55 protein-coding genes, 2 pseudogenes, 1 riboswitch and 1 other annotated feature (1 of these 59 running past the window's edge) are annotated in these 57,671 nt (G+C 28.8%); of the genes and pseudogenes, 8 read left to right on the forward strand and 49 right to left on the reverse strand.

The genetic code is table 11. The features are described from left to right. The 9 genes from K0039_RS00905 to K0039_RS00945 all read right to left on the reverse strand — a co-directional run. Positions 1-292, reverse strand: partial view of an NUDIX hydrolase gene (locus tag K0039_RS00905; protein WP_228103182.1) — the beginning only. The gene continues 956 nt to the left of window position 1, outside the view; the window shows 292 of its 1,248 coding nt (coding positions 1-292); its start codon is at positions 290-292; the stop codon falls past the left edge of the window. 23 nt (positions 293-315) lie between these two features. After that, positions 316-1,293 carry an ROK family transcriptional regulator gene (locus tag K0039_RS00910; protein ID WP_228103183.1) on the reverse strand — a complete coding sequence of 326 codons (978 nt, stop codon included), beginning with the start codon at positions 1,291-1,293 and terminating at the stop codon, positions 316-318. A gap of 146 nt (positions 1,294-1,439) precedes the next feature. Further along, positions 1,440-3,065: an amidohydrolase gene (locus tag K0039_RS00915; RefSeq protein ID WP_228103184.1), complete on the reverse strand. Its 1,626-nt coding sequence runs from the start codon at positions 3,063-3,065 to the stop codon at positions 1,440-1,442. A gap of 75 nt (positions 3,066-3,140) precedes the next feature. Then, positions 3,141-3,542, reverse strand: a complete 402-nt coding sequence (locus K0039_RS00920) for a hypothetical protein (RefSeq protein ID WP_228103185.1) — start codon at positions 3,540-3,542, stop codon at positions 3,141-3,143. A gap of 21 nt (positions 3,543-3,563) precedes the next feature. Continuing rightward, the gene (locus tag K0039_RS00925; RefSeq protein ID WP_228103186.1) at positions 3,564-4,907 is read right to left on the reverse strand and encodes a TldD/PmbA family protein; all 1,344 of its coding nucleotides are present in this window, start codon (positions 4,905-4,907) and stop codon (positions 3,564-3,566) included. Next, positions 4,908-6,299, reverse strand: a complete 1,392-nt coding sequence (locus K0039_RS00930) for a TldD/PmbA family protein (RefSeq protein WP_228103187.1) — start codon at positions 6,297-6,299, stop codon at positions 4,908-4,910. A 258-nt stretch (positions 6,300-6,557) separates the two neighbouring features. Then, positions 6,558-6,911: a YitT family protein gene (locus K0039_RS00935; RefSeq protein WP_228103188.1), complete on the reverse strand. Its 354-nt coding sequence runs from the start codon at positions 6,909-6,911 to the stop codon at positions 6,558-6,560. 58 nt (positions 6,912-6,969) lie between these two features. Further along, a complete protein-coding gene (locus K0039_RS00940; protein WP_228103189.1) occupies positions 6,970-7,662 on the reverse strand; it encodes a GNAT family N-acetyltransferase in 693 nt (230 codons plus the stop codon). A gap of 130 nt (positions 7,663-7,792) precedes the next feature. Continuing rightward, entirely contained in the window at positions 7,793-9,097 is a 1,305-nt protein-coding gene (locus K0039_RS00945) for a D-alanyl-D-alanine carboxypeptidase family protein (RefSeq protein WP_228103190.1), read from the reverse strand. Positions 9,098-9,335: 238 nt separating this feature from the next. Here K0039_RS00945 and K0039_RS00950 point away from each other — a divergent pair, with 238 nt between their 5' ends. Continuing rightward, positions 9,336-10,358 carry a C39 family peptidase gene (locus tag K0039_RS00950; protein ID WP_228103191.1) on the forward strand — a complete coding sequence of 341 codons (1,023 nt, stop codon included), beginning with the start codon at positions 9,336-9,338 and terminating at the stop codon, positions 10,356-10,358. 82 nt (positions 10,359-10,440) lie between these two features. Here K0039_RS00950 and K0039_RS00955 read toward each other — a convergent pair whose 3' ends face one another. The 3 genes from K0039_RS00955 to K0039_RS00965 form a co-directional block, all read right to left on the reverse strand. Continuing rightward, entirely contained in the window at positions 10,441-11,889 is a 1,449-nt protein-coding gene (locus K0039_RS00955) for a DEAD/DEAH box helicase (RefSeq protein WP_228103192.1), read from the reverse strand. A 129-nt stretch (positions 11,890-12,018) separates the two neighbouring features. Further along, positions 12,019-12,693: a PHP domain-containing protein gene (locus K0039_RS00960; RefSeq protein WP_228103193.1), complete on the reverse strand. Its 675-nt coding sequence runs from the start codon at positions 12,691-12,693 to the stop codon at positions 12,019-12,021. Positions 12,694-12,827: 134 nt separating this feature from the next. Then, positions 12,828-13,391: a cytochrome P450 family protein gene (locus tag K0039_RS00965; RefSeq protein WP_228103194.1), complete on the reverse strand. Its 564-nt coding sequence runs from the start codon at positions 13,389-13,391 to the stop codon at positions 12,828-12,830. A gap of 311 nt (positions 13,392-13,702) precedes the next feature. Next, a riboswitch (purine riboswitch) is annotated at positions 13,703-13,802 on the forward strand. A 72-nt stretch (positions 13,803-13,874) separates the two neighbouring features. Between K0039_RS00965 and add the strand changes: the two genes are divergently transcribed. From add to K0039_RS00980, 3 genes are all read left to right on the forward strand, one after another. Continuing rightward, on the forward strand, positions 13,875-14,864 hold the full coding sequence (gene add / locus K0039_RS00970) for an adenosine deaminase (RefSeq protein ID WP_228103195.1): 990 nt from the start codon (positions 13,875-13,877) through the stop codon (positions 14,862-14,864). A 380-nt stretch (positions 14,865-15,244) separates the two neighbouring features. Continuing rightward, positions 15,245-16,387 (forward strand): aldo/keto reductase, encoded by a 1,143-nt coding sequence (locus K0039_RS00975; protein ID WP_228103196.1) that lies wholly within the window; start codon positions 15,245-15,247, stop codon positions 16,385-16,387. Positions 16,388-16,668: 281 nt separating this feature from the next. Continuing rightward, positions 16,669-17,295 carry a hypothetical protein gene (locus K0039_RS00980; protein ID WP_228103197.1) on the forward strand — a complete coding sequence of 209 codons (627 nt, stop codon included), beginning with the start codon at positions 16,669-16,671 and terminating at the stop codon, positions 17,293-17,295. Positions 17,296-17,358: 63 nt separating this feature from the next. Here K0039_RS00980 and K0039_RS00985 read toward each other — a convergent pair whose 3' ends face one another. The 15 genes and pseudogenes from K0039_RS00985 to K0039_RS01050 all read right to left on the reverse strand — a co-directional run bounded on the left by K0039_RS00985 (position 17,359) and on the right by K0039_RS01050 (position 33,259). Beyond that, the gene (locus K0039_RS00985) at positions 17,359-18,009 is read right to left on the reverse strand and encodes a hypothetical protein (protein WP_228103198.1); all 651 of its coding nucleotides are present in this window, start codon (positions 18,007-18,009) and stop codon (positions 17,359-17,361) included. Between the two features lie 225 nt (positions 18,010-18,234). Continuing rightward, positions 18,235-20,226 carry a M20/M25/M40 family metallo-hydrolase gene (locus tag K0039_RS00990; RefSeq protein WP_228103199.1) on the reverse strand — a complete coding sequence of 664 codons (1,992 nt, stop codon included), beginning with the start codon at positions 20,224-20,226 and terminating at the stop codon, positions 18,235-18,237. Between the two features lie 327 nt (positions 20,227-20,553). After that, positions 20,554-20,762 (reverse strand) — a binding site (T-box leader). A 90-nt stretch (positions 20,763-20,852) separates the two neighbouring features. Beyond that, positions 20,853-21,812 (reverse strand): sugar ABC transporter substrate-binding protein, encoded by a 960-nt coding sequence (locus tag K0039_RS00995; protein ID WP_228103200.1) that lies wholly within the window; start codon positions 21,810-21,812, stop codon positions 20,853-20,855. A 27-nt stretch (positions 21,813-21,839) separates the two neighbouring features. After that, a complete protein-coding gene (locus K0039_RS01000; protein ID WP_228103201.1) occupies positions 21,840-22,784 on the reverse strand; it encodes an ABC transporter permease in 945 nt (314 codons plus the stop codon). Between the two features lie 14 nt (positions 22,785-22,798). Next, positions 22,799-24,292, reverse strand: coding sequence for a sugar ABC transporter ATP-binding protein (locus K0039_RS01005; protein ID WP_228103202.1), 1,494 nt, complete (start codon positions 24,290-24,292; stop codon positions 22,799-22,801). Between the two features lie 13 nt (positions 24,293-24,305). Next, on the reverse strand, positions 24,306-25,487 hold the full coding sequence (locus K0039_RS01010; RefSeq protein ID WP_228103203.1) for a hypothetical protein: 1,182 nt from the start codon (positions 25,485-25,487) through the stop codon (positions 24,306-24,308). Between the two features lie 10 nt (positions 25,488-25,497). Next, complete coding sequence (locus K0039_RS01015; protein ID WP_228103204.1) at positions 25,498-26,421, reverse strand: BadF/BadG/BcrA/BcrD ATPase family protein; 924 nt, start codon at positions 26,419-26,421, stop codon at positions 25,498-25,500. Between the two features lie 2 nt (positions 26,422-26,423). Next, positions 26,424-27,509: an ROK family protein gene (locus tag K0039_RS01020; RefSeq protein WP_228103205.1), complete on the reverse strand. Its 1,086-nt coding sequence runs from the start codon at positions 27,507-27,509 to the stop codon at positions 26,424-26,426. A gap of 169 nt (positions 27,510-27,678) precedes the next feature. After that, the gene (locus tag K0039_RS01025; protein WP_228103206.1) at positions 27,679-28,845 is read right to left on the reverse strand and encodes a macrolide family glycosyltransferase; all 1,167 of its coding nucleotides are present in this window, start codon (positions 28,843-28,845) and stop codon (positions 27,679-27,681) included. Between the two features lie 39 nt (positions 28,846-28,884). Beyond that, positions 28,885-29,094, reverse strand: coding sequence for an AbrB/MazE/SpoVT family DNA-binding domain-containing protein (locus K0039_RS22755; RefSeq protein ID WP_334302527.1), 210 nt, complete (start codon positions 29,092-29,094; stop codon positions 28,885-28,887). Positions 29,095-29,127: 33 nt separating this feature from the next. Continuing rightward, positions 29,128-29,316, reverse strand: a pseudogene (locus K0039_RS22760) (helix-turn-helix transcriptional regulator); the annotation flags it as partial. Between the two features lie 370 nt (positions 29,317-29,686). Further along, a pseudogene (ftsZ, locus tag K0039_RS01035) lies at positions 29,687-30,640 on the reverse strand (cell division protein FtsZ); the annotation flags it as partial. 248 nt (positions 30,641-30,888) lie between these two features. Beyond that, positions 30,889-31,314, reverse strand: a complete 426-nt coding sequence (locus K0039_RS01040; RefSeq protein ID WP_228103208.1) for a C-GCAxxG-C-C family protein — start codon at positions 31,312-31,314, stop codon at positions 30,889-30,891. Positions 31,315-31,398: 84 nt separating this feature from the next. Continuing rightward, positions 31,399-32,412: a serine hydrolase domain-containing protein gene (locus tag K0039_RS01045; protein WP_228103209.1), complete on the reverse strand. Its 1,014-nt coding sequence runs from the start codon at positions 32,410-32,412 to the stop codon at positions 31,399-31,401. Between the two features lie 22 nt (positions 32,413-32,434). Beyond that, positions 32,435-33,259, reverse strand: coding sequence for a MerR family transcriptional regulator (locus tag K0039_RS01050; RefSeq protein ID WP_228103210.1), 825 nt, complete (start codon positions 33,257-33,259; stop codon positions 32,435-32,437). Positions 33,260-33,551: 292 nt separating this feature from the next. Between K0039_RS01050 and K0039_RS01055 the strand changes: the two genes are divergently transcribed. Continuing rightward, positions 33,552-34,292 carry a YoaK family protein gene (locus K0039_RS01055; protein WP_228103211.1) on the forward strand — a complete coding sequence of 247 codons (741 nt, stop codon included), beginning with the start codon at positions 33,552-33,554 and terminating at the stop codon, positions 34,290-34,292. A 94-nt stretch (positions 34,293-34,386) separates the two neighbouring features. Here the strand turns inward: K0039_RS01055 and K0039_RS01060 are convergent, their stop codons facing one another. From K0039_RS01060 to K0039_RS01130, 15 genes are all read right to left on the reverse strand, one after another. Further along, positions 34,387-35,547, reverse strand: coding sequence for a DUF2812 domain-containing protein (locus K0039_RS01060; RefSeq protein ID WP_228103212.1), 1,161 nt, complete (start codon positions 35,545-35,547; stop codon positions 34,387-34,389). Between the two features lie 22 nt (positions 35,548-35,569). After that, complete coding sequence (locus tag K0039_RS01065) at positions 35,570-36,481, reverse strand: CPBP family intramembrane glutamic endopeptidase (protein WP_228103213.1); 912 nt, start codon at positions 36,479-36,481, stop codon at positions 35,570-35,572. A 20-nt stretch (positions 36,482-36,501) separates the two neighbouring features. Continuing rightward, a complete protein-coding gene (locus K0039_RS01070; RefSeq protein WP_228103214.1) occupies positions 36,502-37,722 on the reverse strand; it encodes an RtcB family protein in 1,221 nt (406 codons plus the stop codon). A 137-nt stretch (positions 37,723-37,859) separates the two neighbouring features. Continuing rightward, on the reverse strand, positions 37,860-38,378 hold the full coding sequence (locus K0039_RS01075; protein WP_228103215.1) for an ECF transporter S component: 519 nt from the start codon (positions 38,376-38,378) through the stop codon (positions 37,860-37,862). Positions 38,379-38,450: 72 nt separating this feature from the next. Next, the gene (locus tag K0039_RS01080) at positions 38,451-39,041 is read right to left on the reverse strand and encodes a class I SAM-dependent methyltransferase (RefSeq protein ID WP_228103216.1); all 591 of its coding nucleotides are present in this window, start codon (positions 39,039-39,041) and stop codon (positions 38,451-38,453) included. A gap of 139 nt (positions 39,042-39,180) precedes the next feature. Continuing rightward, positions 39,181-39,990, reverse strand: a complete 810-nt coding sequence (locus K0039_RS01085) for a hypothetical protein (RefSeq protein WP_228103217.1) — start codon at positions 39,988-39,990, stop codon at positions 39,181-39,183. A gap of 114 nt (positions 39,991-40,104) precedes the next feature. Next, positions 40,105-40,833: a hypothetical protein gene (locus tag K0039_RS01090; protein WP_228103218.1), complete on the reverse strand. Its 729-nt coding sequence runs from the start codon at positions 40,831-40,833 to the stop codon at positions 40,105-40,107. Between the two features lie 329 nt (positions 40,834-41,162). Beyond that, positions 41,163-43,163, reverse strand: coding sequence for an FAD-dependent oxidoreductase (locus tag K0039_RS01095; protein ID WP_331476643.1), 2,001 nt, complete (start codon positions 43,161-43,163; stop codon positions 41,163-41,165). A 116-nt stretch (positions 43,164-43,279) separates the two neighbouring features. Then, positions 43,280-43,612, reverse strand: a complete 333-nt coding sequence (locus tag K0039_RS01100) for a hypothetical protein (RefSeq protein WP_228103219.1) — start codon at positions 43,610-43,612, stop codon at positions 43,280-43,282. A 51-nt stretch (positions 43,613-43,663) separates the two neighbouring features. Next, positions 43,664-44,077, reverse strand: coding sequence for a MerR family transcriptional regulator (locus K0039_RS01105; RefSeq protein WP_228103220.1), 414 nt, complete (start codon positions 44,075-44,077; stop codon positions 43,664-43,666). A gap of 123 nt (positions 44,078-44,200) precedes the next feature. Further along, positions 44,201-44,836, reverse strand: coding sequence for a type 1 glutamine amidotransferase family protein (locus K0039_RS01110; protein ID WP_228103221.1), 636 nt, complete (start codon positions 44,834-44,836; stop codon positions 44,201-44,203). Between the two features lie 77 nt (positions 44,837-44,913). After that, positions 44,914-45,876 carry a helix-turn-helix transcriptional regulator gene (locus K0039_RS01115; RefSeq protein ID WP_228103222.1) on the reverse strand — a complete coding sequence of 321 codons (963 nt, stop codon included), beginning with the start codon at positions 45,874-45,876 and terminating at the stop codon, positions 44,914-44,916. 226 nt (positions 45,877-46,102) lie between these two features. Further along, positions 46,103-47,362, reverse strand: a complete 1,260-nt coding sequence (locus tag K0039_RS01120; protein WP_228103223.1) for a 4Fe-4S dicluster domain-containing protein — start codon at positions 47,360-47,362, stop codon at positions 46,103-46,105. A gap of 230 nt (positions 47,363-47,592) precedes the next feature. Then, a complete protein-coding gene (locus tag K0039_RS01125; protein WP_228103224.1) occupies positions 47,593-48,141 on the reverse strand; it encodes a spore coat protein in 549 nt (182 codons plus the stop codon). Between the two features lie 301 nt (positions 48,142-48,442). After that, positions 48,443-48,793, reverse strand: coding sequence for a GIY-YIG nuclease family protein (locus tag K0039_RS01130; RefSeq protein WP_228103225.1), 351 nt, complete (start codon positions 48,791-48,793; stop codon positions 48,443-48,445). A gap of 464 nt (positions 48,794-49,257) precedes the next feature. Here K0039_RS01130 and K0039_RS01135 point away from each other — a divergent pair, with 464 nt between their 5' ends. Then, positions 49,258-49,623, forward strand: coding sequence for a hypothetical protein (locus K0039_RS01135; RefSeq protein WP_228103226.1), 366 nt, complete (start codon positions 49,258-49,260; stop codon positions 49,621-49,623). 259 nt (positions 49,624-49,882) lie between these two features. Here the strand turns inward: K0039_RS01135 and K0039_RS01140 are convergent, their stop codons facing one another. The 3 genes from K0039_RS01140 to K0039_RS01150 all read right to left on the reverse strand — a co-directional run bounded on the left by K0039_RS01140 (position 49,883) and on the right by K0039_RS01150 (position 51,274). Further along, on the reverse strand, positions 49,883-50,110 hold the full coding sequence (locus K0039_RS01140; RefSeq protein WP_228103227.1) for a hypothetical protein: 228 nt from the start codon (positions 50,108-50,110) through the stop codon (positions 49,883-49,885). 104 nt (positions 50,111-50,214) lie between these two features. Next, positions 50,215-50,514 (reverse strand): (2Fe-2S)-binding protein, encoded by a 300-nt coding sequence (locus K0039_RS01145; protein ID WP_228103228.1) that lies wholly within the window; start codon positions 50,512-50,514, stop codon positions 50,215-50,217. Positions 50,515-50,647: 133 nt separating this feature from the next. Then, entirely contained in the window at positions 50,648-51,274 is a 627-nt protein-coding gene (locus K0039_RS01150) for an FMN-dependent NADH-azoreductase (protein WP_228103229.1), read from the reverse strand. A 168-nt stretch (positions 51,275-51,442) separates the two neighbouring features. Between K0039_RS01150 and K0039_RS01155 the strand changes: the two genes are divergently transcribed. Continuing rightward, positions 51,443-51,904: a MarR family winged helix-turn-helix transcriptional regulator gene (locus tag K0039_RS01155; protein WP_228103230.1), complete on the forward strand. Its 462-nt coding sequence runs from the start codon at positions 51,443-51,445 to the stop codon at positions 51,902-51,904. A 378-nt stretch (positions 51,905-52,282) separates the two neighbouring features. Here K0039_RS01155 and K0039_RS01160 read toward each other — a convergent pair whose 3' ends face one another. The 3 genes from K0039_RS01160 to K0039_RS01170 all read right to left on the reverse strand — a co-directional run bounded on the left by K0039_RS01160 (position 52,283) and on the right by K0039_RS01170 (position 55,137). Further along, complete coding sequence (locus K0039_RS01160) at positions 52,283-53,605, reverse strand: FAD-dependent oxidoreductase (protein ID WP_228103231.1); 1,323 nt, start codon at positions 53,603-53,605, stop codon at positions 52,283-52,285. Between the two features lie 220 nt (positions 53,606-53,825). After that, positions 53,826-54,539 carry a (Fe-S)-binding protein gene (locus K0039_RS01165; RefSeq protein ID WP_228103232.1) on the reverse strand — a complete coding sequence of 238 codons (714 nt, stop codon included), beginning with the start codon at positions 54,537-54,539 and terminating at the stop codon, positions 53,826-53,828. Positions 54,540-54,600: 61 nt separating this feature from the next. Continuing rightward, entirely contained in the window at positions 54,601-55,137 is a 537-nt protein-coding gene (locus K0039_RS01170; RefSeq protein WP_228103233.1) for a bifunctional transcriptional activator/DNA repair enzyme AdaA, read from the reverse strand. Positions 55,138-55,943: 806 nt separating this feature from the next. Here K0039_RS01170 and K0039_RS01175 point away from each other — a divergent pair. Further along, positions 55,944-56,825: a DNA-3-methyladenine glycosylase family protein gene (locus K0039_RS01175; RefSeq protein ID WP_228103234.1), complete on the forward strand. Its 882-nt coding sequence runs from the start codon at positions 55,944-55,946 to the stop codon at positions 56,823-56,825. A 24-nt stretch (positions 56,826-56,849) separates the two neighbouring features. Here the strand turns inward: K0039_RS01175 and K0039_RS01180 are convergent, their stop codons facing one another. Beyond that, a complete protein-coding gene (locus K0039_RS01180) occupies positions 56,850-57,656 on the reverse strand; it encodes a formate/nitrite transporter family protein (RefSeq protein WP_228103235.1) in 807 nt (268 codons plus the stop codon). Positions 57,657-57,671: the final 15 nt, after the last annotated feature.

Genomic DNA, 57,671 nt, shown 5'->3' on the forward strand with positions numbered 1-57,671 from the left:
TGACGTTTTTGCATTTTAACTCTTGAATTACTTGCTTTATTCCTTCAAAAAGTGTTATCTCATCAGAGTATTTTAATAAGTTTTCATTCCATTTTTCTTCAGCACCTTCTAAATCCTCTATTCCAAGTATTGATAAAGCATCCTTTCCAGGTATACCTAAGGCAAACTTTAAGTCGTCTAAACTTTTATTAATACCTTCTTCTTCTATAGTTTTTTGTAATGATTTTAAAACTACTTTTTCTGAATCTATTAAAGTACCATCAACATCAAATACTATATGCGTATATTTCATATAAATTTCCCCCAATTATATTATCAATCTATTAAATCGTTAGCCATTTTTATTAACCCATATTCATAATCATTTATAAATTCATCTGAAATAATAAGCTTTGGCATTACTTCTTTTGGAATTAAAAGTGTACAGTAATTTTTTATTTCATCTAATTTATCAGCAATGTATGGATTATTATATAGAACAATCAAATTTGGATTTACTAAAACTATATATGATTGAATTATTTTTCCATAATATTCAACAATATTAACTCCATTAAAACCACTTGTAGCATATTTCAAATTGTCATCACATATAGGAAGATAGTGTAATTCTCCAGCAAAGTTACATGTACCTTTCCATACATTTCCTTCTAAAACCATACTAGAACCTATTCCATTGTAACCCATATATATATTAACTACTGCTTCTTTATTATTTGTATCATGTCTTTCCCAGTATCCTTTGACAGCAACATTCATATCATTTTCCACATTTACAGGAACATTATATTTTTTTATAAAATAATCAATTAGATCTACTCCTTGTAACTCTTTATATTCTATAAAAGATACAATTTTACCATCTTTAACAGTACCTGCCACTCCAATCATTATACTTGCCAATTGAGTATATCGTGATTTTACTAATGATACTACATTATCCATTTCTTCCAGTATTCTATTTTTTGAATCAACACATCCATTATCTATTTTATTTTTACGAAAATCATTTACTATCCAATTAATCTTATTTCCTTCTAAATATAATATCAATGAAACTGCATACATGGGATTTAAACTATACTTTTTCGCACATCTTCCCCCAAGAGAATTTTTCATACCAGCTTCAATAACTTCATTTTTTTCAATTAAATATTCTATTACTGTACTTACAGTTGGAAAACTTAATCCTGTATATTTAGCTATATCTGTTTTACTTATGGATTCGTTTTCCTTCAGTATATTACAAACTGTTTTAATATTTATACTTTTTATAGTTTCTGAATTTGCCATTTAATTTTACCACCTTTAATTATACTTATTAAAATAGTTTTAAAAAGTATTTTAATAAGTATAATTAAATCAGTTTCCCTTCTTTATGTCAATATAAATAACAAAAAATTAAGCTCACTGCATTATCTTACAGTGAGCTTAATTTTTTATATGGCAAATATTTGCTTTCCTTCTTTAATTGTTTCTAAAACTTTTATAGTTTCTAGTTCTTCTACTGGTATTTCCAGTGGGTTTTTATCAACTATTATCATATCGGCTAGTTTACCAACTTCTAAAGATCCTTTAGTGTTTTCTTCAAAATATTGATAAGCCCCATTTATTGTAACTGCTTTTATAGCTTCCATTACTGAAATTCTTTGGTGTTCACCTAAGACCCTTCCAGATTCAGTTTTTCTATTAACAGCATTATGTATAGCCAATATTTGATTTGGAACCTTCACTGGTGAATCTTGATGTAGTGTAAATTTTATATCTTTTTCTAATGCCCATCCAATTGGCGATATGTTTTGAGCTCTTTCAGGTCCAAATACTTTATTGTAATGTAAATCTCCCCAGAACCTAACATGATCGTTGAAGAATGTAGGTATTGCATTTAATGCTTTAACTCTATCTAATTGGTCATATCTTAGAGCTTGACAGTGAACCATAACTGGTCTTAATTCTCTTCCATGTCCTGTTATTTCTACAGCTTTTTCGTAGCATCTTAAGAATTGGTCACAAGCTTCATCTCCATTTGTATGAACATTAACTTGAATATTCATTTCTATACAATCAACAAAATAGCTAGTTAAAACTTCATCACTTTGAGTTCCATATCCACAGTAGTCAGCTGTTCTTCCATCTGGAACTACATAGTAAGGCTTGCTTAACCAAGCAGTAAATCCTTGTGGTGAGCCATCTAAGCAAGTCTTACCTCCACCTAATTTATAGTGATTAAAGTATTCTCTCTTTGGAGTTTTTTCATTTTTCATTAAGTTTTTAGTTGAAGGTTGAGTAGCTAAACCTACTATATCTAAAAATAGCATGTTATTTTTAGCACAAGTTTCTAAAATATCGTTATAATGATTAGACTCTTCTACAGATGCATCTTGAGTAGTAGTAATTCCTAATGATGCATAAAGTTTTTGAGCTTTAACTACAGATTTTAATACATCTTCAAAGCCTGGACTTGGTATTATTTTTTTCTTTTCACTATCAAGTATAGCATTTTCTTCTAAAACACCATTTGCTTCTTTTAAATCTGGTGAAACAGTTCTTACAACTCCACCTTCTGGTACTATATAATCATCTCCACTGTATCCGTAAAGTTCTAGAGCTTTTGAATTTACAGCCGCTAAATGTCCTGATGCATGAGAAATACTTATTGGTATATCTTTGCTAACAGTATCTAAGTCAAATTTAGTTGGATGTAATCCACCTTCAAACTTAGAATTATCGTATCCAAATCCTATTAGCCATTTACCCTCTTCTACAGGATTTTCTTTTAATTCTTTTCTTAATCTTTCTAATAACTCTTCTTTAGAGTTTACATCTCCTAACATTACTATCATTAATGTTTGTGGCATGGCAACTATATGACCATGAGGATCAATAAATCCTGGTAAAACTGTTTTCTTCTCTAAATCAATTTTTTCAATGTCTTTTTCTAAGGCTAAAATTTCCTCATCATTTCCAACAGCTTTAATTTTATCATCTTCAATTAAGATTGCTTCAAAAACAGATTCATTTTTGTCTACTGTTATTATATTTCCATTAAAGTATATTTTTTTCATCTGTAATCTCCTTTTAGATGTCATAACTTTATACTCATATATAATATTTCCCCTATTTTATTCCCTATGCTTTCTTTAATTCTTAGTAATATAAATACCTTTATCTATTACATACTTTTTTTCTAGATATTTTTCATATGGAGGATATACGATAACTGTTATTGCTAATAATTCAACAATCATTAAATGATATTTAGGCATTATAATTAATGATATTATCCTAATTAACGAATATATATCTAATAATAGTGCAAATCTTTTTTTACCTTTATTAAATGCTTTTTCATCACTAAATTTATAATAAGAATATTCCTTTAAATTCTTTGTAGTGGCTGCATATTTATGATTTAAAAATATAAATCCACCTAATATTGCTATATTCATCCCATTTTCCATAAAAAATTCTAGTATTATACCTATAATTACTGTAATTAATATGATTTTATTATCTTGTTTATCTAACCTTGATTTTCCCATAATTTATCCTTTCTATATTTATTATTTTCCTGCTATAGAAAGTCCTGTAACTATTACTGATGGTGAACCAACATTACTCATAGGGAATTTTAAATCATTTCCTAAATCAACTATGTTTTTAAGTAAATCAAAGTAATTTCCAGCTAGTGTAATTTGCTCCACTGGGAAAGTCTTCTTACCATTTTCCACATAGAATCCTTTTGCTGCAAGAGAGAAATCTCCACTTACAGTGTTTGCTCCTGAATGAAGCCCTGCTAAATCTGTTATAATCACACCTTCACCGATATCACTCATTAAATTTTCAAAAGATTTTTCACCTTTTCTAAGATATAAATTGCTTTCACTGACGCTAACAGATGAAGCATAAGAAGCTTTGAACCCGTTTCCAGTAGATTTTACACCTTGTTTATGAGCTGTTTTCAAATTATGAAGTAATGTATTTAATTTTCCTTCATAAACTAATTCCTTTGTAAAAGTTGCCACACTTTCATCGTCGAAAGGCGCTGATGCAAGACCACCCTCCATTAGTGGATCATCAACTATAGTAACAATTGGTGAAGCTATCATTTGCCCTTCTTTTCCTTTTAAAAGTGAAAGACCTTTTTGTGCTGCATCTCCACTAAAAGTTCCTGCGAATGTTTCTAATAACTGTACCATTGCTTCGTTGTATATAATTGTTTTGTAGTTTCCTGATGGAATGCTTTTTCCACCTAATTTTGATAAGGCTTCCTCCACACCTTGAGCTGCCATTTCTCTTGGTTTAACTTCATCTAAAGAAGATGCTACCACATAGCCCACACCATCATTTTTTCCACTTTCATCTTGCACTACTGGCACCACATAAGACGTTAGGATATTACCTTTATTATTTAGTTCTAAACCTTTAGTATTGTAAATTCCGTAGTTTGATGAAGAATAAGAAATTTTACAACCATTTATATTTACAACTTTCTCTGAGTAGTTTTTAGCTTCTTTTTCTAAGTCTAATGCTAAATCTATCATTTTACCTGGATCTATATCTTCAAGTTCCTTAGAATAAGTTTTTACTTCACTATATGTTTTATCTCCCACATAAATAAAAGTTTCATCATCGTTTTCAATTAGGTTTGCACTGCTTTTAGCACTATTAACTAACATATCTATAGCAGCTTCATCTAATATTTCAGTATAAGAGTAGCCCATTTTATTATTGATTTTCCCTCTAAAAGAAAGTCCAAAAGACTTGGCTAAATTATACTTTTCCACTTCTCCTTCATAAACAGAGATGCTTATGCTTTCACCATCACTAAAATAAATCTCGCACTCATCAAATCCTGTAATTTTTGCTTTTTCAAATAACAAGTTCTTAAATTGTAAAAATTCCATCTACTCTTCACTCCTTCCACCAACAGTTATCTCTTTCACTCTTATCATAGGCTGACCTACATTTGTTGGAATAGAGCCAGAAACTGAACCGCACATTCCTTGAGCCTGAGCTAAGTTGTCACCAACCATATCTATATTCATAAGAACTTCACTACCCTTACCTATAAGGCTGGCTCCTCTTACTGCTTCTTTTATCTCACCATTTTTAACTAAATATCCTTCTGCTACAGCAAAGTTAAACTCTCCAGTTACAGGGTTTACAGAACCTCCACCCATTTTTTTAGCATAAAGACCATTGTCTATAGATTTAATAATATCTTCTGTTTTATCTGTTCCTGCTGCTATAAATGTGTTTGTCATTCTAGAAGTTGGAGCAAATTTGTAGCTTTGTCTACGAGAACTTCCAGTAGGTGCAGTCTTCATTCTTCGTCCATTTAATTTATCTACCATGTATGATTTTAAAATTCCATTTTCTATTAGGACATTTTTCTGAGTTGGAGTTCCTTCATCATCTATGTTGGCAGATCCCCAGTGATTTGGTAGAGTTCCATCATCTATGGCAGTAACTTTGCTAGATGCAATCTGCTGATCTATTTTATCAGTAAATACTGAGTTACCCTTGGCAACTGATGTTGCTTCAAGTGAGTGTCCACAAGCTTCGTGGAAGATAACTCCTCCAAATCCATTGTCTATGGCAACAGTCATTTGACCTGCAGGACAGTTTTTCGCATTTAGCATAGTGTATGCCACTCTTGAAGCTTCTTTTCCATAATACTCTGGATCTATATCTTCAAACAATTCAAAGCCTTTGCATGCTCCAGGTCCTTCATGTCCTGTTTGATTTTCATTTCCTTTTGATGCTACTGAAGTTATGGAAAGTCTAGTTCTTACTCTTTTGTCTTCTGTGTATAATCCTTCAGTGTTGGCAATTAGTACATTTTGCTCTTTGTCTAAGTAGTTTACACTTACTTGTGATATGTCAGAGTTGAAACCTTTTGCACTTTTGTATGCTTTTTTAATTACATTTATTTTATGTTGATAATCTACACTATTTGGATTTAATTTTATTGGATTTATGTCAGTAGTTCTTTTACAGTTGTTTAGTACTATAACTTTTTCTTGCCCTGCACGACCTAAAGCTAAAGCTGCTTTGTAAGCAGTGTCTAACATGGACTGAAGTGAGTTGTCATTTGTATATGCGTAAACGCTGTTGAATCCTTTGAAAATTCTTATTCCTATTCCGTAAGTTCTTCCCCCTAGGACATTTTCTATTTTACTATCTATAAGACTTAGGTTGTTATTTATACAGTCTTCTTCAAAGATTTCTGCAAAATCCCCACCTGTGATTAGGCATTTTTCAAGCACTCTAGTTGCTATTTCTTTTGAGATCATGATGTTCCTCCTTTTTTGGTATATGTATATTATACCAATTTTTGTGGTAGTTTTAACATATTTTAAAATGCGCTACATTTTTATAACGCATTTTTTCTTTTATAAGTTTATTAATAAATACCACTTTATATTTTATTTAAACAATCAAAGAAAAAGCTATAAAAAATAGATTACTCATATCTATAATTTATAGCTTTTTCTTTATTATTTATGATCTAATATTGTTTTAGAAATGTCTAAATCTTGATTTAAACATCTTTAACTATTTACTCTCTCTGAAACTAATGTCATTTTTAATAAGTTACTTAACTCACCTTTTAAATTATTCTTAAAAAGATAGTCCCATTTACAAGCTACATAATCAAGTAGTTTTGTACATACAACATGATTTATTATTTCGTATAATACCACTTTTCCACATAATACAAAGTAAGAAGCAACAATAGTCAATCCATTTATAACCATTAACAACTCTGCTAGAGTTGCATATTTAAAAACTGTTTTTTGAAGAATTTTTGCCAGTGTATCTGTTCCTCCATAAGTAAATCCTCTTCTGTACAACATTCCAGAACCTACTCCAGATATAGCACCAAAATATATTGTAACCAACATTAGAAAATAAATAATATATGTATGGATATCTTACATTAATAGGTCTTCATATTATCATTTATTTTTTTCTTCTCTTTTTACTTTTATTTCTATCACTGCTTTTTTTAATTTTTTCACTTTTTTCACTTTCACTTTTGTATAAGTTATTTATAAAATTAGGTAAAAAAGTTTTTTTCATATTTAGATATTCATCCCTATTTAGTTCATATCTAAGACAAAATAGAAGATTCTGTTTTGGCTTATAAGTTTTTATATATGTGAAGTTTAGCTTTTCAACACAACTAGTGCTATATTTATTTTCTTCGTATATAAGAACCACCAATTTATCCACTTTAGAAAACTCAAAACTTGATATTATAGTAACCAAAGCCAGCTCTGTAGAAAAATCATTTCCCCAATATTTAGGGTTTATACAAATACCCAATTCCCCCTCTTTTGATTTAGGATTAACATTATTAAACCCCACATTTCCTATTACCTTATAATCTTTTTTATAATAAATAGCATGGTTTCCTATTTTTCCTTTTTTATAATTATTTATGAAATAAGACTGTATAAACCTTTTACTACTATTTATATCTCTGTGAGCATTGAAAGGTAAATATTTAACTACAATTTCCTTACTAAGATATTCATATACATCCTCTGCATCAGAAATCTCAAAAGGTCTAAATATAAATCTAGGAGTTTCTATGATTTTCATCTGAGAATATATTGAATCTGAAATTTTATATCCAAATATATCATTCATAAGTTCTCTCCCCCCTTAAAAAATAATAGTACTAGTATATTTATATTATGATAAAAATTCCTTCCAAATTAAAAAAGGAATGCTTAGGCACTCCTTTTTTGTATAGTTATTAAATTTTACAATAATATAATTATCTTCTCTTTTTATTATGTCTATTTCTTCTTCTCATTCTTTTTCTTCTTAAATTTCTTAACCTAATACAATAGGCTACTACAAAGATCACTATTAAAGCTATTACTATAAATATAATATATGATCCTGAGTAAATTTTAAGTAAATCAAATTTATTTAAATCCACTTTCCCACTTACTTTTGATGAATAATTAGGTAGAGTAAAGTTTAATTCTATCTCTTTATTTGCAAGCTTCCAGGCACTTTTATTTTCATTATTGTATTCTATTTTGGCATTTTCATCGTTAATATCATTTTTATAATACATAACATCTTCTGTTGCTATAACTGGAACTGTTATATTCTTTTTAGGTCCAATAATACCGTACTTTCTGTATTGAAGTTCAATTGTGCCAATTTCTTCTCCAGCTTTTTTAAATACTTGTTTTTCAGCAGCAAAACCATAATCAACAATAGTTTTTGTATCATTAAATACATTTGTGCCATCTATTCCATAATCAGAATTAAGAGCTACAGTAACTAGATTTCTACCTTCTCTTTGGAAGAAACCAACAAAACAATGACCAGCTTGAGATTCATTGCCTGTTTTTCCACCTACATTACCATATTGACCAAGGATTTTGTTTCTTAATTTAATTGGTACAGCTTCTCCTTCTATATTAATTGTTATATTTGGACTTTGGTCTGATATTGTTTCCCTAATCCATTGGTTTTTGTAAGCTTCTTTTGCTATTACTGCTATATCGTAAGCTGTTGACATATTAATTTCTTTATTGTCTGGATCTACTGCATTCGCTTCTAGACCACATGGATTTACTACTTTTGTGTCTTCTAAGCCAAGGGACTTGGCTTTATCATTCATCATTTTCACAAAATCCTTGTAATTTCCTGCCACAGAGTCTGCCATTAAATATGCAGCATCATTAGCAGAATAAACCATAACAGCTTTCATAAGATCATCACTTGAAATTTTGTCACCCTCATTTATTCTTTTCAAGTTATTAAGTGCTGTTTGAGTAGTTTTTAGTGATTCTTGTGTAAATGGTATGGCTTCTCCCTTAGAAGTATTTTCTGCAAAAACTAATGATGTTAATAGTTTTATTGTACTTGCCACAGGCCTTTGAATCTTTGCATCTTTTGATGCAATAACTTCTCCTGTATCCATATCCATAACTATTGCTGATTGTGCAATTATACCAGGTATGTCACCTGTATTATTTAATCCATTTGCTACACTGCTTAAAGATGTACATATTACTAATAAAATAGTTAATATAAATGTATTAAAAGACTTATTTCTCATTTAAAACCTCTTTCTCCTTTTGTATTACTAGTTATAACTATAAAGTTTTATAGATAAGAATAATTTTATTCTTATAATTAAAAGTAATGCAATAATTATATCATAATTTCTACATAATTTGTCAAGACACTTCCCATAGACATTAAAAAATATTTAGTCTTCTTTACTGTAAATTTACATAGACTTCCCCCCATGTTATAATGTGCAAGTAATATAATTATGGGGGAGAAAATTTATAATGTTAAAAAGTAATTTACAAAAAATAATTCTAATACCTACAATAATATCCATGGTACTAATAAGTAGTGTTTTTCATAAAAAACTTACTTTTGCTGCTACCTTAAAAGTAGTCAATACAAATAGTTTAAATGTGAGAAGCGGGGCTGGAACTAAATATAAAGTTCTAGGAAAGCTTACCAAAGACACTAAAATAAGTGTTATTTCAGAAAGCAAAGGATGGAGTAAATTTACTTATAATAAGAAAACTGCTTATGTTAGTAGTAAATATTTGATTAACGCAAGTACTACAAAATATGTAAATACAAGTAGTTTAAATGTAAGAAGTGGAGCTGGAACTAAGTATAAAATTTTAGGAAAACTTAAGAGAAATACTAAAATAAATGTCATTTCAACAAGTAAAGGTTGGAGCAAGTTCACTTATAATGGGAAAACTGCTTATGTTAACAGTGAATATTTAAGTAATACTAAAAGTGTAATATTAAATGTACCATATATAAGCCAATATCCTGATTTACCTCTTGGATGTGAGGCGACTTCTCTTGCTCCGTTGTTACAGTTTAAAGGTGTGAATGTTTCAAAAACTACTATAGCCAAAGAAATGAAAAAATCACCAAATAAAAATCCTTCTCTTGGATTTGTAGGAAGTCCTTTTAAAAATGAACCTGGTATTTTCCAAACCATATATCCAGAAGCTTTAGTAAGTTCAGCTAAAAAGTATAGACCAAATAGTGAAAATATAACAGGTGCATCTGTAAAAACTATAGAAAAAGAGCTTAGAGCTGGAAACCCATCAGTTATTTGGATGTCTCTTAATTTAGTTACTCCTCAAATGGGTTACTGGTATGAAAATACTAAAGACCAAATATGGGTAAATAAAAACCTTCATGTCATGACAGTTACTGGTGTGGATGATGATAATTTTTACATAACAGATCCTGCAAAGGGTAAATACAGTGTAAGTAAAACTAAATTCGAATCAATTTACAATAAAGTTGGAAAAAAAGCTTTAGTTGTTAGATAGTTAAAAGAACGTAAAAAATATCTCAGGTTAAAAATAGCCTGAGATATTTTTTTATTAAATCTTTAAAATCCAATGGGCTATCTTACATCTCAACCATAGTAACCTTACGAGGTCTTCCCTTGATGTTTTTAGTTTGTAATGTTTTAAGTACCATTTCGCCTTTGTTATTTAAAACTTCCACAAAGGTAGATACATCCTGCACATTTATAACGCCTATATCTTCTGCTGTCATTCCTTCTATACTACAAAGTGTTCCAACTATATCAACTGGTCTCATCTTTGTCTTTTTCCCTGCATTTATGTGAAGTCTCATTATCTCACAACTCATACTTGCACCTTTACTCATTTTAACTTCAGGTTTCTCGCTTAATTTTCTTTCAAATTCAGCTTTTAATTTTTTCACAGATTTTCTACTTGGCGTTTCTTGTCTTAAAACTAATTCTCTTCCTGTATATGAATTAATTTCAGATACACGTCTGTCATCAGCTTTAGTTACAAAGGTGATTGCTCTACCCTCTTTACCTGCACGACCTGTTCTTCCTATTCTATGAACATAGTTTTCTCTAAGAACTGGTATGTCAAAGTTTATTACGTGAGTTATATTTTCTATGTCTATACCTCTAGCTGCCACATCTGTAGCTATTAAATATCTGAAATATCCTTTTTTAAAATTAGACATTACTTTTATTCTGTCATCTTGTTCCATACCTCCATGTATTTTGTCACATGGATATTTTAAATCTGTTAATTCATTATAAATCATTTCTACTTTCTTTTGAGTGTTGGCAAAAATCACACAACTATCTGGATTTTCAACTATTGTAACATCTTTTAATAAATTTATTTTTGCATTTTCTTCTACTTTATAAGCTACTTGAACTATTCTATCAACTGTTAAAGTTTTAGCTTCTATTTCTATTTTAGTAGGATTTTTCAAATATCTTTTTGATAAATCATCTATATCTTCTGGCAATGTTGCAGAAAATAACATGGTAACACGCTCATTAGGTAGTGCTTCTATTATTTCTTCTATTTGTTCAATAAATCCTAAACTAAGCATCTCATCAGCTTCATCTATAACAAGACATTTAATATTATCTGTAACAAAACTTCCTTCTTTTATATGGTCAATTGTTCTTCCTGGAGTTCCAACTACTATATGAGTCTTTTGCTTAAGTTCTTTTTCTTGAACAGCAAATGAAGACTTTCCATAAAGTGCACAAGCTTTTATTCTTTTAAATCTACCTATATTAAATATATCGTCTTTTACTTGTATTGCTAGTTCCCTCGTTGGTGCTAGAACTAATGCTTGGGGCTTATTTTCTTCCCAATCAACTAACTCACATAGCGGTATTCCAAAAGTTGCTGTCTTTCCACTTCCTGTTTGTGATTTCACAAGGATATCTTTATTTTGTAGGGCTACTGGTATAACTTGTTCTTGAACTTTTGTTGGATTTTTGAAATTTAACATTTCTAGTGATTTTAATATTTCATTGCTTAATTTATAATCTTTAAAGTTTGTTTTTGTCATTTTGTCATCTCTTTCTTCTCGTCATAGTAATCTTATCTATTATATCACACTAAGGCAATACTCCGTTTTTGTAATAAGTAGCTATTTTATATTTACAGATGATCTAGATAAGTTATTATTAGTTTTAATCTAATTTTTTTCGATAATTTTAAATTCTTTATTTCTTAATATGTTAAGTATTTGTTCATCTGATGTGATTTTTTTATTTGTATAAATGCCTGTTCTACATAAATCCTCTTCTTGATGTACATCACTACCACCTGTAGCTATAAGACTTGGATTTTCTTCATAAACAGCCTTTGTCAAATCATTATTATTGTTGTGTCTTGGGTTTTGGTTATATATTTCAATGCCATGCAAATAGTTTATATCCTCTAATTTACTTCCTTTTTGTCTATGAGGGTGGGCTTGAATAATAATTGCCTTATCCTTGAATTTATTATAAAAATCCTTTAATCCCATTTCTATCATCCACTCATTTTCTAAATAATCTTCTTTTTCCAATCCGAATACTAAAAAATCATTTGTATCGTTGTTAAAACTAATTTCCATTCCTAGACCTATGTAAAAATCTTTATCTTTACAGTATTCCATCCCTTTATCATAGCTATAGAAAAATTCCTTAGTTTTTTCTTTCCAATCTTCTCTTTTGCACTTTCTAAAATAGCCTTTTCTAAAATGGTCTGTAAGAACTAGTCCTGAGTAACCCTCTTCTATGTATTTGTCTATTATTTCTTCTATACTAAGACGCCCGCAAGGACTGATTTCTTTTGTGTGTATATGTATATCGTATTTAAACTTCATCTGTCTTCCCCTTATTTTTTACATGACTTAGGTATAAGATACCATCTTTTTATATAATTATCACTTAGTAAAGTAACCTGTTTTTCTATTATAGTTAAAAACTCATAACTTAGGCATTCTTATATGAAAACAAATTAATAAAATTTTAATGATTCAAATGATTTTAAAACTTTATCTTTTGATTTATCTGAATAACAAGAATAAAATACCAAAGTCCTGTCTTCCGACTCAGTTATATAATATATTTGATAGTCATTTTCTATAACTTTCACTCGCTTGTCTCCTATAACTTTATCATATACTTCATTTTCAATTTTACATTCAAGTTCTGTTTTATATATATCATTTGCATATTCTTCTAAACTTTTCTTTGTTTTAACTGCTCTTATATTTAAACCTTCTAATATAAGCGTCTTTTCATTAACTTTAACTGCTTCATTACTTGAAGGTGCAGCCATTGAAAGTATGCAACATTCATCTAAGTTCTCTAAATTAGTATTCCCATCATTATCAAAATTAGCTTCGTCTATGTCTTCTTGTGCAGTCCAATCTTTTGGTGTCTCCATTGAAAATCCAAACTTTTCATTAGTATATTTAATATTATCCATTTTACCATACCAAGAATCAGTAGATTTTTTACAGCCAACCAAAGATATTATAAAAACTAAAAAAATCAAAAATAATATTTTGTTTTTCACCATAATCCCCCTGTGTTTTAAGTTTCTATTTTATATTCTTATTATAATCTAAATCTACTGATAATTACACAATTTAACAAGCAATGAATTGAAATAATGTTCGATTCCTATACTCCTATTACTTTTAACTTATTTCTTACAAGAATATTTCTCCAAATTATAATACTAAGTTTTGTTAGACATAAGTACCATATCCAGCAAAACAGAAAAAACTTTATCTGTATAGTTAGAAAAGTTAACTAAATCACTTTAAATAGGGTTCTTTTGTAAGTGTCAAAAAATATATTGACATAGTTTTTGAAAAATAATATACTTAGTAGAAATATATATTTCGTATAACCTCAATAATATGGCTTGAGGGTCTCTACCAGAAACCAATAATTTCTGATTACGAAGAATGCTTACTTTAATTTAGTAAGCATTCTTTGCAATCAGAAATTTTTTTTATACAAAAATTTATAAATAATAAGGAGATGATACAATATGCTAAAAAAATTACCCAAAATAGAATTACATTGTCATTTAGATGGAAGTGTTAGACCACAAACAATAATAGATATTGCAAAAGAAGAAAATATAGAAATTCCATCACATGAATTACCAGAAATAGAAAACATCGTAAAGGTACCTTTTAATTGTGATTCTCTTGTAGAATATTTAAAAAGATTTGATTTACCAAATAGAGTTATGCAAAGCAAAGAAAGTTTGAGAAGAATAACTTTTGAATTGTTAGAAGATGCTAGTAGTGAAAATTTAAAATACATGGAAATAAGATTCGCACCATTGCTTCACACTTTGAATGGACTTAGTGTAAGTGAAATAATAGAAAGTATAATAGATGGAATCAAAGAAGCCGAAGAGAAATACCCTATAAAGGCTAATCTTATATTAGGCTGTATGAGAACTATGACTTTAGATGATGCAATATATGTGGTAGAAGAAGGAAAGAAATTTTTAAATAAAGGTGTTGTAGCTATAGACTTATGTGGTGCTGAAAATGAAGGATTTGCAATAGAGTTTAAAGAAGCCATTGATTTAGCTAGAGAATACGGATATAGAGTTACAATACATGCAGGAGAAGCTGCAAGTGGAGTAAATGTATTAGAGGCAGTAGAAATATTAAAAGCTGAGAGAATTGGTCATGGTATAGGTATAAGAGATGTAAAGGAAGCATATGACATCGTCAAAAATAATAACATAGTTTTAGAAATGTGTCCAACTAGTAATGTGCAGACTAAGGCAGTAAGTTCTTATGAAGACCATCCTTTTTATAAGTTTTATAAAGATGGATTAAAAGTTACTTTAAATACTGATAATAGAACAGTTTCTAATATTAATTTGACTAGTGAGTTTAATAATGTGGACAGTGTTTTTGAAATAAGTGAAGAAGATTATAAAAATCTGTACTTAGTTAGTGTAGATTCAACTTTTGCTGATGATAATACTAAGCAGTGGCTAAGAGAGTTTATATAAAACATGTAGACTTAGGTTTAATAAAACTAGTAAATAAGGGATGCAATAAGGTGAACCTACTTGCATCCCTTTTCTTATCTTCCTTCTAAAAATCTTCACGCATAGGTAAAAATAGAACTTTATTAACTTATAGCCATACCTAGCACACTTAAGTACTCCAATTAATAATTATCGATACCCAATACAGTATGTTAGTTGAAGGGTATTTTGGAAAATTAAAATTTTTAGTAACTAGATTTTTAGATTTTACTAGACAATAATAAATAACTATACTTGACCCATTTACTAGCTATTACCTATAATATACTAAGACAAAGAAATATTTGTCTATTATTAGTAAAACATTATATATATATTAATTCAAAAGGGGAAATATTAAAATGAGATATGTTGAGTATGGCAAAACTGGTAAAACGGTTTCCGTGGTAGGGTTTGGCGGATTAAGATTTGATTTAAGCAAAAGTAATGAAGAAAATGCGAAGTTAGTAACTTATGCCTATGACAAAGGTATAAACTACTTTGATACAGCTCCTGGTTACTGTGATGGCAGAAGTGAAGAAATTTTAGGTGTAGCCTTTAGACAACTAAAAAAAGAAGGAAAAACTGATTTTTATGTTTCTACAAAAGGTAGACCAACTGTTTGTGATACTGTAGAAAAAACAGTAGCTTCTGTAAAAAAATCACTTGAAACTTTAGGAGTAGATAAAATAGATTTCTATCATGTGTGGTGCATTAGAAAAATGGAACATTACAACCTTGCCATGAAGCCAGGTGGACAATATGAAGGTTTATTAAAATGTAAAGAAGAAGGTCTAATCGATCATATAGTATTCTCTTCTCATCAACCAGGTGATGAAGTTTTACAAGTACTAGATGACAATAAGTTCGAAGGTGTTACTATGGGAATAAATTTATTGAACTTCCCTTACAGATGGAAAGGTGTAGAATATGCATACAATAAAAACTATGGTGTTGTAGCAATGAATCCGTTAAATGGTGGAGCTATCCCTCAACATAAAGATTCACTGTCTTTCTTAGCAAAAGAAAATGAAACAGCTATAGATGCTGCTTTAAGATTTAATATAGGTAGCCCTCAGATAACTATTTCTCTAATAGGATTTGGTAGTTTTTCTGATATAGATCATGCTTGTAACATAGCTGATGAAAATGAAGTTTATAGTGATGAAGATATAGAAAACATAAAAAATAAATTAGGTGAGCATATGAATGCTACTTGCAGTGGATGTGGATATTGTAAAGTATGTCCTCAAGACATAAACACTCCAGCATATATGCTTTTATATAATGAAAAACAAATGTTCAAAAAAAGTGATGAGCAAATGATAGATGAAATTTATGGTCTTGAATGTTGGAACTACAGTATGAATAGTCAAGGTAAGGCTGCTGATTGTATAGAGTGTGGTCAATGTGAAAGCGAATGTACACAACATCTTCCTATAATTGATAGGTTAAAGGAAATAGCTAATTGGGAAGAAAAGGGCGTAAATAATGTAACTGTATAACTTTCTTATTTAGTAAGATAATAACTTTGTAAAATACATAAATATAAGTAGAAGAATATGTTCTGTTTATACAACATGTTCTTCTACTTTTTGTAGTTTAATTATTTGTAACTTCTATTGCTTTTTCAATAAGTTCATCTCTGTTTTCCATTTTTCTATGTCTTGTAAGGCTTTTAAATTATATACATATAAAATTTATTTTTAAAATAGTTATAAATGTGTTACTATGGGAATTGTATTAATATACATTTTTATAAAAAGAAATTTTCAGGAGGAAACTTATGAACTATATTACAAAGGACGAACTAGACAATAAAGAATTAGTATCTACATTCTCTATTAAAAATAATGAATTAATATTTGATGAAAACTCACCATACAAAAATGATTTTGAAGTAGGTGATATAGTAACATTAAAAAATAATTCTAAAGAAATGGGAGTTGTTTCCTTTATAGAAGAAGACGAATTAAGTATAAACTGGAATGATAACAGAGAATCTGTAGAAGCTTCTGCTAATTTAATAATTGTACCTCCTACTTTTGGAATACAATTATTTAAGAATAATGATTTACTTAATTTATGGGAGAATTTATCAAATGGTAAAAATGACAGCTTTGATCTAAAATGCCTTTATATAAATGATAAAATAATAAATGAAGTTACTTTTATTAGAGCATACAAAAACACTGACACTTTAGTAGACAAAAGATTTAGAAGAACATTTTCACTATATAGAAAGTTTGGTAATACCCAAATATTTAGAACTAATCTATATACCATTGATAATAAGAAAGTAGGATTTAACAGTTCTAGATTTGTATACTATTTATTACAAGATAATGTGGTTTATTACTTAGGAATAGACTTAGATCGTGATGACTTAACTACTTATTTATTTAAAAAATAATATATACAAAATAAAGGCTATAAATTATAGATAAGATATATCCATAATTTATAGCTTTTTTATTTACTCTTTATGATCTATTATTGTTTTACTAGTATCTAAATCTTGATTTAAGCATCTTTGGCTATTTATTCTTTCTGATATAAGCATTTCATTTAAAATACCTTTTAATTCATGAATTGTATTTTCTAATTCTTGTTTTTTATTTTTCCCTTTTACTGGTTGCTTATTATCTTCTAATTTTTCTTTATGATCTATTATTGTTTTGCTAGTATCTAAGTCTTGGTTTAAGCATCTTTGGCTGTTTGTTCTTTCTGATACCAACATAGTATCTACTAGTTTTCTTGTTTCTTCTATTAAGTTATCTACTTCTTCTTCTGTAAATTCTTCTCTAGTATCTTTATGATCTATTATTGTTTTACTAGTATCTAAATCTTGATTTAAACATCTTTGGCTGTTTATTCTTTCTGATACTAACATCATATTATACATACCTTTTATTTCTGTTGCTAACTTATGTATCTCTACACCTATCGTATTTAAATCTTTTTGTGAAAACTCCTCACTAGTATCTTTGTGATCTATTATTGTTTTGCTTGTATCTAAGTTTTGATTCAGACATCTTTGGCTGTTTGTTCTTTCTGATACTAACATCATGCTTAATAAATCAGATAATTCCTCTTTTAAATGGCTTAATGCATTATTTAATTTCATTATTTATCACCTCGTTATTATTTTATACATTTACATATTATTTTCCCATGAAAATTTTTCAATTTCTACAGGTATTTTTTACCATTTTTTTATATAAAATAACTTTCTTACAATAAATTTATACCCACTTATTTTCCAACTAAAACTTGACTTGTAAATTATTAAAAGGCATACACATTTTTGTGTATACCTTTCTTTTATTAATCTCAATATAATAAGATTTTATTACTTAACTTTTATATATTTTATTGTACTATGAGAGCTATAAATTTTCTTTCCATCTACTTTTCTATATGCTCTTACTTTAAAATAATATCCTTTTTTACTAGTTAATTTAGCCTTAGTCATTTTAGTACTTGGCGTATCTTTTATTAAAGTGTATTTTCCTTTTTTTGATGTCGCCATATAAACTTCATATCCATTAGTTCTCTTGCTTACTTTTGAAGAATAATTTAAGTTCACTTTTTTAGCAGTAGTTGATGATAATTTTAATATTGGTTGTAATGGTTTACTAGTAGCTTTTATTTTTTCACATTTTAATCCTTCGTAAATTTTATTATCAACCTTTTTATATGCACTAACTTTATACAAATAGCTAGTTGCAGATACTATTTTTGTATCCTTGTAAGTAGTCGTAGTATTTTTAGATATTGTCTTTAATAAATCATATTTTTTAGTAGATGCATTGTATTTATAAATTTTGTATCCATCTGCATTATTTATCTTCTTCCAAGATAATTTTAAAGAATTAGTTAGAACATCAGAAGTTTTTAGATTTTCTACAGTTTGTGGTAATATACTAAAAGTGGCTTTAGCTAATCCCATATAATCATTGCATCCTTTTACAGTAATTGTAGCAGTTCCTATTTCTTTGTTGTTTGAATAACTTACTGTATAATCTTTACCTTCTTCTAAAACTTTCTTTCCATCTGTTACTATTACTTCTGGTCTTTGATATTTATTATTATAAATTTGATTTTCTACTTTTATTGTAGCGTTTGCTATATTAGAACTTACAATTGCAATAGCATCATTTAATTTAGCTAAAGCTGCGTCTATTATTTGTTGATCTTTTAATAAAATATATTCTGTTTTATTAATTTCTTTAGCTTCTTTTAAAGCTTGTTGGAATTTTTTATATGATGACTCAGAAAAATCGCTTTTATCCAAATCATTGGCTATTTCTATAGCTTCTTTTAATGCTTCCTTAGATGGAGTTATAAGTCCATCTGGATTTAGTTGATATACAACAGCTTCTAGCAATTTACAATAAGCACTTATAGTCTCTTTTCCACGACTTCCCCATGTAGTCTCTATAAACTCAAGATTGTCTCTTTCAGGTTTGTGCATAACTTCGCCTATCTCAGTTTCATAAGCTCCTGAAGAACCTTCTTCTGGGTGCTCTGGGTCATCTGGTACTTCCCAGTTTACTGCCTCAAAGTATAAGTAAGGCATTAGTTTTCTAAAGTTTGCATGGTCACTCCAGTTTCCTGTAGAAGGAGTTGGGTAATCTAAGTTTAAATCAGTGTTATTAAATCTCATACCTGTTTGTAGAGCATCAGATAATTTCAGTGTTTGATAAGCAGGCCATGCATTATCAACATTATCTGTTTCTTTGTTGTAGTTACCACTATATACATAACGGTATGTACCAGCTAACATACTATCCATATTTACTATATAAAGAGTATTTGCTATTTCTTCTTCAGTCATAGCATTTGCATATGCAGATGAGCCTTTAAGTCCAACTTCTTCAGCTCCGAAGAACACAAATTTTACAGTATAAGGTGTTTCTTTGTTGGCAAGTCTTTTTGCTGTTTCTAAGTTTACAACAGTTCCAGAACCATTGTCATCCACACCGTTAGTTCCTACACTATCATAATGTGATCCTATTATAACCTCTTTAGTTGAAACTCCTTTTTTAGTTGCTACAACATTTTGAGAGTTATAAGCTACATTTTTTCTTTCATAAGAAAAATCTTGAACTTTAACTTCATAACCAAAAGACTCCAATTGTTCCTTTAAATACTTAGCTGTTTCTAGTTCTTTATCTGTACCAGCTATTCTTTGAGTTAAATTTTGGTTTAAATGTTGTAATACACTGTACGCATAATCTCCATATCCCGTGTTTTCTTTTGCAAAGGATACTGGTGTGTAAGCAAATACAGTAAATATCATTACTGCTGCCATAATTATGGCTAAAAATTTTTTCTTCATAAATTCTCTCTCCCTAAATTTTAATTAATATTTCATCTGACATTAAGTAACTTCATTCGTTTCAAATAGTTTCACTTAGATTTAGTTCAGAATATTCCGTTATTTGTTTTTAGACTATTTGCCTAAAACAAGATAAATATTTAATTGTTCATTAATAGTATTTAAGTGATGAATAGATTTTAAGTACCATATTAACTAGTATTTTTTAGGTACAAAAAAATCGCCCCTCAGTCCTAGGACTAAGAGACGAATTATATCCGCGTTACCACTCTCATTGATAAGTTATCATTCAATAATAAAAAATAAAAAAGTCCCTTGGCTATAAAGCCAAGAGACGAATTATTCCGCGTTACCACTCTTATTGATAAAAAACTTATCCACTCAATCTCTTAAGGCGAGATCACCGATTGACATACTAATAATTTCTGACAATCTCCTCCAAAGCTCTCTTCACTTTATATCCAGTTGCTAGGCTCACACCAACCCTAGCTCGCTGAAACTTAATAAAAAGTTACTCTCTTTCTCTCAGGATTTATGTATTGAATTATTTATCTTGTTAAAATAATAAATTACTTTCTAAATTATGTCAATATATTTTTAATTATAAAATTCCTAAATATCTAATTTTACCATTCTCCCTCAAAATCATTAACATTGTCCTTATTAACTTCAACTTGTTTAATTTGAGTTACAGCATCAACTTTTTCTCCATCGAAATGTTTAGCAGCCTTTTCTATAACTAAAGAACCTTCTTCAACTGCAGACATATAAGTAGTACCGTCTATAAGTCCATCTTTTATAGCTTGAAGACCATCTTTACTTCCACCTAAACCTATTACTTTTACTTTATCTTTAAGAGATGCATCTTTTAAAGCTTGTCCTGCTCCAGTTGCAGAGTTATCATCTTGACATATGATTACATCAAAATCCATTTTCTTTTGTATTAAATCTTCTGTTATTTTTAAAGCTTGCTCTTTTTCCCAGTTAGAAGTTTGTTTGTAAACTATTTCTATATTACTTCCTTTTAAAGCTTCTTCAACACCTTTTCTTCTTAATACTTGAGGAGTAGTTCCTGGAACACCTTCTATTAATACAGCTTTTCCACCTTTTTTTCCTAATAAGTTTTTAGCTATTTCACCTGTTAATGAACCTGTTTCAACTTCATTTTGTCCTATATAAGTTACTAGACCTTCATATTCTCCTGTTGGATTATCACCTATAGAGTTTGTAAATGCTATTATAGGTACTTTAGCTTCATTTGCTGTTTTCACTATTTTTTCAGATACTGAAGATTCCACTCCACATAAAGCTATCATATCTACACCTTTTGCTATAAAGTCTTCTGCTTGAGATAATTGTTCACTAGCATCCCATCCTGCATCTGCATATTCTACTTCTATACTTTTTTCTTTTGCTTTTTCGTCTATCCCCTTTTTAGTTGCAACGAAATACCCTGTTGAACCTGGTAATAATACTGCTATTTTTTTAGGTCCATTGCTTGACCCCCCTGAGTTTGAGCAACCAACTAGGCCAAAAGCCATAATTAAAGATAATACTACTGATAATTTTTTAATTACATTTTTCATTATAAAGTCTCCTCCCTTTTTTTATCTTTAAGCAAGTTTTTTCTTGCTATAAGAATCGAATCCAACAGCTATTAAAATTATTAATCCTTTAAAGATATATTGGAAAAATATATCTATACCTAATAAGTTAAAACTATTATTGATAACACTCATAAGAAGTACACCTATAATAGTCTTTAGTACAGAACCTGAACCCCCTGATACAGAAGTTCCTCCTATAACAACAGATGCTATAGCATCCATATCGTAAGAATCTCCAGCTACTGGACTGGCTGTTCCTAATCTTCCTGTTAATACTAATCCTGCTATTGCTGCTAATACTGCATTTATTATAAATACTTTTATCTTTTGATTATCTACATTTATACCATTTAACTTACTTGCATCTTGATTTCCACCCACTGAATATACATGTCTACCAAATTTAGTCTGAGTTAAAACTATATATGAAACAATTACTACTAGGATAAATACTATTACAGGCATGGGAATGCCAAGGAAGTAACCATTTCCTAATGAATCTAAGATTGGTATGGTTTGTGTAATTGGATACCCACCAGTTATCATAAGTAATATACCACGTACAATAGTAACCATTGCCATTGTTGCAATTAGTGATGGTACATTAATTTTGGCAACCATAATTCCATTTACTAAACCAATAATGGCACATACTGCTATTGCTGCTGCTATTGCTAAAAATAAATTTGTTCCAGTTGTTGCTAGTCTCATTACTATTACTCCTGAAAGAGCAGCGACTGCCCCAACAGAAATATCAAAATTGCCAGATATGATTACAAAAGTCATACCAGCTGATATTATACCTATTATTGATGATTGTCTTAATAAATTTAGTACATTTTGTTTACTCAAGAATGCTGGTGTTGCTATACTTATAGCTATACATAAAACTACAAAACCTATTAAAACTCCGTAGTCTCTAAAATTCAGCTTACTTGTATATTTTTTCATAATATTCCCCCATCTTAATGTACATTAAATATGCTATTCATTATATCCTGAACTGTAATACCATCATTTTTTAATTCGTCTACTATGGCTCCTTCTCTTACTACAAGTATCCTATCACTTATTCTGATTACCTCTTCTAAATCGGAGGAGATAAATATTACTCCTATACCTGTTTTTGCAAATTTTTCCACTGTCTTAAAAATATCCTCTTTTGCTGCTATATCTATTCCCTTAGTAGGCTCATCATAAATTATTAAATCTAAATCTTTTTCTAACCATTTAGATACAACAACTTTCTGCTGATTACCCCCACTTAACTCCTTTACATCTTGTTTTACACTATTTACTTTTATTCCTAAGCTTTCCACTCCACCTTCTGAAAACTCAATTTCTTTGTTTTTACTTACAAATATCCCATTTTTAAATCTATCAATTTGTACAGCTGCTGAGTTTGTGTATATGGCATGATCTAAAATTAGACCTAAGTTTTTTCTGTCTTCTGGTATAAGACCTATCTTGTTTGATATGGCTTCTTTTGGAGATGCTATGTTGACTTTTTTATTATTTAAGAGTATTTCTCCGCCTTCTTTTTTATCAATTCCAAAGAGAATATTTATTATTTCTGTTCTTCTAGAACCAACTAGTCCTGCTAGTCCTACTATTTCTCCTTTGTATATATCAAAAGAAACATCTTTTACTTTTGAGGTCCTTAAGTTTTTAGCTTGTAATATTGGATCCTCATCATATCTTGCATAACAATAATCTTTAGCTTCTATAATTTCATGATTTTCATTGCCTGTCATTAGTTGCGTTATCTTAAGTTTTGTTAAATCAGATACTTTATAAGTTCCTATCATTTCTCCATTTTTCATAATACTTGCACTATCACATACTCTAAATACTTCTTCTAATATGTGAGATATGTAGATTATGGTTTTATTCATTGACTTTAGTTTACTTATTATTTTAAATAAACTTTCTTTTTCGTTATTTGTTAAAGAAGTAGTTGGCTCGTCCATAATAATTATATCAGAATTGGCTGATATAGCCTTCATTATTTCTATCATTTGTTGATTTGCTATACTTAATTTTGATGTGATAGTATAAGGATTTATGTTAAAATCAAATTCGTTGCAAACATTTTCATATTCTTTTAGCATGGCCTTTTTATTAACAAAGATTCCATTTGTAAATTCTCTTCCTAAAAATATATTTTCTACAACAGTTAAAGTTGGAACAAGACTTAATTCTTGGTAAATTACACTTATTCCACTTTCTTTTGAGTGATGTGGGTTTTTAAAATTTATTTCTTTTCCATTTAATAAAACTCGTCCCTTAGTTTGACTATGTACTCCTCCAATTACTTTCATAAGAGTTGATTTTCCAGCTCCATTGGCTCCAAGCAAGGCTCTAACTTCTCCTTTTTCTACGGAAAAATCAATTCTATTTAACACTGAAACACTTCCAAAACTCTTGTAAATATCTATCATTTCTAATATTTTACCCATTATTTCACCCCCATTATTTCAAATACTTTATTACTTCATCTATATTTTCCCTCGGTGCTGATAATAGATCCCAAGATAAAACATATCCTTCTATTGATAGCTCATTAAGATTTGTAATATTCTCTTTAATATAATCAGGATAAACTGGGGCGATATCTTCTTTTCTATTTATTTCTATACCTGCATATATACTACTATTTAAGTTTTCTGTCATATATTTTAACTCTTCTTTTACAAAACCTAATGGATATTTGTCACCATTATAATTTAATACACCTATCATTTGTAGGTATTTATCGTTCGCTTTATTTACATCTAATTTAATTGTTTCTTTTACTAAGTTGTCACTTTCAAAAGGTAAACCTGCAGGTGCTTTTGTTATTCTATACATCATAGGCTTTATAAAGTCACATACATTTTGCAACTTTTCTAAATCTTGTCCAGCAAAATAGGATATAAAAGGGGAAAATGTATCTATTCCCACCTTCATATCCAACTTTCTGAAATATTGTGTTATTAGGGATACAGAATTATATACATTATTTGATTTAATGGCAAAAAATTTTTCCCATATTTCATTTTCAAACTTGTATCTTCCTTTTTCATAACTTTTTATATTAAGAGGAATCTGTTGATAATTATCATAACCATCCCTTATTTTTTTCATTTCTTCTTTTAGCATATTCACATCTATATTTTCTTCTTCATATATTTTCATACAATTATAACAGAAACAGTTAAACACACCTGTTAACTTGTTAGAGAATGAACCATATCTAATTTTATCTAAAAAAACTCCATCAAATTCTATGTCACTGAAGTTTTCCTCATATACTTGAATTAAGTTATCTATGTTTATTTTATTATTCGGACAATAAAATTCAAAGTTCTCATCTTCACATAATGCATAACTTTCTATTTCATTTAAATTATAATCTATCAGTAATTTACTGTTTTTAAGTAATCCAATTTCTGAAAATACTGGTATCCATAGATAAAGTTCCGTATTATATTTTTTTAATAATTCCTTCGTTCTTATGTATAAATCTTTATCTGTACACCAACCCATTATTACTTTTTCTATTTTAATATTTTTCAAAACATAACTTAGTTTATCTTTAATTTCACTAAATTCTAAATTATTACTGTTGAATCCACCTGTAAAAATTTGCAAAACTACTTTTTTAGAACTCACAAAATCCCTCCTATTTTAATAGTTTTTTAGCTAATTTTAATCCTCCATAAACAGGATTATTATCTTGTAATATAAACCTTAAATTTTCACAATTTGACATCTCTTTTATATTTTCAGTTACTAATTTTCTGTACAGTTTACTGTTAAATACTCCACCTGATAGTACAATGCTTAATTTATCTTCAGAATTCTTACTTATATTGTTTAATACATTTACTGATGCAACCGATAAATCTTTAGCTGATTCTTCTAATATCTCCATTGCTAAATAATCTTTTAAATCTGCTGCTAAAATTACAAGAGTTGCTATATTAGCTATTTCATAATTATTGCTTATAGAGGTTATTTTATAAGGCAAATTATTAAAACTAGATTCTTCATAATATCTCAATATATAATCAAATAATATGGAATATTTTCTACAACCATCACAATATAATAAGGTTTCTCTAAGAGCCTTTCTTCCGATTTCATATCCTGAGCCTAAGTCACTGAAATTATATCCCCATCCTCCACGTCTTAATATTTTTCCATAACTATTTATTCCTAATACTATAGATCCTGTGCCTGATATAATCACTACGCCTGGTTCATCAGCTTGTGCATAAAAAGCTAATACACTATCATTATATAAATATATTTGTTCTTCTTTTAATCCTGTCTTTTTTATCATATTGAATATTAATTCATAGTCATCTTGGGAGTCATATCCAGATATGCCAAATACTGCTCTTATTATATCTTTTTTATTTATATTTAAATCTTTGTATATTTCTTCTAATCCCAGGTTTAAATTTTGATAAGCAGCATCTATTCCTACAGATTTGTAGTTACTTGAGCCTGTTTGATAATTTCCTAAAATTTTTCCACTTAGATTGCTTATAGTAAACTGAGTTTTTGTCCCTCCTCCGTCTACTGAAACTAGATAGCTCATGTCTAGCACCCCCTTATATTTGACAGCGAATACTGGTATGTTGTTTCTTTCAAACACATGTTTATAGTCCCATTTAATCCATGTTCCTTTGATGATTCTAACACTATTATTTCGGGACAATTTTCTTTACCGACTGCATTAGAAATGTAATTCATCACATAATTAATATCTTCATTTTTTATTATTTCACATTGAATTACCACAGCCTCTGGATTTAATATACAAACTATGTTTAATATAGTTTTTGATATTATCATCACTAAAGTTTCTTTTAAAGCATCTTCTTTTTCTATTTTTATTTTATTCTTTAAATTTAATATTACCTGTTCAAAATTAAAAGTATTTATGTCATGTTCTCCTATGTCCATTATATTTAATTCTCCAGCAAAATTACTGAATCCAGTATATAAGTTTTTGTTGATTATTATTCCTGATCCAAGTCCATCTTCCACATATACTAAAACCATACTGTCATATATTTCTTTATAGTTTTTTTCATAAATTCCTAATGTGGCCAAATTTACATCATTTTCAACAAATGTCTTTATATTGTATTTTGATTCAATTATTTCCTTTAAGTTTATATTTTCAAGAATACTTATATTTGGGATATTCTTTATTATTCCATTTTTTACAGCTCCAGGTACTCCCAAACCTATTGCTTTAATTCTGCAACTTCCGCTTTTTTCAATCAACTTATCAATAACATGGAATAAGTCATTCATAAATATATGGTAATCAGAATTATTTACATAAAATTTATCTTTGTATATAACTTCTCCTATTAAATTAGATACTACTGCAGAAAATATATTATTGTAATAATATAGTGCTATGACATATTCTAAGTCTCCATTAATTTCAAAAAGTTGAGCTCTTCTACCACCTGTCGATTCTGCAATGGCACTTACTTTAATTTTTTCTTTATCTAGAAGCTTATGTACTGTTTTGTTAACTGTAGCTAAACTCAAATTAGTTATATTTGATATTTCAGGTTTTGTTATAGGACCTTGCTTTTTTATTAGATTTTTTATTAGATCTTCATTTACTTTTTTTATTGTCTGTGGCTTTCCTATCATATTATTCATTTTATTTGCACCTTACTTTATAAACTTTATTAATTAAGTTAATTGTATATTAGGTAAATCTTTGTGGCAACATTTATTTTACATTTTTTACCAATATTTTAATGTTTTTTACTCATTTAGAAAGGGAATATCATTTTTTGATATCCCCTTGCATCCTAATTCTTTTTAATTAATGTATCAAATGTAATATTGCATCAACTGCTTTTGATGCACCTCCAGCATTTTTAAAACTCTTTGATAACTTTTCTGCATTTTCTTCATATTTATTATTATTAATAACTTCAAATACAGCTTCTTTTATATTTTTAGGTTTGTCATTTTTTAATACAAAGCCAGCACCTAATTCAGCTACTCTTCTACATACCATGCCTTGTTCTGATTGTTGTGGAAAAAGTATTAGAGGTACTCCATAGTATAAACTTTCATTTACACTATTCATACCACAATGACTTATAAACCCATCTACTTCTTGAAGGACTTTAACTTGTTCCACTTTATTTTCCACTTTAAAATTCTCCGGTATATTACCCAATTGTGATATATCTGTATTGTTTCCAACAGACATAATCACATCTATATCATCATCTTTAAAAGCTTCTATACAATTTTTATAAAAATCAATATTTTTGTTGTTTACAGTTCCCAAAGATATATATATTTTTTTATATGCTTTTCTTTCTTTTTCTACACTTATATCAGCTACTGAAGGTCCTACAAAATAATATTTATCAGAAAAAGTATCAATCATCGGTTGAAATTCTTTTGATGTATACACTATGGTATTTGTATCATTATCATTTTGAATTATTGAAACAAAATTTTTCACATCATAACCATGACTTCTTAAAAATTCTAATTTTTTATTAACTTTTCTCATTCCAAGTACCATATACATAATCTCTTTAAAACCTTGCTTCATCTTAGGTGCAGTATACTGATTAAATGCAAATGTTGTAGTAGAACATATATAAGTAATACCCAACTTATTTGCAAATAATTTTCCCCAACAACATAAAGAGTCAGATACTATGCAGTCTGGATTAATTTCTTTTAGTTCTTTACATACTTTTTCATCTAAAGCTACTGTTGTATCTACTATCATTTCTATCATGGCAGAAAAATCTTTACCAATTTTTTTCTCGTCTTCTGGTCTAAGCTTAGGAATGTAATCATCACAACTTATATAGTTAGCCCCAGCTCCCTCTATTTTTTCTCTAAATTCTTCAAAAGAATAATACCACACCTTATGACCTCTACTAGTTAACTCTCTCACTACCTCTATAGTTGGATTAGTATGCCCATGTGCTGGTATAGAAAAAAATACAACTTTACTCATTTTTACTCATCCCTTATTTATTTTATTTAACTTATTACTTTATTTATTAAAATCTATTCCCATACCTCCCATAAAGTTTATAAGATTACGTTGATGAACTATTGCAATTCCTTTCTCTTCATCACCAAGTACCAATAACTTATCACCTGTATTAACATCAAATAACTCTCTAGCTTCCTTTGGAATAACAATTTGTCCACGTTCTCCCACTGTAACAGAACCAAAGAAATGTTTTCCTTTAGGCGGTATGGCAATTCCTGATTTTTCTTCTGAATAATTAACTAAATTATCCAATGTTACATTATATAATTTTGCAAGTTTAGCACAGCTATTTATATCTGGAACAGACTCATTATTTTCCCATTTTGCAACTGACTGACGAGATACGTTTATATTTTCCGCCACTTCCTCTTGTGTGAAATTATTTATTTTTCTTAATGTTTTTAAATTCATACTAATCATATTTTTCATACCTCCTATATTAATAATATTTGATATATACTATTAATTCTACCAACTATCCTTAACATTAATGTATATATTAGTGGCATTTTTAGAGAAATAATAAAAAAGCCACTGATTATTTTCAGTGGTTTTTTATTATTAATATTTAGATCTCTTTTTACCCACCTTAGTTGATACAAATACCATACTAATAGATAATAATATAATAAACATTTAAAAGTAAAATTAAATTATATACAACATTGTATATAGTCAACATTTTTTATGAAAGATTGTATATATCTTTACATATTCTTATCTTACGAGTTTATTAAAGGATATTAAAAATGGGCGTATCAAAAAAGATACACCCCCACATTTAATATGTATTCATTTAAAAATCTGTGGCAATTACAGTTAGCATTATTTCATCACCTAAATCTTCTCTAACAGAAGTACCAAATATAATATTAGCCTCTGGATCACATAATTCTGTTACTAAATTTGATGCATCATTAACTTCAAATAATGTTAAATCTCCTCCACTGGCAACATTAAGTAATATTCCTTTTGCACCTGTTATGGCAGTTTCAAGAAGAGGTGATTCTATTGCTTCTTTAGCAGCTTCAATCGCTCTATTGTCTCCACTAGCTGTACCTATTCCAATATAAGCTAATCCTTTATCCTTCATTATTGAACTAACATCAGCAAAGTCCAAATTTATAAGTCCTGGCATTTTTATTAAGTCAGATATAGATTGTATACCTTGCTTTAATACATTATCCGCCATAGAAAATGCGTCCATCATTGATGTATTTTGCGATACTATTTGTAACAACTTATCATTTGGTACAGTTATTAATGTATCAACGCTTTCTTGAAGATTTTTAATTCCTTCTTCGGCATTCTTCATTCTTATTCTACCTTCAAAACCAAAAGGCTTAGTAACAACACCTATTGTAAGTATTCCCATTTCTTTTGCTATACTTGAAACTATTGGCGCAGCACCTGTTCCAGTACCTCCACCCATACCTGCAGTTACAAATACTATATCTGTCCCTTCAAGTTCATTTATTATTTGAGATCTACTTTCTTTAGCTGCATCTTTTCCTACTTCTGGTTTGGCTCCAGCGCCTAAACCTCTAGTTATTTTTTCGCCAATTTGAATTTGCTTGTTTGCCATTGAAGAAAATAAGGCTTGTTTATCTGTATTTACAGAAATAAAATCTATTCCTTTTACTCCTTCACTTATCATTCTGTTGACTGCGTTGTTTCCTCCGCCTCCGATACCCATAACTTTTATCACAACATTATTGTTATCAAGCTCTATATTAATTCTATTTTCGCCCATTATTCTACCCTTCCTACTTATTAATTTTTTCTCAATTATTATTCATAACCTTCTGAATAATAAAATGTCCTTACATACACCATTTAATTATACTAAATATTTCACCACTTTTATATCTGATTTTGTAAAAATATCATTATTTTCCACATTATTCAATAAAAACTTGTATAATATAAATTAACATAAAAATATGAACTTCTTTAAAAAATAAAAAGAGATGTTAGTTTTAACTCAACATCTCCATAACTTTATAATATTTCATCTAATATATTTATTGCTTCTTTAACTAAACATGGACAAAATTCTAATAGTTTTCCACTTGCAAAAGCTTTTTCCCTCTCTTTAGGAATTGATATATCATATCCTAGTAATTCTTTACACATACATGAACCAAACATTTCAGAAAACTCATGTCTGAATTGCAATGTTTTAGCAGTACATAAATCTTTACTTGATTTTAAATCTGATTCTTCATAATACCCATATTTTAATCCTATTGCAATTACAGCACCACAACTATCTCCTGAAAACATACCACCACCTAATCCAGCAGTAATTTTTAATGCCATTTCTTCATCCAAATTTAACTTGTCTGCATAATATGTAAGCACAACTTGTCCACAATTATAGCCTTGTTCAAATAAATTTTTTATTTCTAATTCATTTATTTTCATACCCTCCCATTGGTATGATTATATAATGTTTAAATTAATTTATAAATAATAAGATTTATTAGACTTTGAAAATTAAATCTTACATTAGCCAGTTATCGCTGGAAGAATATATTTATTAATTAATGTGAGCCTATCATTTGGATTCATAATAAGTCTTGATGTTATTGCAATAACCATATCTTTTTGTGGGATGCAGCAAATTACATTTCCTCCATCTCCTAATGCACAGTGCATAAAAGTATTGTTTTCATCAAACAACCACCATAAATATCCATAGTGGTTATGGTTTATTACTAAAGATTCTTCAATATATTTTTGAGGAATAATTTGTTTATTTTCCCATAACCCCTTATTCAAATATAAAAATCCAAAGCGTGTCATATCACGTGGAGTTAGAGTTAGCCCCCATCCTCCAGCACTATTATTATCTGGGTCTTTTACCCATCCTGTTACATGCTTTCCAAAGAAAAACTTCTCATAATCCGATGCTGTCATTTCATAAGCTGGCATTTCCCTCATACCAATAGGCTTAAATAAATATTCATTGGCAAACTCTCTTGCAGATTTTCCTGTACTTCTTGTAATTATTGTTGACAGTATATGTGCACCTGCAGTTGAATATTTGAACTCTTTAGTTTCACTTTTTCCATTTAGCAAATCTAGTGCATATTTTGTCCAATCTGGACTACAACATAACTCTTGAAAAGGCTCTATTTCATAAGAATAAGTTGCCGTCATTGTAAGTAGATCCTTTATAGTAATTTCATATTTTTCTTTTTCATTAGTTTTATATTCTGGGAAAAAATCTAACACCCTCTGTTCCACACTTTTTATAAAACCTTTATCTATAACAATTCCAATAAGAGCAGATAAGATACTTTTCGTTACAGAAGCTACATGAATTGTATCATCACAAGTGTATCCATCATAATATTTTTCGTAAGCAATATATCCATTTTTTACAATAACAATGCCACTTATATTGCTATAATCATTTTTTATTGTTGTATCAAGGATTGAAAGTTTTTTTCTATCAATCTCTAGTGTGGCAGGATCTGCTTCTTTCCACTTATTAGTTGGCCAATATGTTCTTTTCAAATTAAACTCCTCCTAAAAACAATCATTTCTTTTTTACAGGACAATAAATCTCTGTAATAAGCTCTTCAGGTGAGGTAACTTGCTCAGGGTTGTTCATATATACATCATAAGGAAGGTTTGATAATTCATAATTTTCTTTTTCTAACCACTCACGCTGTTTTACATATATGGATGTAATCTTGGAATAGGAACCATTTAGGACTGTTTTGATACATAAACCTGGGTCAAAATCCCTACTTCCCCTTACAAACTCCTTAATTGGAATGGCAAATTCTATATCATAACCATCTATTTTATATTCTTTACTATGATAAATTGTCATAGGCGACCCAATCATAGTAAGATTATCAGTGGCTATTATTTTATACAATAAATTAAAAAATTGTCCATATCCCTGTGCACAGTCACTAACCGTAACCATTTTGCGAACAGAAAGAATACACATTGGTTCACATTCTACAAGTTGTATATCTATATTTTCAAAATATGACATAACTGATATTCCCTGACTTAAACTATAAATATCATTATATATTTGGTTCAAAGTATTCTCAAAAGCATATATTTTATTTTCTATTTCTTTTTTCTTTTCTTTAAGAACCAAAGAAAGATGTTCTTCAACTTGATTTTCTTCCAATTGAAGAATATCTTTAATTTCTTTCAAAGAAAAATCATAGGATTTTAATCTTTCAATAAAAAGCATCTTTTTTAATTGATCAATAGAATAATACCTATAACCATTATCACAATTAATTTTATCCGGATAAATTAATCCTATCTCATCATAGTAGCGAAGTGTTTTTGTAGATACTTTGCATATTTTAGAGAATTCTCCAATTGATAACATAATATAAACCTCCTTTGTGTGTTTCTTCATGTTCAATTTAACTATACACCTTGCCCCAAGGTCAAAGTCAACGGCACTTTTAATTAACTTGTTTATCAGACAATCTCAAATCTTTTATTTCTTAATAATTATTTTTGTCTATGCTTTTTATTGTCAAATTCATTTTTCCCACTTCTTGCTTGAATATTATAATCCAACTTATGATATATTTTCCTATAAATAGTGAATATTTACCAGCTTTTTATGATAATATGTTAAATAGTTAATATAACATGAAAAGAGGTGTAAGCATATGAAATATGATAAAGAAAAAATAGATGATATTAATAAATCTTCAAGAATAAACAAAAAAATTGCCCCTTGGGATAGGCCTCTTTTTTTAATGATAATAACCTTTATTGGAGGTTATATGAATGCATATACATATATTACAAGAAATGGTATTTTGGCTAATATGCACACTGCTAATATGTCTATATTTGGAATTAGTATTGCACTCGGTCAATGGCAAAGAGCACTAAATCACTTTATTCCAATAATTGCATGTATACTTGGTGCTGCATTTAGTGAATTTATTAAATCTCTAATTATAAAAAAGAAATACAAAGGTGATTGGAGAAAAATGGCCCTTGTTTTAGAAGCTATGGCATTGTTTTGCATTGGATTATTACCTAAATATGTGCCAGATTATATTGTTAATAATCTTGTTTCTTTTTTCATGGGATATTTATTATGTCTGTTTAGAAATTTCTTTGGTATTGCATATAATACAACAATTTGCACAGGAAATCTTAGAACTGTTGGTCAATTATTTTATGGTGCACTGGATGAAAAGAGCAAAGATTCTCTTATGAAACTACTTACCTTTACAGTCCTTACATTTTCTTTTGCCCTAGGTGCCATACCTGGGACTATAATTTCTATTGCCGTAAGTACTAAATCTGTATGGGTTTGCAGTTTTTTATTATTATTGCTGGTACTGTGGATGTCTAAGTTTGAATTAAATAGTAAATTACCAAATAATAATAAATAATTCATTCTTTATTATTTGCTAAAATGCCATTTATTTTATAGTGAACTTAAACTACAAAAGCTACTGACTTTAAATCAGTAGCTTTTTTAAGTTATTAATTATTTAAAAGTTTTTCCTTAATCATTTCTATATCATCTTTGTTATATTTCAACTGTGAGATACTAAAAGTAATAATAGCATTATCATAAACAATTACTTTTGTCTCTGAAATGTGTGAAACATATACTTCCTTGGCTCCCCATTTTTTTGCTTCTATTTCATCTTTTTTATAATCACTAACAAACTCAGTATATTCGTTTAAAGTACTTTCTAATGCTATTTCTAAAATTTTATCATATTTACTTTTAACTACTGTATAATAAAGTTCCCCTTTAGAGTCTTGTTCGTACTCATAATCATAACTGTTTGTCTCTTCATCATAAGTTTTCTTTTTATCTTCTGTATAAATATCATCAGAACAATCTACATAGGTTCCCAAAGGTGATGAAGAATAATTTTTATGAGTTTCTCTTTTCCCTGTAATACTTTGATCAAAATCTTCCAAAGATAATGGTATCTCATCCTTTGCAGTGTTATTTAAGGAATCCGAATCACTGATTATTGCAGCAAATCCAGTAATAATTAAAAAAGCTGTAATAAAAGTTCCTATTTTTTTAACTAAACATTTTTGTTTAAAATTCTTTTTGACATTTAAATCCAAGTCCTTATTTTTAACAACAACTTTATATTTTTTAAACTTAATAATAAAAGAAATAACATTTAAAATTATAAGTAATATAAATGAAATAACAAAAAATATGGTACTCTTACTTGTTAGTAAAGCTATTACTCCTACTTTAGTTAAACATATTATATATATATTTATAGCTAAGATAATTAAACCAAAGATACAATAATAATATTCTTTAAATACATTTCTAAATTTCAATTCTTGTCGTGGAAAATTTTTAGTCTCAGAATTATTTATAAATATTTGAAAAGTTTCATTACCACATATATACTCTAAATTTGATTCTTTATATAAATTTACATAGTCTGATTTTAAAGCATATTGATTCTTTACCATTTCATGTTTTGTGTTATCTACAAAGAAATTTATCAACTTAGGCTCTATTTTTTCAAAAGTCAAATACATAGCACTTATTTTCTTTATCATCCATCCATTTTGTGCTTTTTCACTTAAATATTCTTCTAAAAATTCTACATCTAAAATATCAAAATAATTATATTTTTTCATTTTGTTTTTCCCAATCAAAATGAATTCCCCTCCTATTTTCCTACTTGGTAAAACATCCTTTCTTATCAAGTATAAAAACTATAGCTATAGAAGAAATCAAAACAAAGGTAGCTATAAGTCCGGCTTCTGGCCCAAAGGATCCACCACTAATAACATCACTTCCCACTAAATTTAAATCAACAATACTAGAAACACCCAAATTTAGTCCGCTGACTTCAAATCCAAATATATTACCTTGAGCAAAATTCCATGCTGAATGCATACCACAAACTGCCCAAAGATCATTAGTTTTTGTAACATAAATACCATAAAAAAGTCCTACTAAAATAATATTTATTACTGCTATGTAGTTAACATCAGGATTGAATAAATGCATAAATCCAAATATGGTAGAAGAAAGAATTAATGCAAAAGCTTTATTATATCTAGCAGCTAAAACGTTCATTAGCCAACCTCTAGTTACTATTTCTTCCGTTCCACCTTGAATAATCCAACCAATTAATATGAACATTACACCACCAAGTGCAGACATGCCAACAGGCTGACTAGGATTTTTTTCCACTGAAATACATCCAAATAAATACAGTATTAAAACCACAATAGACATCATAACAAGACCAATTATGAAACCTTTTATGTATTTTTTAAGCCAACTATCTTTGCTAAATCCAAGGGTCGAAATACTCCTTTTTTCAATATATTTAACTCTTATAAAAACTAGAAGTGATATAAATATAAATGAGCCTAATTGAATAAATAGTTCTAATATCTTTAGATTTGATGATAGACTCTCTGAGAAAGATAAAATTATATACAATGGAATTATGCAAATTCCACCAATAATTTGACCTCCAGTCATAAATAAAAAAGCCAAAATTGTTGCCCAAATAAAATTAGGCAACTTTTTACTTCCTTTGGCTAAAGTAACAAGATCTTCTTTTTTTGAATACATAGTATCCCCCTAAGGCATTTCTATTTCGATTTGAAATTATATATTGGTTTGATTACATCAATTATATCTACCGTATCACCAACAAATTTTAAAATATCCTCTATAGGTTTATATGCCATTGGTGCTTCATCTATTGTCCCTTCACATACAGAAGTAGTCCAAATATCTTTCATAGTGTTCTCAAAGTCATTAATATTTAACTTTGCCTTTGCTTCTGTTCTACTCATAAGTCTTCCAGCTCCATGAGGTGCTGAAAAGTTCCAATCTTCATTCCCTTTTCCTATGGCAAGTATACTTCCATCTCTCATATTTATTGGGATAAGTAGCTTTTCTCCTTCATAAGATGATATGCTACCCTTCCTTATTATATTATCTTTAAAATTTATATAATTGTGAGTTGTATGGAAGTGACTAAAATCATCAACACTTTTATTTATCAATTTATTTAAAATTATATCTGCCATGACCTCTCTATTTATTTCAGCATACTCCTGACAAATTTTCATATCATGTAAATATTCTTCTCTATATTTTCCACTTAAAAAACATAAGTCTTTAGGATATTTCGGTTTTAAATCTGCATATTTTTTTATTAACTTTTTCAATTCATTTTGAATTTCTTTTCTTCTTCCTTGTTCCTTAAATGTCTTTATTAATTCTTCTTTTTCTTCATAAAACTTTTCTTTACCACTACATAACTCTATTGCTAAACTTTGATAGTATTCTGCAACTTGTTTTCCTAAATTTCTACTACCAGAATGTATTACTAAATATTTGTTTTTGTTCTTATCTTCATCAACCTCAATAAAGTGGTTCCCCCCACCTAAAGTTCCTATACTTCTTTCTATCCATTTGCTTTGTTTCAATTCTCTATAACAGTATAGATCTTGTAATTTAGTAAAGTTATATTTTTTACCTTCGTGAACATTTTTACCAGAAGGTACATATTGATTAATAATATTATCTAGTTCATCTAAAGGAAATTCCATTTCCCCTAGTTCTACAGTAAACATTCCACACCCAATGTCCACACCTACTATGTTAGGTATGACCATGTCCCCAAGCTTAGCAGTAAATCCAATAACACATCCTGCACCTGCATGAGCATCTGGCATTATTCTTATTTTGCCATTTTTAACAAATTCTTGGTCACAAAGCTCTTCTATTTGCTCCCTTGATTTTTCATCAATCTTATCAGCAAATATTTTAGCCGAGTTGTATTCTCCCCTTACTTCTATCATCCTTATCACACCCTTTTTATGTTGTAATATTATCTTATCATTTTTATTTTTATAATTGTGAATTTTTTACAAATAAAATGCCATTGATTTTTCAATGGCAAATTTACTTATTTTATATGAAAGTATAATTATTTAATTTAAGCTATTGCTTTAGATATTTCTTTATTATTCATTAATAATTTGATTAATGTTGGTATAAATATCAATTGTATTAGCATGCCTGGTATGGCATTAGTTAAACCGCCAACTACATACATAATTGGGTTTATTTTAGGTGCCAAAGTCAAAGATACTGCATATGCTCCTGCAATGGCAAATAATCTTCCCACTATCATGGCAGAAACTAGAGATAAATAAACTTTATTTGTTTTACTAAATACTAATCCTGAGATTAATCCATATCCACAAAGTTCAAAAGCCATAATTGGCATAACCGGAACTAAAGGCGGCATACCTGTTAATAGTCCACTAAGGACTGGAGTAATTATTCCCACACCGGCTCCATATATAGGTCCCAAGAAATATCCTGCTATTAAAACTGGAATATGCATTGGTAAAAATATAGGCCCTCCCATGCTAAACATGTGAAACACCATTGGTAAAACAATACCACATGCAATAAAAAATCCTGATAATATTAATTTTTTTGTTTTCATAAAATAAATCCCCCTGTTTATTAATTACAAATTTAAATAAATATAATTCCCTTGATAGTTCCTTTAAGTTTTTTAATTCTTTTCTATAACTACATAGTACATCTCATCATTTTCAAAGGCTTCAGTTACCTTTAGTCCAGCATTAATAAAAACATTTTTTTGCTCATTTATTTCCATTAATATTGATTCATGTACTCTTTCATCAGCACTACTATGAAGATTATTTAAAAACTCTCTACTATCTGAATGTGCAATCATTAATATTCCATCTTCTTTTAAACTATCTTTTACAAGATTTGAAATAGTTTGTGTTTTATTCTCTAAATGAGGATACATGGAGTATAAAATTATTTTGTCATATTTATGTTTCAAATCTTCCTTTTCAACATTTACTAGGTCAAAATTGACATTACTCAAATGATTAAATTTACTTTTAGCAACTTCTAACATTCCTTCAGAAATATCTACACCTTTGATTCTTCCTGTACATACTCTTTCATTTAAAAATGGTATTAAAACTCCCGTTCCAGTACCTATGTCCAGAATCTCATCGCCTTCTTGAATTTTAAGCTTGTCCAATAAATAATTAATTTTAGATTCATCTATATTAATCATATTGTCCCATTTTTTAGCTACAGAATTAAAAAAATCTGCTTGTCCCAAAATATTCCCCCCTAACAAAAAAAGCCATGAAGGTAAAAAACCTTCATGGCTTCGTTTCAAATTATTTTATTGACATAATTGTAACACACTTTAATTAATTTTTCATTAATTTTACACATTTATTATTAAATAGTAGCAATTATCTAGATACTTCTCCTGTAGACTTGTCTACATACCACCATCCATAAGTCTCTCTCATTCCATTGTCATCGTAGTTATCAGCAGTCATATGATATCTATTTCCTATTACTTCATATACTTCAATTGTGTTTGGGGCATGACCAATTTCTTTTCTAAAATAATTTGCAAGTATTTTTTTTGCCTTATCTTCAGAAATTCCAGCACTATTTAAACTTTTTTCTTTCTTTTTAACTACCTCTTGTATTCTCTTCTCTTCTTCTTTAACCATTTTTGCTATGGCATCTTCACAATCTTCTTTTATATTTGTTAAAGTTTCTTTTTGTGAATCATAAGACTTATTGTCTTTTATAAGTTCTAAAGCTTTATCAATATCTTTTATTGCTTTTGAGTAATTTTTATTAGAAAAATAATCTTGAGATGATTTCGTTAATTTATCAATTTTCTCATTTAATTCCTTGTCTTTTTTAACTTGCTCTTTTAAAGTTTTAGCTTCTTGAATTAAAATATCAGATCCATTTTCATAATTTATAACTTCATCTAAAAGTTCTAATGATTGATCAAATTCACGTTCTTCAAGAGATTTTAAAGCTTTAACATATTTCTCACTTTGATTGTATAAATCAGTTGCCACCTTGTCATCTTTTTTTTCTTCCAATGCCTTTTCAAACTCGGTTATGGCATCTTCATATTTTTTGTTTTTCAAAGCCTCGTTACCCAACTCTATGGCTTCATTGTAAGCTGCATCACTTTTACACCCCACTAGTAAAAACATACTTAATATGCATACTGATATTAATTTCTTTTTCATTTTGTATCCCTCACTTTGTATCTATATTTTGACATTGTAATTATATCAAAATATAGATTATTTTTCCATAAAGGTTTATAACTAATTGTTTTTTTAATTTTTTAATATACATTTCTATTTTATAATACTTTTTATTTGATTTTTAAGCTTTGGATTAAGATTTTCCTTTGAATAGACCTTTTTCCATTCTTCATTTAAGGATTTCTTCTGATCATTTGAAAAACTTTCGGAATGATCCGGATTAAGAATGTCAACCATTTCATAACTCTCAAAGTCAATATATTTACATAATTCATCTATGTGTTGAATTAAAAACCTCATATTATCATATGATACAAAGCTTCCACTTCGTCCATGTTTTGAAAGGTAACTACTTATTTGATAGTCTTCATTTGTTGCTTTAAAATATGCACCTGAAGCATCCATTGTTTCATTACTATCATTTACATATCTAACAAGCTGAATTTCTCTTATTAATTTATCTTTTTCTGTTAAATCTTTATATCTGAGGTTTATGTGTCCAACTAGTCCAAAATCCCAATCAGGATCTAAAATATAATGTTTACGCTCTTTAATTGTATCGTCATCAATATCCAATTCTTTAAGTTTTTCTAAATTTTTATCAATTTCATTATCTCTAATTTCTGTTAATTCTTTAATACTCAAATCCTCTAAATTTTTAGGTGATTTTTTTTCTGACTTTTTTTCATTAGATACCTCAGGGCTTTTAGTTATTTTTTCATTATCATTTTTATTTGCAAATACAAATACAATTGTTGATATACCTAAAGTAGCTAAAATCAAAATTAAACCTATTTTTTTCTTAAACATTTCTATTTTCATCCCTTCAATAAATTCATTCTATAAAACTTATCATTACTGTCATTTTATGTTTTCCCTGATTCTATTGAATTAGCTGTTTCACTAAATGATGATGTTATTATTGTTAATGAAAGAACTAATGCAAAAACTTTAGTTATTCTTTCATTTAATTGCATGTTAGTCCCCCCTCTTCCAAAACCAATTATATCAAACTAATAATCAATGTAAATAAATGGTAAACAATTATATTCTTTCAATATCTTAAGCTTAATTTATTTTCAAATAAAAAAAGTAGTTACTAACAAATATTTTTTAGTAACTACTTTGATCTTTAATTATTTCTAATATTATTAAATATTTCTTGCTACTTCATATGCATCCCAGATAGCGTACATAATATTTTGTACTTTATTAGCATCGCCAATCATTCTTACTCTTGGGTGTAAGAACTTGATTTCATCATATAATGATTTTTCTGAATTATATCCTATAGCAAGTATTGCTGAATCTGATTTTATTACTTCTTCTTTTCCATGGACTTCAATTACAAAACCTTCTTCTACTGATTTTATAATTTTAGCGCCACATTTTACATTAATTTTCTTAAACTCAACTAAGTCTTTCAACATATCATGATTTGCATGACATAAAGGACCTCCAACTTTCAAGATATCATCCATCATTTCAACAATAGTTACATCTTTTCCTTGATCCTTTAACCATAGGGCAGTTTCACATCCTACTAAACCACCACCTATAACTATAGTAGACTGTCCTACATCCTCCTTTTTAAGTAATACTTCCTCAGCTGTAAATACCTTTTTAGGTCCTTCTATAGATAATTTTCTTGGTCTAGATCCTGTTGCAATAATTACTGTATCAGCTTCGTATTTTTTAACAGTTTCTGCTGTAGCACAGGTTTTAAAATCTATTTTTACTCCAAGTTTTTCAAGTTCTAATTCATACCACTTCACAAGAGCAAGATCGTCTTCTTTGAAATCTGGTGCTCCTGCTGGAATTAAATTTCCGCCTAATCTTTCAGATTTTTCTATAAGTACCACATTATGACCTCTTAGTGCTAATACCCTTGCAGCTTCACATCCTGCAACTCCACCACCTATAATAAGTACTTTTTTCTTTTCATCTGCCTTTTTAATTTCTAGCTCTTTTTCTCTTCCACAAGCTGGGTTAACTGCACATGATATATTTGCATAAGTCTGTAATCTTCCCATACAGCCTTCTTGGCAAGAAAGACAAGGACGAACACTTTTGTAATCATCTACTAATATTTTATTTGGTATTTCTGCATCTGCAAGTAATGGTCTAGCAAGACCTATCATATCAGTTTTTCCTGCTACTATAGCTTCACTAGCTAAATCTGGATCTTCCATTCTTCCTGCACTAATTATAGGGACATTTACATTGTTTTTAAGTATTTCATTGTAAGGTAAATATAATCCCTTTTCTTGATACATAGGTGGATGACTCCAGTACCATGAGTCATATGATCCTACATCTGCATTTAGTGCATCGTAACCTGCATCAACTAATATTTTAGCTGCTTCAATTCCTTCTGGAATATCACGTCCCATCTCTTGGAACTCTTCATTTGGTAGTCCGCCCTTACACCAATCTTTTATAAAACTTTTAATACTATATCTTAAAGATACTGGGAAATCTTCTCCACATCTCTTTTTAATCTCTTGTACAATTTCACATGCAAAGCGTAAACGATTTTCTAAGCTTCCACCATATTCATCAGTTCTATTATTAAATAATGCAATTGCAAATTGATCAATTAGATATCCTTCATGAACAGCATGAATTTCTACACCGTCAAATCCTGCTTTTTTTGCAATTTCTGCTGATTCCCCAAACTTTCTTACATATTCTTTTACTTCAGCATTTGTTAACTCACGACATGTTACACCTTTTAAAAATCTATGAGGTATTGGTGAAGGTGCTACTGCTACATCTCCTACTATAGATGGAATACTAACACGTCCAAAACCTCCAGATAGTTGTAAAAATATTTTAGAACCATAAGCATGAACACGTTCTGTCATAGCCTTTCCTCTAGTAATAAAACTAAGTGGATTAATAGTAGGACAAGGCATAGATGGTAGTGCACATTTTTCAATATCATTCTCAACCATAGTTACCCCAGTCATGATTAAGCCAGTTCCACCTTTTGCACGTTCTACATAGAACTCTTCTCCTCTTTCATTGAAACTCCCGTCAGGATTACACAATCCCCCTGGCCCCATTGGAGCTAGTACAAATCTATTTTTTATCTCCAACTTACCGATTTTAATTGGCTCAAATAAAACTTTATACTTTTCTTGCATCATATTATCCTCCCCTAATACTAAATTTATTTTTGTAGTGAATCACTATCTAACATTCAGTATAGAATATGAAGTAACTTTATCTGCAAGGGTTTTTGTTAATTTTTTATTAAAGTATATTATTCTATAGGTATCCATAGCTCAATGTACGTATGTAATTTAGCAGGTTTCTCCACCTCTACAATTAAAATTTTTCCTATAATATCTCCTGCTATTTCCAATCCTCTAGACTTTGCATAGTTCAGTCCTTTCACAAAAACCACATCTGGATTTAAGGTTAACTCGTCATCTACCTTTTGTATTGTATGTAAACAAGAAGTACTTTCTAGTATTTTAACATTTAGATTCATTGGCAAATTTAGCTCATTTACTTTGTCCTCTAAAACAATATATCCAAAGTTGCTACAGTTGTTTTTCATATGTTTTATAACTGCTAATTGTACTGTTGGCATTGCTTTTACCCATTGATGGACTACTTTCTGTGATTCTCTATTTTTTGAGATTCAACCACATTCCTCATCATAAAAAAGTAATATTTGTGGTGACTTAGCAAATTCATATTTATCTAATAATTCATCAATAAGATAAATACTATTCATATTTTCTTCCATTGCTTCTGCCAACCCTTGATAATACCTAGCTTTTTCATATGCTTGATTTTTGAATTCTTCCATCCTCTCCTTAATAATCAGACGATTGTTTTCCTCTCCACTGAACTGTTTAACAATCATCTTCATAGGAATTTCCATGTTCTTATATTTGGTATAAGATAAAAGACGAAATACATCAACCACATTATAATAACGATTACCGTTTATTTCTTTATTAACTTTAATCAAACTTTCTTTTTCAAAATATCTAATAGCACTTGTTGTAACTCCTAATAACTCAGCTAAATCGGTTATACTATACTTCATTTTAAAAATTTCCTTTCTACCTAAAGTTACTTTATGTATTTTTATCCATTAGACTATTAATCAAGTCACATACTTATTTTATCACATCTAATATATGGTATAAAAAGGAATTTTAATCTATTTTTAGTCATTTTTCATCTGGTTCATTAACTCAAAGAAATATATTGATTCATGAGTCTTATAAAGATTTAACCATAAATTTAATACTTCTGGTTTAAAAACATCTAGTAATCTTAATACCTCAACTGTAAATTCTAAGGGAGCTATACCTGAGGCTGTAACTAAATTTTTATCATTTACTGCAACTTCCCTCTTATAATATTTTTCGCCAGGATAATTAGGTACTATCATTTTAAGATATTCCAAGTCATTACTTGTATGATATGATGAGTCTAATAATCCCTTCTTTGCAAGTCCTATGGTTGCACCACAAATTGCCGCAACTACAGTTCCTTTTTCCAAAGCTTCTTTTGCCTTTTCTAGTACGGGTTCATGAATTACTGATGTCCAAGTTTCTCCTCCTGGTAAAATTAAAACATCTTCACTATGAAAATTGCATTCATCTATATAAATTTCTGGTATGATTTGCAATCCACCCATTGTTGTTATAGGATTTTTATCAATTCCCACTGTAATTACCTTCAATGGATCTACTCCTTTTTTAAAATACCTTCCCGTATTTAGTTCTGCAGTCAAATATCCCACTTCCCAATCTGACATAGTGTCAAATACGTAAAGATACGCTTTTTTAGTTTTCATAATCTCCACTCCTTTTAAGTTAATTGTTTTGACTCATTATAAAATATCTTCACTGACATATTGTGTCAGTAAAGTTATTAAACTTGATAATATTCTATTAACTCCTCTAGAGCTTCAATCATTTTTTCCTTTAAATTTAGGGGTTCAATTATCTGAATAGACTTTCCATAAGGTATAATTAAATTAGGTACATATTTATAAATCACTTCTTCTTGAAGTAAAAAAATTACTTGATTTGAATTTCTTTCTTTAATATGATGTGCTAAAAACCAGTTCTGACATAAGTTATCCAAAGCATTTGCTCTTCCTCCTATAATTAAAGGCATAAGGCCTTGCTTATCTTCTTTATACTCCAGTAATGTTTTCATAAAAAATTTACTAGGAGAAAATGATTCTGGAGGATTAAAAGTATTTTCTGTATTTATAGTACTAATAATTCTATCCACTCTAAAATTACGAATTTCATTCCTCAAATGACAAAACCCTATTAAATACCAATTGTTATTCCAGTAAACAATCCCATAAGGATCAATAAGTCTTTCTTTTGATTTTTCTTCATTCCCTGTGCGATACTTAATCTCTACTGATAATTTATTTACTATGTTATGCTCAAGTCTTTTTAGCAATGACTCCACAGATAATTTTCCAATTGGTTTTATTACTTCAAATCCTGCTAAATGTTGCTTTATAACTTTTTCTTGTTCTTGATTTGAATACATTTTTATCTTTGACATTGCCTTATCTAATTCCCCATTAAAAAAATACCCAGCTTCTTTTGCAAGCATAGCTGCATGAAGTAATGCCGTTTGCTCCTCAGTATGAAAAAAGAGAGGTGCTTCAACAAAATTATTCAATAATGAATACCCACCATTATGACCTGCATCAGAAATAATAGGCACACCACTGGCACAAAGTGTATCCATATAACGATAAACGGTCCTTATATTAATTTCTAGTTTTTCAGATATTTCTTTTGCAGTCACCTTTTTATCTGAACTTAACATCCACAAAATTGACATCATATTATCAATTTTAGCCATAGCATTTCACCTCTTTTACACTATACAAAATTATTATAGAATTTATAAATTTATTTTCTCCTTTCTACTTACATAAAAAAATACATTGATAAATTTATCAATGTATTTTCATGGTAAAGATATATACTACCGTAACCCTCTACCATTTTGATAATATCAACTATATTCCATAAATTCCATATTGTCAATAAACTGAATTTCATATTTAAATATAACAAGTAATCTACTACTTAATATTTAATAATCGTTCTAAGTATATTGATTTAACTTGTTCATTTGCCAAAGCTCTCTTGGCTGGAGGTAATTTTAGTATTGCAGATAGTATGGCTGCCATTGCCCTATGGCTACTTAATGCTTTATTGTCAAATATAAGTTCTTGTAATTGTCCTTTTTCTATGGCCATTATAACGACTCTATGTACTGAATTTGCAGGAGTTATTATTTTTTCTTTTCTTTTCAAAAGTATAATGCTATTTTTAGGGCAATTTCTAGCACAAACTCCGCATCCTAAACAAACTTCCTCATTAATCTTAATTGTATTTTTATTATTTTCTTTTGTCTTACTTATTGCTCCTATAGGACATGCTTTTACACATTTTCCACAGCCTACACAAGAATCATAATTAATATTTGGTATGAAGCTAGTTGTTGCTACTGGATGCATATTACCAAATTTTCTAGCTGCTAATAATGCTTCACAACAACATCCACAGCAGTTACATATAAAGCTTACTCCCTGTCTTACATTTTCACCACATTGGACTAAATTGTGTTCATATGCTTCATGTAATAATTCTTTACACTCAGAAGCATCTATTCGTCTTGCATAATTGTATTTTATTAAAGAATTTGCCGTTCCATTAAAAGTCATACATATATCCATGGGAGCATCACATCCTTTGCCCACATGTTTCATTTTATGCCTGCAATAACACATTCCTACTCCTATATGTTCTGCTTCTTCTATTATGTGAGTAGCTCTTTCATAATCTAATATAGTTACTTCATTATCATTACTTAATACTTCTTCTTGAACAAAAACTCTCCCCAATTTTGTTTCTGCTGAATAAAATAAGTCCTTTATAAAATCCTCTTCAACATTTAGATATTGATAATAAAGTTCTGCTAAAAGCTTTTGATCAATATCATTACTAGTTCTCATCAAAGCGAACTCTATAAATCCAGCCATTGGAGGAGGAAGTATATATTGTTTTCCCTTATCATCTTCTAGATCTAATAAAATTGCTCTGCTAGCAAGTGTATCAAGGACTTTTAATGCTTCACTTTCACTTACGCTCCATATATTAGCGGCCGTTTTTACCCTAAAAGCTTTAATTGGTAATTGAGCGACTAATTCCGCTTCTTTTTCTGTAAACAACATAGCTAGTATTTTGTACAAAGTTTTTGAAGGAGGAGCCCCTTGGGGAAATCTATTTAATCTCTCCTCTAAACTTTTATATCCATTCTTTGAACTTATATGCGACACCTATATCACCCTTTTATTTATTATCTAAATTATTGTATAAAACAAATAATCTCATTTTACATTATGTAACTATTACTGATTTTTTATAATAATATATGAGATTTATATATTAACAAATCACTTGTTTTAAATAAAAAAATGGCTCGCCCACGATTTTAGTGGTAAAGCCATCTTGATTATATCTATTTTTCAATTGTAAATATTATATTTATTTTTATAACTACTTTTTATTATTGTGTAACTTCATTATAAATATTTCCTATTTTAGCTATTTCTTCTTGAGGAGCTGAGCATAATGGATAATAACCTTTACTAACCATCCACTGCCAAACCTCATAAGAGTGATTACAGCACATTGTAAATGCATCTTTTAAAAATTCTCTTAAATCTGGATTGCTACATTCCATGGCATTCCATGCATATTCTCTTCCAGCTCTTTTTAATGTAAGAAGGTATCCTGTTGCTATCTCTCTATCATTTAATTGTTCTACATTTACTCTAGGTGTAACAGGAATAGTTTCAACAGGTGCTTTTGTAAAATCATTTAAAGTCCTTTTTAACATTGGAACATTAAGTTTTTCTGATGGAGCACTAGCTTCTTTTACAAATCTCACTTTTAAGTTATAGTCTTGAACATGTGCTTGAAATTGACTTTCTATAATGTTTTTTAACTCTAAATCTGTAACTTGGTTTCTAAACATTGCCATATTAGTTATAGAGTTTACACAACTTAGAATTAATTCACTCAAGCTATGTAATTCTCCCGGTGCTAAGTTCATAATTATACCTCCTTAAATTTTAATTCAGTTTTATGATTTCCAATACTATGTCCTAATATTCAAATTAAATTTTGATATAAGTTTATAAATCTTTTTAAACTTCCATCATCCATTTACAAAAATGATAATATTTGTTTTTTATGGCTATCATAAGATTTTATAATGATGTATTTTTTACCAAAAAACAATAAATACAATTTGCTCCATAAAAAAAGACCTATAAATAGGCCACTTTAATTTACATTTAACAGTTACTAGTTTTTTTATTCAAATTTAACTCTACAATATCAAAATTCTATTTTTATATTTCCTCTACATTTTTTTCTGTAAATCTATCTTTACACATTTCTCTTAGTATTTTTAATTCTTCACTATAATCTACTTTACTTTCGTCCTTGTCATATGGCAATATCTCTACTGTTTTTATCTCAAAATTCTCTTCTTTATTTTCATTCCAGTCTTGTTGTAGTTTTTTACATTTATGACTATTAAGTTTTAATTTAAATTTATCACCATTTATTGTTGCATTTATGTTTTTATCACAACCTAAATAAACAGTATCTGTTTTTATAGACTTAAACATATATACACCCATCTCTGGCTTCATTTCTTTATATTGTTGTAACAATTCTTTTCTCTTTAACTTATCCATAATTAATCACCTCTTTTATTAGTATTATGTATTACACCTTCTTACTTAGAGTCTATTTCTCAATTTATTAACACATATATATTATTACTTCATTTATTAATTTATACTATTTCAGCATACTAATCAACCTACGCTCCGTAGAGTTGAATTCTACGGAGTGTAGGTTGTTATACAAATTGATATCATGTGAGATTGTTCTTAGAAAATTCCAAGAATATATGAATTATCATGAGAAATGGATGAAATAAATATATTGTACTAGAAAACAAAAAGGTATTGACCTATCAATCGATACCTTTTCGTGGATTTGTGAGGTAAAGATGATTCACGGGAATAATACCAACTATTATCTTTTAATAAGTTTGCTAATTCATAGAGCGTAAGTAGGTATGCTAAATGCTTCTAGTAATACTCATATCAAACTTTTCATATTATACAGTATAATACGTAAATTAGGAGGTCATATGTATAGGCGAGTTAAATCTAATAGGTCTAATAATGAATATAATAATTGTAATTCACAAGGTGATCAACTTATTGTATTAGCCGCCATTATTTCATCTATAATTTATCAAGAAATTCAAGATGATGATGAACTTAACACAGTCGGCAATTTATTTGTCGCAATAGGTAGTAATATTCTGTTAGGGGTTGGTCAAAGATCTGTTTGTACTAGCGATCTTAATAAAAATAATACTACAGAGAACCAAGATGATCAAAATCTTCCCACACTTCCTAATACTAATGTACCCTTGCGATCAAAAGGTAATAATAAAATGAAAAAAGGTAAAAAAGTAAAAAAAGTAAAAAAAAGACACAAAAAAATTTGAGTAAGATCTAAATAATCATACTATTTAGATCTTACTCATACTATCATACATATCTGGATATACAGAAGTTATACACAATAGCTAATTTTAGAATAATACTAAAATAGTTATTTATTTTAATTTGTTTTCTTTTCATTTATATATTATTATTGCATAATAAAAAAGAGTATTCCTGATTTGCTCAGAAGTACTCTCCTAATTTTAGACTTTAATAAAACAAATCTATATTTTAACTACTTTACAATATTCCAATTAAACGTCAATGTTGATATCTTAAGAAGATAATACTCACGATCAAATCAATTTTTCTTGCACACATAAATTTAGATACTTCAAATGCAAGAATTATTATAACAAAACCGATTATCGCATATGATAAATTAAGTTTTGCTTCTAAAGCTATATCTAATGATTTAAATATCTTGAATATTAATTTTATTATAGAATATCCAAGGACTACATATATTCTTGAACCATTAAGCATCATTGAGTTTATTTCTTTCTTGTGAAACTCTATAATCATACTATTTTAAAACTCATAGACTATCATAATAAAATAATTTATATATTTATATTAAAATCGAAAACTCATTATCTTTTATTTTCTATAATATTTGATATAATACCTTTGCATCTTCCACATCCTGTCCCTGCTTTAGTAACTTCTTGAACTTTCTCAATAGTATCTGATCCATTTTTTACCGCTTCTACAATCGTATCTATTGATACATTCTTACATTTACATGCATTTTTTATAAGAGATTCTATTTCCTTTAGCTCTCCTTCATTTTCAATAACTATATCAGACATTTCTTTAAGCTCTTCAATAGTTCTAGCTCCTTGTGCTTGAGCCTTTCTAACTTGTAAATATTTATTCATTTCTAGTGACATATGTATTTCTCCTAACATTTAAATTTATCTTCAATATTTTAATTTTACATTCTTATTATTTAGTATAAATATATATTAATATTTTATAAGCTAAATATTTAATTTAATAAAATATAATCTAGTATTTTATTAATTAGAATGTTCTTGCTAATTTTGTAGCATTTTCAAGTCCTTCATCAATAATTTCTTTTGCTTTATCTTGGAATTTATTGTGTCCCTCAATAACTACTGTTTCTATATCTTTTACACCGAAAAATCTCATCATACTTACCACATATTTAACAGCCATTTCAATTTCAGCACCTGGTCCTTTAGAATATACACCACCTCTTGCATTTAATAATGCAATTTTCTTGTTTTCAAGAAGACCTACTGGACCTTCTGATGTATATTTAAATGTTTTACCTGCGCGGTTTAAGTAATCAATATATGTATGTAGTACAGCTGGAATTGTTAAATTCCAAAGCGGGAAACCAAATACAACTTTATCAACTTCAAGGAATTGATTCAAATATTTATCAGCAACAGCTAATGCTTTTTCTTCCTTTTCCGTTAGAGAAAATCCTCTACTATCCTTAAAAGTACCATTAATCATATCTACGCCCATATATGGCAATTCTTCATTATATAAGTCAAGCTCTATCACTGTATCATTTGGATGTGATTCTTTATAGCTCGCTAAAAAAGTATCATATAATTTCACACTAACCGCCTCGTCTGATGGACGATTATTTGCTTTTACAAATAAAACTTTTGTCATTATCTTTTCCTCCTACTACTAAGTGTTATCATATTATTTATATATTTACCCACTACAAACAGAATTTAATCATAAAAATAAAGTCAACTTGATTGACTTTTTTCTTTATATTACAATACAATTAAGATAAAGTCAACTTAATTGACTATATTTGAGGAGGTTTCATGTATGAATTATCAAACATTTAGTGAATTTAATCTTGTATCACTTCTATCATTATCGTTTAGTTCATTAATTGATGAACTAAACGAAAGAATGAGTGAGTTAGGATTTAAGGATATTAGACCTGTACATGGATTTATGTTTAGTTTCATAAACCCTAATGGAGCAACAGGCATAGAGATTGCTGAATACTTAGGAATTACAAAACAAGCTGTAAGTAAAATGGTGGATTCTCTTGAGAAAAGTGGATATGTAATTCGTCAAGCTCATCCCACTGATAAGAGAGGACGAATTATTGTTTTAACCGAACGTGGCCTGTTAGTAATGAAATTAAAAGAAGAAATTCTAGCTGAGATTGAGAAATGTTGCATTGAAAATATAGGTATTGAACGAATGCAAATGCTCAAAGAAGATTTAACAAAATTAGTTTCTGGTGCAAATAAGGGTAATTTATCTTCTAAATCATAAAGTGTTTGTAACAGTATAAAATTAGACATTCACTAACTAAGAAAACTGAACTTACACACTTTTAGTAGACATATAAATTAGTCAATACTTGTACTAAGAGGGCTTTTTTATTCAAAGTAAAAAAATATAACAAGTAATTTAAAATACAGGTTGCTAAACAGATTATTGAGAAAGGTAAAATATGCAAAAAAATGAACATAAATACTTATGTTCATTTTCATGGATTTCAACGGTGGAGATGAATCGCAACAATCATATCCACCATTTATATTTGCACTTTTCTACATAATTTTTTCTACAGGGGGCGTTGAAAGAAACGTAGTTTTTTTATTACTAAATTATATATATTTATACCGACTTTTTTGTTATAAATATGTGTTATTTAATACTTTGTTTAAAGTTAAATATATTGTAAGGATCATATTTATGTTTTACTTCTTCAAGTCTATATTTATTTTCACCATAATACTCGTACATGTATTTTTTAATAGGGTAATATGGAAAATTAATATATGACCCTTCCGTAATATAGTAAATATCATCAATATTATATTCTATCCAATCTTTATTGATTTCTTTATAACAATTGTTTTTAAATATTGTTTCAATGAGTAATATATAAAAGCTATCTCTATAATAAAAAGCTGTATCAAATTTACCCACTTCACTTACTTTTCCACCCAATCCATATAAATTTAAATTAATTTCTTCACTGCCTCTAGGTCTTGGCTGGTTTATTAGCTCTACTAAATTCTGTAATGTGCAATAATCATAGTATTGTTTAACAAATCCTGAATAACTCTCAAAATATTGATACTGAGGGTATACAGAACCTAGTAAAAGTACAGCCTGTAAGAAAGAAACATAATTATATTTTAACTTAAACCCTTTAATTTTACTAAATGGTTCTAATAATCTATATAATTCACCTGGTGTTCCATATAAAAGTCCTCTACAGTTTATATTAATTCCATTGGCTGCTGAGTTAGATATGCTACCTCTCATATTGATTTCAGGTACAGCATTAGTAATAAAATGCTGCCAAACATCTAAAAATTCAATTTGAGTATATTTACTTGGATTTGAAATATCAAATTCAAATTTAGTTACTCTCTCTACTTTTAGAGGTAGTTTAAATGTCATAGCAACAACTACTCCAAAATTACCTCCTCCTCCACCTTTACATGCCCAAAATAAATCTGAATTAGTACATTTATTTGCTGTTATTAATTCACCTTCATAGTTTACCATCTTTAATTCCAATAAACTATCACAGGTAAGTCCGTATTTTCTACTTGAATATCCCCATCCACCTCCTAAGGCTAGTCCACTTATGCAAACTGTTGGACAGGCACCTCCTGGAAATGGGAATCCTATTCCACTTAGAAAGGTATAGAGTTGGCCTAGTTTGATTCCATTTTGCACTGTGAAAGTACTTTTTTCATAATCTATTTTTATGCTATTTAAATTGCTTATATCTATAACAGCCACATCATTTCCTATTGAAAATCCCTGATAATTATGACCTCCGCCTCTTACTCTTATTTCTAATTTTTTTTTCACACTATAAACTATAGCTTTTTGGACATCTTCTATAGACGTACAGTATATGATTTCCTCTGGGTATTTATTTATAGCTCTATTCCATACTAGTCTAGCTTGATTATAATACTCGTCTGCAGGAGTTATTATTTCTGCCATTTTCATCACCTAAAATTTTTTTAGATTTAACATAATACATATAAGTATTATATATATATATATGTTATTTTTATCATTTTGTGATGTTTTTCGACATTGTAATTGATTATTTCTTTTAATTTTAGTCAATAAAAAAACACACTAATTATTATAATCAATGTGTTTTCGCGGATTTCAATGCTGAAGATCCATACCTCCGGACATCTTTTGCAAGTTAATTTTAATGTGCTTCAATATACTTTTCTAAATCATCATGGTATATTTTGAGATTTAATTCTTGAGGCTCTGTTTTTTGATTTAATACCAAATCTACCATATAATGAGCCGTTTTTCCACCTATTGTCATTGATTTAATACAAGAAACACAATACACAACTACATCTTCGCATGGCATTTGCATAGCACGTTCCTTTTGCTTTTCATGTATCTCTCCTATAGGTAGTGTTGGATAATAACTGTCTCCACAACAAATAGATTTTGTTTTACTAAATTCTGAATCAATAACTTTGATGTTCATTTTTTTTAAAAGACTTCTAACAGCACTGTGTACTTGCGGTTTAGGTCTATATGCACATGAGTCTTGCACGGATACCTCCAGGCCCAAATAATTCGGTAATGATAAATTTTCAATACTGTCTAAAATTTCCCAAATAGATATTGTTTGTATACCTTCATATAGCGACCTGAATCTTTTATCGCAACCCGCGCAATTATTTATAATTGTAGAACCTTGTGGTAATTCTGGATTATGATGGCAACAAAGGCTGTGCATTTTAACTGTGCCAAAATATTGGTTCAATATTTTTAAAATTTCATTTCCTGCATGTGGCTTATATACATTCATGGCACAACCCGGATTAAAATAACACTTATCCATATCAATATCTTCTATTTTAATACTTTCCAATATAGTCTTACTCATTTGATTACTCATACTTGTGTTTCCTTTCAAGTTAAATTAGAATTTTTGTTATTTGTCATATCATCACAACGACTTATCCTTCTATATACCAAGGAGATATTCCAACCCTTTTTTTAAAAAAACTGTAAAATGAGGATATACCCCCAAAACCAATGGAATATGCAATATCAATAATTGCATCATCTGTTGTTTTTAAAAGAAATTTTACTTCTTCTAATCGTAAATTTGCAATATACTCAGTAAGCGTAATTCCATATTCTTCTTTGAAAATATCTACTATTCGCCTATTACTTATACCTATATTTTTGAGTTGTTTATCAAGTATATGCTTCTCATTCCACATTTCATCTATCAATGTTTTCACTTCTTGTGCAATTTCTTTTATTGGTTGATAATCACAAAGATCACTCCTACAACGCTTGCAAGGACGAAATCCTGCAACTTGAGCTTCTATTGATGTATCAAAGAAACCAACATTATCTCTCTTTGGAAGCTTAGACTTGCAAGACGGACGGCAGTATATTCCTGTGGATTTAACTGCATAGAAGAATATTCCATCATAGGCATCATCATTTTCCGATACCGCTTTCCACATTTCATCCTCGGTCATTTTCTCACCACCTTTTTAATATTCTTAGGCCCAAAATCGCGCATTCCGTAAATTTAAACAGCAGCAATTTATCACAACTTTTCAGATGCTCTATTTATTTTTCTCCATATATAAAGTGCAAAACATCATTCTCCTATGAGAAAATTATAACATAGTTGTGATGTGACTTTCTTCTACAATTTGGACATTCAATTATAAATAGAAATCAAAATAAATCATAATTCAATTGATAGATCAACTTCTGACGCAAATACTAAGTTACCTATTTCGTACAAAATCCCAAGTTCTTTTGAACTTGGGATTTATTTTTTATGTAAAAAGGGTGTCTCTCTACATTTTAGTATGACAACATCTTTTTTGTGAATTTCAATTAATCTATGTATTCAAATCTCTTAAATTACTATCAAAATTTAAACTATATTTATTTTATAAAAAATAAGCCGTAGATATATAGTAAGTAAAAGCTATAACTTTTCCACCAAACTCCATAGATAATTTTACATAAGTAGCATTTTTAGGGATTATGAGTTTGAACTTACTCTACTAAATTCATAGTTAATAAAATCTGTTATATTGCTTTTTAATGTTTGTATATGGTTGTTGTTATAGGCATAAAATTTCGCTAGTGAAACTATTTTATAGGTTTATAAATATCTAAAGAAGTCAAATTTAGTAACTTAAAAGATTTATATATTGGATTATTTATCTTGTATTTCCATATATCTATACTTCAAATCTTAGCTCACTTGTATTATATTTATATGTTATATAACTATATTTGACTAACTATTTAGGAGACTCTTAATATGATAATTTATGAAGATTCATGTGCAGTTGTAATAGAAAATGTTAAAGATTTTAATATACACCATATCTTTTCCAGTGGTCAAAGTGTTAGATGGAAAAAGCAAAAAGACAACTCATACATTTGTGTAGTGAAAGATAAGATTATAAATGTTTCTCAAATAGATGATATCCTTTATTTTAAAAATACTAATTTAGATGATGTAAAAAACTTTTGGGTTAATTATTTTGGACTTGATGTTAATTATTCGATAATAAAAAAAGAGATTTTAAACATATCTCCTAACTTATCTCATATTATAGATTTTGGGTCTGGCCTTAGAATTCTTAATCAAGATGAATGGGAGACTTTAATCACGCTAATACTATCTGCCAATAACTCTATGCAAATACTTGAGAAAGTAGTCGATAACCTATGTTCTCGTTATGGAGATTATATAGGCGAATACGAAGGAGAAAAATACTACTCATTCCCTACTCCTAACAAGTTATCGTCTCTTTCATTGGATGAACTTAGAGAGTGTAAGGTTGGATTTAGAGATAAGTATATAAAGTCTACCTCAACAGTTATTTATAACAATGATATTGATTTATATAATCTAAACAAACTAGATACCAAGTCATGTCTAGATAATTTAAGAGAACTAAGCGGTGTTGGCGAAAAGGTCGCAGATTGTGTTGCCATGTTATCAATGAAAAAATATGATGTATTTGCCGTTGATGTATGGATAAAAAGAATAATGGAAGATATATACTTTAGCAACAAAAGTAATTCGGTAAAGAAAATCAGATCATTTGCGGTAGATAAGTTCGGCGATTTATCAAGTTTTGTTCAGCAGTATTTATTTTTCTTTGCAAGACAAAACAAAGTAGGAAAATCATAATTTAAATATAATATGATAATAAGTTTAAATTTTCTTATTTCCATAAGTTTCTTTCTTAAAGTTTCCAACAAAATAATAAACCGTACCTATTATTAATGCACCGCCAACTATATTACCGAGAGTTACAGGTATAATATTATTAATATATCCCATTACAGAAATCTCTGATGTAGTATAGGGGGAAATCATCCCCATAACAAACAATGCCATATTTGCTATACTGTGTTCAAAACCGCTTGTGCAAAAACCGTAAACACACCAAATAAGTATAAGCATTCTTGCCGGTTCAGATTTTATTTTTGATGTACTCCATGTTGCCAGAACAACCAGCATATTACAGAGAATGCCTCTAAAAAAGCTTTGTGAGAACGGTAAATTCATTTTTATGGCACAGTTGCTTACTATATACTGTGCCGTCATAGGATTGTCAAGCAATCCAGCAGCTCCAATCAGAAGTGAAATCAATGTAGCTCCAATAAAGTTGCCTATATATACAAGTATCAACAGTTTTATCCCGTCCTTTGCAGAAACAGATTTGTTATACATACCTATGGAAATAACTCCGACATTTCCCGTAAACAATTCACTTCCGGCATATACAATCAAAGTAAAACTTAATGCAAACGATATCCCAAATACTATTTTCGCCAATCCCTTTGTTGACTCATAAAAATTAAGTGAGCCGCCTGCCGAATATGCCAGTATCATTCCCAGACCACAGAAAACACCGGCCATAATCGAATATACGAAGAATTTTAGAGGCACTGATTTAAAAAATCCGACCTTTTTCTCTGCACTGAAGATCATCTCTGTAAAACCTAATCGTTCCATAATTAACACTCTTTC

The sequence above is a fragment of the Terrisporobacter mayombei genome (genome assembly GCF_020748465.1).
Lineage (GTDB): Bacteria > Bacillota > Clostridia > Peptostreptococcales > Peptostreptococcaceae > Terrisporobacter > Terrisporobacter mayombei.

Excerpts from the sequence above, each read along its gene's own strand:
- K0039_RS01040 (WP_228103208.1), bottom strand. The coding sequence starts at position 31,314 with ATGAAAATAAATGAATTAGAAATAAAAAATTTATTTGAACAAGGCTAT.
- K0039_RS01025 (WP_228103206.1), bottom strand. The coding sequence starts at position 28,845 with ATGAGTAAAGTTGTATTTTTTTCTATACCAGCACATGGGCATACTAAT.
- K0039_RS00920 (WP_228103185.1), bottom strand. The coding sequence starts at position 3,542 with ATGGGAAAATCAAGGTTAGATAAACAAGATAATAAAATCATATTAATT.
- K0039_RS01135 (WP_228103226.1), top strand. The coding sequence starts at position 49,258 with ATGTATAGGCGAGTTAAATCTAATAGGTCTAATAATGAATATAATAAT.
- K0039_RS01165 (WP_228103232.1), bottom strand. The coding sequence starts at position 54,539 with ATGAGTAATCAAATGAGTAAGACTATATTGGAAAGTATTAAAATAGAA.
- K0039_RS00980 (WP_228103197.1), top strand. The coding sequence starts at position 16,669 with ATGAACTATATTACAAAGGACGAACTAGACAATAAAGAATTAGTATCT.
- K0039_RS00915 (WP_228103184.1), bottom strand. The coding sequence starts at position 3,065 with ATGAAAAAAATATACTTTAATGGAAATATAATAACAGTAGACAAAAAT.
- K0039_RS01000 (WP_228103201.1), bottom strand. The coding sequence starts at position 22,784 with ATGAAAAAATATACAAGTAAGCTGAATTTTAGAGACTACGGAGTTTTA.
- K0039_RS01145 (WP_228103228.1), bottom strand. The coding sequence starts at position 50,514 with ATGTCACTAGAAATGAATAAATATTTACAAGTTAGAAAGGCTCAAGCA.
- K0039_RS00935 (WP_228103188.1), bottom strand. The coding sequence starts at position 6,911 with ATGTTGGTTACAATATATTTTGGTGCTATATCTGGAGTAGGTTCTGGA.
- K0039_RS01070 (WP_228103214.1), bottom strand. The coding sequence starts at position 37,722 with ATGATAGAAGTAAGGGGAGAATACAACTCGGCTAAAATATTTGCTGAT.
- K0039_RS01085 (WP_228103217.1), bottom strand. The coding sequence starts at position 39,990 with ATGAAAAAGAAATTAATATCAGTATGCATATTAAGTATGTTTTTACTA.
- K0039_RS01065 (WP_228103213.1), bottom strand. The coding sequence starts at position 36,481 with ATGTATTCAAAAAAAGAAGATCTTGTTACTTTAGCCAAAGGAAGTAAA.
- K0039_RS01015 (WP_228103204.1), bottom strand. The coding sequence starts at position 26,421 with ATGAGCTATCTAGTTTCAGTAGACGGAGGAGGGACAAAAACTCAGTTT.
- K0039_RS00955 (WP_228103192.1), bottom strand. The coding sequence starts at position 11,889 with ATGACAAAAACAAACTTTAAAGATTATAAATTAAGCAATGAAATATTA.
- K0039_RS00960 (WP_228103193.1), bottom strand. The coding sequence starts at position 12,693 with ATGAAGTTTAAATACGATATACATATACACACAAAAGAAATCAGTCCT.
- K0039_RS00950 (WP_228103191.1), top strand. The coding sequence starts at position 9,336 with ATGTTAAAAAGTAATTTACAAAAAATAATTCTAATACCTACAATAATA.
- K0039_RS01095 (WP_331476643.1), bottom strand. The coding sequence starts at position 43,163 with ATGATGCAAGAAAAGTATAAAGTTTTATTTGAGCCAATTAAAATCGGT.
- K0039_RS01100 (WP_228103219.1), bottom strand. The coding sequence starts at position 43,612 with ATGCCAACAGTACAATTAGCAGTTATAAAACATATGAAAAACAACTGT.
- K0039_RS01125 (WP_228103224.1), bottom strand. The coding sequence starts at position 48,141 with ATGAACTTAGCACCGGGAGAATTACATAGCTTGAGTGAATTAATTCTA.
- K0039_RS00910 (WP_228103183.1), bottom strand. The coding sequence starts at position 1,293 with ATGGCAAATTCAGAAACTATAAAAAGTATAAATATTAAAACAGTTTGT.
- K0039_RS01170 (WP_228103233.1), bottom strand. The coding sequence starts at position 55,137 with ATGACCGAGGATGAAATGTGGAAAGCGGTATCGGAAAATGATGATGCC.
- K0039_RS01130 (WP_228103225.1), bottom strand. The coding sequence starts at position 48,793 with ATGGATAAGTTAAAGAGAAAAGAATTGTTACAACAATATAAAGAAATG.
- K0039_RS01155 (WP_228103230.1), top strand. The coding sequence starts at position 51,443 with ATGAATTATCAAACATTTAGTGAATTTAATCTTGTATCACTTCTATCA.
- K0039_RS00990 (WP_228103199.1), bottom strand. The coding sequence starts at position 20,226 with ATGAAGAAAAAATTTTTAGCCATAATTATGGCAGCAGTAATGATATTT.
- K0039_RS01075 (WP_228103215.1), bottom strand. The coding sequence starts at position 38,378 with ATGAAAACAAAAAAATTAATATTATCAGGATTTTTTATTGCATGTGGT.
- K0039_RS01180 (WP_228103235.1), bottom strand. The coding sequence starts at position 57,656 with ATGGAACGATTAGGTTTTACAGAGATGATCTTCAGTGCAGAGAAAAAG.
- K0039_RS00940 (WP_228103189.1), bottom strand. The coding sequence starts at position 7,662 with ATGAATGATATATTTGGATATAAAATTTCAGATTCAATATATTCTCAG.
- K0039_RS01140 (WP_228103227.1), bottom strand. The coding sequence starts at position 50,110 with ATGATGCTTAATGGTTCAAGAATATATGTAGTCCTTGGATATTCTATA.
- K0039_RS01110 (WP_228103221.1), bottom strand. The coding sequence starts at position 44,836 with ATGAAAACTAAAAAAGCGTATCTTTACGTATTTGACACTATGTCAGAT.
- K0039_RS01150 (WP_228103229.1), bottom strand. The coding sequence starts at position 51,274 with ATGACAAAAGTTTTATTTGTAAAAGCAAATAATCGTCCATCAGACGAG.
- K0039_RS00985 (WP_228103198.1), bottom strand. The coding sequence starts at position 18,009 with ATGAAATTAAATAATGCATTAAGCCATTTAAAAGAGGAATTATCTGAT.
- K0039_RS00995 (WP_228103200.1), bottom strand. The coding sequence starts at position 21,812 with ATGAAAAATGTAATTAAAAAATTATCAGTAGTATTATCTTTAATTATG.
- K0039_RS01090 (WP_228103218.1), bottom strand. The coding sequence starts at position 40,833 with ATGAAAATAGAAATGTTTAAGAAAAAAATAGGTTTAATTTTGATTTTA.
- K0039_RS01050 (WP_228103210.1), bottom strand. The coding sequence starts at position 33,259 with ATGTTATCAATTGGAGAATTCTCTAAAATATGCAAAGTATCTACAAAA.
- K0039_RS01020 (WP_228103205.1), bottom strand. The coding sequence starts at position 27,509 with ATGAATAATATGATAGGAAAGCCACAGACAATAAAAAAAGTAAATGAA.
- K0039_RS01175 (WP_228103234.1), top strand. The coding sequence starts at position 55,944 with ATGATAATTTATGAAGATTCATGTGCAGTTGTAATAGAAAATGTTAAA.
- K0039_RS01005 (WP_228103202.1), bottom strand. The coding sequence starts at position 24,292 with ATGGGTAAAATATTAGAAATGATAGATATTTACAAGAGTTTTGGAAGT.
- K0039_RS00925 (WP_228103186.1), bottom strand. The coding sequence starts at position 4,907 with ATGGAATTTTTACAATTTAAGAACTTGTTATTTGAAAAAGCAAAAATT.
- K0039_RS00945 (WP_228103190.1), bottom strand. The coding sequence starts at position 9,097 with ATGAGAAATAAGTCTTTTAATACATTTATATTAACTATTTTATTAGTA.
- K0039_RS00930 (WP_228103187.1), bottom strand. The coding sequence starts at position 6,299 with ATGATCTCAAAAGAAATAGCAACTAGAGTGCTTGAAAAATGCCTAATC.
- K0039_RS00975 (WP_228103196.1), top strand. The coding sequence starts at position 15,245 with ATGAGATATGTTGAGTATGGCAAAACTGGTAAAACGGTTTCCGTGGTA.
- K0039_RS01160 (WP_228103231.1), bottom strand. The coding sequence starts at position 53,605 with ATGGCAGAAATAATAACTCCTGCAGACGAGTATTATAATCAAGCTAGA.
- K0039_RS01055 (WP_228103211.1), top strand. The coding sequence starts at position 33,552 with ATGAAATATGATAAAGAAAAAATAGATGATATTAATAAATCTTCAAGA.
- K0039_RS01105 (WP_228103220.1), bottom strand. The coding sequence starts at position 44,077 with ATGAAGTATAGTATAACCGATTTAGCTGAGTTATTAGGAGTTACAACA.
- add (WP_228103195.1), top strand. The coding sequence starts at position 13,875 with ATGCTAAAAAAATTACCCAAAATAGAATTACATTGTCATTTAGATGGA.
- K0039_RS01115 (WP_228103222.1), bottom strand. The coding sequence starts at position 45,876 with ATGGCTAAAATTGATAATATGATGTCAATTTTGTGGATGTTAAGTTCA.